This window comes from Clostridium thailandense (assembly GCF_019207025.1).
Lineage (GTDB): Bacteria > Bacillota > Clostridia > Clostridiales > Clostridiaceae > Clostridium_AM > Clostridium_AM thailandense.
Map to the genome: position 1 here is coordinate 1 of NZ_JAEEGC010000106.1, position 57,671 is coordinate 57,671.

Annotated in this window: 62 protein-coding genes (1 of these 62 running past the window's edge); 57 read left to right on the forward strand and 5 right to left on the reverse strand. The window is 30.2% G+C overall.

The features are described 5' to 3' along the window. Nucleotides 1-288: 288 nt before the first annotated feature. On the reverse strand, nucleotides 289-1,929 hold the full coding sequence (locus I6U48_RS19055; protein WP_218322062.1) for a putative manganese-dependent inorganic diphosphatase: 1,641 nt from the start codon (nucleotides 1,927-1,929) through the stop codon (nucleotides 289-291). A 1,108-nt stretch (nucleotides 1,930-3,037) separates the two neighbouring features. On the opposite strand from I6U48_RS19055, the gene I6U48_RS19060 reads away from it, so the two are divergent. After that, nucleotides 3,038-5,581, forward strand: a complete 2,544-nt coding sequence (locus I6U48_RS19060; RefSeq protein ID WP_246615451.1) for a calcium-translocating P-type ATPase, PMCA-type — start codon at nucleotides 3,038-3,040, stop codon at nucleotides 5,579-5,581. Between the two features lie 26 nt (nucleotides 5,582-5,607). Here the strand turns inward: I6U48_RS19060 and I6U48_RS19065 are convergent, their stop codons facing one another. Then, nucleotides 5,608-6,012, reverse strand: coding sequence for a hypothetical protein (locus I6U48_RS19065; RefSeq protein WP_218322063.1), 405 nt, complete (start codon nucleotides 6,010-6,012; stop codon nucleotides 5,608-5,610). A gap of 276 nt (nucleotides 6,013-6,288) precedes the next feature. Here I6U48_RS19065 and I6U48_RS19070 point away from each other — a divergent pair, with 276 nt between their 5' ends. Continuing rightward, entirely contained in the window at nucleotides 6,289-8,604 is a 2,316-nt protein-coding gene (locus I6U48_RS19070; RefSeq protein ID WP_218322064.1) for an AAA family ATPase, read from the forward strand. Between the two features lie 34 nt (nucleotides 8,605-8,638). Here the strand turns inward: I6U48_RS19070 and ychF are convergent, their stop codons facing one another. Together ychF and I6U48_RS19080 are read right to left on the reverse strand one after the other, a co-directional pair. Beyond that, complete coding sequence (ychF, locus tag I6U48_RS19075) at nucleotides 8,639-9,739, reverse strand: redox-regulated ATPase YchF (RefSeq protein ID WP_218322065.1); 1,101 nt, start codon at nucleotides 9,737-9,739, stop codon at nucleotides 8,639-8,641. 316 nt (nucleotides 9,740-10,055) lie between these two features. Continuing rightward, complete coding sequence (locus tag I6U48_RS19080; RefSeq protein ID WP_218322066.1) at nucleotides 10,056-10,202, reverse strand: hypothetical protein; 147 nt, start codon at nucleotides 10,200-10,202, stop codon at nucleotides 10,056-10,058. 364 nt (nucleotides 10,203-10,566) lie between these two features. Here I6U48_RS19080 and mraZ point away from each other — a divergent pair, with 364 nt between their 5' ends. The 27 genes from mraZ (at nucleotide 10,567) to I6U48_RS19215 (ending at nucleotide 35,089) form a co-directional block, all read left to right on the forward strand. Next, nucleotides 10,567-10,995 (forward strand): division/cell wall cluster transcriptional repressor MraZ, encoded by a 429-nt coding sequence (gene mraZ / locus I6U48_RS19085; protein ID WP_218322067.1) that lies wholly within the window; start codon nucleotides 10,567-10,569, stop codon nucleotides 10,993-10,995. A 30-nt stretch (nucleotides 10,996-11,025) separates the two neighbouring features. Next, nucleotides 11,026-11,955 (forward strand): 16S rRNA (cytosine(1402)-N(4))-methyltransferase RsmH, encoded by a 930-nt coding sequence (gene rsmH, locus I6U48_RS19090; protein WP_218322068.1) that lies wholly within the window; start codon nucleotides 11,026-11,028, stop codon nucleotides 11,953-11,955. 27 nt (nucleotides 11,956-11,982) lie between these two features. Further along, nucleotides 11,983-12,480 carry a septum formation initiator family protein gene (locus I6U48_RS19095; RefSeq protein WP_218322069.1) on the forward strand — a complete coding sequence of 166 codons (498 nt, stop codon included), beginning with the start codon at nucleotides 11,983-11,985 and terminating at the stop codon, nucleotides 12,478-12,480. A 99-nt stretch (nucleotides 12,481-12,579) separates the two neighbouring features. Further along, nucleotides 12,580-14,766: a stage V sporulation protein D gene (locus I6U48_RS19100; protein WP_218322070.1), complete on the forward strand. Its 2,187-nt coding sequence runs from the start codon at nucleotides 12,580-12,582 to the stop codon at nucleotides 14,764-14,766. A 77-nt stretch (nucleotides 14,767-14,843) separates the two neighbouring features. Beyond that, the gene (locus I6U48_RS19105) at nucleotides 14,844-16,295 is read left to right on the forward strand and encodes a UDP-N-acetylmuramoyl-L-alanyl-D-glutamate--2,6-diaminopimelate ligase (protein ID WP_218322071.1); all 1,452 of its coding nucleotides are present in this window, start codon (nucleotides 14,844-14,846) and stop codon (nucleotides 16,293-16,295) included. 31 nt (nucleotides 16,296-16,326) lie between these two features. Further along, complete coding sequence (locus I6U48_RS19110; protein WP_218322072.1) at nucleotides 16,327-17,736, forward strand: UDP-N-acetylmuramoyl-tripeptide--D-alanyl-D-alanine ligase; 1,410 nt, start codon at nucleotides 16,327-16,329, stop codon at nucleotides 17,734-17,736. A gap of 42 nt (nucleotides 17,737-17,778) precedes the next feature. Continuing rightward, nucleotides 17,779-18,744 carry a phospho-N-acetylmuramoyl-pentapeptide-transferase gene (gene mraY, locus I6U48_RS19115; protein WP_218322073.1) on the forward strand — a complete coding sequence of 322 codons (966 nt, stop codon included), beginning with the start codon at nucleotides 17,779-17,781 and terminating at the stop codon, nucleotides 18,742-18,744. A gap of 71 nt (nucleotides 18,745-18,815) precedes the next feature. Further along, nucleotides 18,816-19,931, forward strand: coding sequence for a stage V sporulation protein E (gene spoVE, locus I6U48_RS19120; protein WP_218322074.1), 1,116 nt, complete (start codon nucleotides 18,816-18,818; stop codon nucleotides 19,929-19,931). A 170-nt stretch (nucleotides 19,932-20,101) separates the two neighbouring features. Continuing rightward, on the forward strand, nucleotides 20,102-20,872 hold the full coding sequence (locus tag I6U48_RS19125; protein WP_218322075.1) for a cell division protein FtsQ/DivIB: 771 nt from the start codon (nucleotides 20,102-20,104) through the stop codon (nucleotides 20,870-20,872). Nucleotides 20,873-20,885: 13 nt separating this feature from the next. Continuing rightward, nucleotides 20,886-21,599: a DUF881 domain-containing protein gene (locus tag I6U48_RS19130; RefSeq protein ID WP_218322076.1), complete on the forward strand. Its 714-nt coding sequence runs from the start codon at nucleotides 20,886-20,888 to the stop codon at nucleotides 21,597-21,599. A gap of 19 nt (nucleotides 21,600-21,618) precedes the next feature. Further along, the gene (locus I6U48_RS19135) at nucleotides 21,619-21,960 is read left to right on the forward strand and encodes a small basic family protein (RefSeq protein ID WP_218322077.1); all 342 of its coding nucleotides are present in this window, start codon (nucleotides 21,619-21,621) and stop codon (nucleotides 21,958-21,960) included. A 10-nt stretch (nucleotides 21,961-21,970) separates the two neighbouring features. After that, nucleotides 21,971-22,696: a DUF881 domain-containing protein gene (locus I6U48_RS19140; RefSeq protein WP_218322078.1), complete on the forward strand. Its 726-nt coding sequence runs from the start codon at nucleotides 21,971-21,973 to the stop codon at nucleotides 22,694-22,696. A 145-nt stretch (nucleotides 22,697-22,841) separates the two neighbouring features. Beyond that, the gene (locus tag I6U48_RS19145; protein ID WP_218322079.1) at nucleotides 22,842-23,519 is read left to right on the forward strand and encodes a YggS family pyridoxal phosphate-dependent enzyme; all 678 of its coding nucleotides are present in this window, start codon (nucleotides 22,842-22,844) and stop codon (nucleotides 23,517-23,519) included. A gap of 2 nt (nucleotides 23,520-23,521) precedes the next feature. Next, the gene (locus I6U48_RS19150) at nucleotides 23,522-23,983 is read left to right on the forward strand and encodes a cell division protein SepF (RefSeq protein ID WP_218322080.1); all 462 of its coding nucleotides are present in this window, start codon (nucleotides 23,522-23,524) and stop codon (nucleotides 23,981-23,983) included. Between the two features lie 19 nt (nucleotides 23,984-24,002). Beyond that, nucleotides 24,003-24,266, forward strand: a complete 264-nt coding sequence (locus I6U48_RS19155; RefSeq protein WP_218322081.1) for a YggT family protein — start codon at nucleotides 24,003-24,005, stop codon at nucleotides 24,264-24,266. A 7-nt stretch (nucleotides 24,267-24,273) separates the two neighbouring features. Beyond that, nucleotides 24,274-25,044 carry a YlmH family RNA-binding protein gene (locus tag I6U48_RS19160; protein WP_218322082.1) on the forward strand — a complete coding sequence of 257 codons (771 nt, stop codon included), beginning with the start codon at nucleotides 24,274-24,276 and terminating at the stop codon, nucleotides 25,042-25,044. Between the two features lie 15 nt (nucleotides 25,045-25,059). Next, nucleotides 25,060-25,683 carry a DivIVA domain-containing protein gene (locus I6U48_RS19165; RefSeq protein ID WP_218322083.1) on the forward strand — a complete coding sequence of 208 codons (624 nt, stop codon included), beginning with the start codon at nucleotides 25,060-25,062 and terminating at the stop codon, nucleotides 25,681-25,683. Between the two features lie 191 nt (nucleotides 25,684-25,874). Beyond that, nucleotides 25,875-26,567, forward strand: coding sequence for a 5'-methylthioadenosine/adenosylhomocysteine nucleosidase (locus I6U48_RS19170; RefSeq protein WP_218322084.1), 693 nt, complete (start codon nucleotides 25,875-25,877; stop codon nucleotides 26,565-26,567). A 24-nt stretch (nucleotides 26,568-26,591) separates the two neighbouring features. After that, nucleotides 26,592-27,392: a 3-deoxy-7-phosphoheptulonate synthase gene (aroF, locus tag I6U48_RS19175; protein WP_218322085.1), complete on the forward strand. Its 801-nt coding sequence runs from the start codon at nucleotides 26,592-26,594 to the stop codon at nucleotides 27,390-27,392. A 163-nt stretch (nucleotides 27,393-27,555) separates the two neighbouring features. After that, nucleotides 27,556-28,170 carry a TraR/DksA C4-type zinc finger protein gene (locus I6U48_RS19180; protein WP_218322086.1) on the forward strand — a complete coding sequence of 205 codons (615 nt, stop codon included), beginning with the start codon at nucleotides 27,556-27,558 and terminating at the stop codon, nucleotides 28,168-28,170. A 442-nt stretch (nucleotides 28,171-28,612) separates the two neighbouring features. Continuing rightward, nucleotides 28,613-29,077 (forward strand): signal peptidase II, encoded by a 465-nt coding sequence (lspA, locus tag I6U48_RS19185; RefSeq protein ID WP_218322087.1) that lies wholly within the window; start codon nucleotides 28,613-28,615, stop codon nucleotides 29,075-29,077. Beyond that, nucleotides 29,058-29,987: an RluA family pseudouridine synthase gene (locus tag I6U48_RS19190; RefSeq protein WP_218322088.1), complete on the forward strand. Its 930-nt coding sequence runs from the start codon at nucleotides 29,058-29,060 to the stop codon at nucleotides 29,985-29,987. The genes lspA and I6U48_RS19190 overlap by 20 nt, the downstream gene beginning before the upstream one ends. 214 nt (nucleotides 29,988-30,201) lie before the next feature. After that, a complete protein-coding gene (gene pyrR / locus I6U48_RS19195; RefSeq protein WP_218322089.1) occupies nucleotides 30,202-30,735 on the forward strand; it encodes a bifunctional pyr operon transcriptional regulator/uracil phosphoribosyltransferase PyrR in 534 nt (177 codons plus the stop codon). A gap of 80 nt (nucleotides 30,736-30,815) precedes the next feature. Further along, nucleotides 30,816-32,150 carry a uracil permease gene (gene uraA / locus I6U48_RS19200; RefSeq protein WP_218322090.1) on the forward strand — a complete coding sequence of 445 codons (1,335 nt, stop codon included), beginning with the start codon at nucleotides 30,816-30,818 and terminating at the stop codon, nucleotides 32,148-32,150. 132 nt (nucleotides 32,151-32,282) lie between these two features. Further along, complete coding sequence (locus I6U48_RS19205; RefSeq protein ID WP_218322091.1) at nucleotides 32,283-33,134, forward strand: N-acetylmuramoyl-L-alanine amidase family protein; 852 nt, start codon at nucleotides 32,283-32,285, stop codon at nucleotides 33,132-33,134. 39 nt (nucleotides 33,135-33,173) lie between these two features. Then, the gene (locus tag I6U48_RS19210) at nucleotides 33,174-33,926 is read left to right on the forward strand and encodes an exodeoxyribonuclease III (protein WP_218322092.1); all 753 of its coding nucleotides are present in this window, start codon (nucleotides 33,174-33,176) and stop codon (nucleotides 33,924-33,926) included. Between the two features lie 23 nt (nucleotides 33,927-33,949). Next, entirely contained in the window at nucleotides 33,950-35,089 is a 1,140-nt protein-coding gene (locus I6U48_RS19215) for a THUMP domain-containing class I SAM-dependent RNA methyltransferase (RefSeq protein WP_218322093.1), read from the forward strand. A 101-nt stretch (nucleotides 35,090-35,190) separates the two neighbouring features. Here I6U48_RS19215 and I6U48_RS19220 read toward each other — a convergent pair whose 3' ends face one another. Continuing rightward, the gene (locus I6U48_RS19220) at nucleotides 35,191-36,924 is read right to left on the reverse strand and encodes an Rqc2 family fibronectin-binding protein (RefSeq protein ID WP_218322094.1); all 1,734 of its coding nucleotides are present in this window, start codon (nucleotides 36,922-36,924) and stop codon (nucleotides 35,191-35,193) included. Between the two features lie 529 nt (nucleotides 36,925-37,453). On the opposite strand from I6U48_RS19220, the gene dapF reads away from it, so the two are divergent. From dapF to I6U48_RS19360, 28 genes are all read left to right on the forward strand, one after another. Further along, the gene (gene dapF / locus I6U48_RS19225; RefSeq protein WP_218322095.1) at nucleotides 37,454-38,275 is read left to right on the forward strand and encodes a diaminopimelate epimerase; all 822 of its coding nucleotides are present in this window, start codon (nucleotides 37,454-37,456) and stop codon (nucleotides 38,273-38,275) included. Continuing rightward, a complete protein-coding gene (locus I6U48_RS19230) occupies nucleotides 38,276-39,349 on the forward strand; it encodes a YjiK family protein (protein WP_218322096.1) in 1,074 nt (357 codons plus the stop codon). Between the two features lie 143 nt (nucleotides 39,350-39,492). Then, nucleotides 39,493-40,995, forward strand: coding sequence for a GspE/PulE family protein (locus tag I6U48_RS19235; protein ID WP_218322097.1), 1,503 nt, complete (start codon nucleotides 39,493-39,495; stop codon nucleotides 40,993-40,995). Between the two features lie 150 nt (nucleotides 40,996-41,145). Further along, nucleotides 41,146-42,339, forward strand: coding sequence for a type II secretion system F family protein (locus I6U48_RS19240; RefSeq protein ID WP_218322098.1), 1,194 nt, complete (start codon nucleotides 41,146-41,148; stop codon nucleotides 42,337-42,339). A gap of 25 nt (nucleotides 42,340-42,364) precedes the next feature. Next, nucleotides 42,365-42,784: a type II secretion system protein gene (locus tag I6U48_RS19245; RefSeq protein WP_218322099.1), complete on the forward strand. Its 420-nt coding sequence runs from the start codon at nucleotides 42,365-42,367 to the stop codon at nucleotides 42,782-42,784. 61 nt (nucleotides 42,785-42,845) lie between these two features. Continuing rightward, on the forward strand, nucleotides 42,846-43,295 hold the full coding sequence (locus tag I6U48_RS19250) for a type II secretion system protein (protein ID WP_218322100.1): 450 nt from the start codon (nucleotides 42,846-42,848) through the stop codon (nucleotides 43,293-43,295). After that, nucleotides 43,204-43,731 (forward strand): type IV pilus modification PilV family protein, encoded by a 528-nt coding sequence (locus tag I6U48_RS19255; protein WP_218322101.1) that lies wholly within the window; start codon nucleotides 43,204-43,206, stop codon nucleotides 43,729-43,731. The genes I6U48_RS19250 and I6U48_RS19255 overlap by 92 nt, the downstream gene beginning before the upstream one ends. Beyond that, a complete protein-coding gene (locus I6U48_RS19260; protein WP_218322102.1) occupies nucleotides 43,691-44,188 on the forward strand; it encodes a PilW family protein in 498 nt (165 codons plus the stop codon). The genes I6U48_RS19255 and I6U48_RS19260 overlap by 41 nt, the downstream gene beginning before the upstream one ends. Nucleotides 44,189-44,244: 56 nt before the next feature. Beyond that, on the forward strand, nucleotides 44,245-44,598 hold the full coding sequence (locus I6U48_RS19265) for a hypothetical protein (RefSeq protein WP_218322103.1): 354 nt from the start codon (nucleotides 44,245-44,247) through the stop codon (nucleotides 44,596-44,598). Beyond that, complete coding sequence (locus I6U48_RS19270; RefSeq protein WP_218322104.1) at nucleotides 44,598-45,353, forward strand: type IV pilus biogenesis protein PilM; 756 nt, start codon at nucleotides 44,598-44,600, stop codon at nucleotides 45,351-45,353. Before I6U48_RS19265 ends, I6U48_RS19270 begins: the two co-directional genes overlap by 1 nt. Nucleotides 45,354-45,379: 26 nt before the next feature. After that, the gene (locus I6U48_RS19275; protein ID WP_218322105.1) at nucleotides 45,380-45,841 is read left to right on the forward strand and encodes a hypothetical protein; all 462 of its coding nucleotides are present in this window, start codon (nucleotides 45,380-45,382) and stop codon (nucleotides 45,839-45,841) included. Between the two features lie 11 nt (nucleotides 45,842-45,852). Continuing rightward, nucleotides 45,853-46,269 carry a hypothetical protein gene (locus I6U48_RS19280; RefSeq protein ID WP_218322106.1) on the forward strand — a complete coding sequence of 139 codons (417 nt, stop codon included), beginning with the start codon at nucleotides 45,853-45,855 and terminating at the stop codon, nucleotides 46,267-46,269. A 238-nt stretch (nucleotides 46,270-46,507) separates the two neighbouring features. Next, a complete protein-coding gene (locus tag I6U48_RS19285; RefSeq protein WP_218322107.1) occupies nucleotides 46,508-47,584 on the forward strand; it encodes a M24 family metallopeptidase in 1,077 nt (358 codons plus the stop codon). 67 nt (nucleotides 47,585-47,651) lie between these two features. After that, complete coding sequence (gene efp, locus I6U48_RS19290) at nucleotides 47,652-48,209, forward strand: elongation factor P (RefSeq protein ID WP_218322108.1); 558 nt, start codon at nucleotides 47,652-47,654, stop codon at nucleotides 48,207-48,209. 41 nt (nucleotides 48,210-48,250) lie between these two features. Then, nucleotides 48,251-48,640: a CD1247 N-terminal domain-containing protein gene (locus I6U48_RS19295; protein ID WP_218322109.1), complete on the forward strand. Its 390-nt coding sequence runs from the start codon at nucleotides 48,251-48,253 to the stop codon at nucleotides 48,638-48,640. 199 nt (nucleotides 48,641-48,839) lie between these two features. Further along, nucleotides 48,840-49,757, forward strand: coding sequence for a stage III sporulation protein AA (gene spoIIIAA, locus I6U48_RS19300; RefSeq protein ID WP_218322137.1), 918 nt, complete (start codon nucleotides 48,840-48,842; stop codon nucleotides 49,755-49,757). Nucleotide 49,758: 1 nt separating this feature from the next. Then, nucleotides 49,759-50,277, forward strand: a complete 519-nt coding sequence (gene spoIIIAB, locus I6U48_RS19305; protein ID WP_218322110.1) for a stage III sporulation protein SpoIIIAB — start codon at nucleotides 49,759-49,761, stop codon at nucleotides 50,275-50,277. Between the two features lie 37 nt (nucleotides 50,278-50,314). Next, nucleotides 50,315-50,512, forward strand: a complete 198-nt coding sequence (spoIIIAC, locus tag I6U48_RS19310; RefSeq protein ID WP_218322111.1) for a stage III sporulation protein AC — start codon at nucleotides 50,315-50,317, stop codon at nucleotides 50,510-50,512. Nucleotides 50,513-50,602: 90 nt separating this feature from the next. Continuing rightward, nucleotides 50,603-50,986, forward strand: a complete 384-nt coding sequence (gene spoIIIAD / locus I6U48_RS19315; protein ID WP_218322112.1) for a stage III sporulation protein AD — start codon at nucleotides 50,603-50,605, stop codon at nucleotides 50,984-50,986. Between the two features lie 9 nt (nucleotides 50,987-50,995). After that, nucleotides 50,996-52,159: a stage III sporulation protein AE gene (gene spoIIIAE / locus I6U48_RS19320; protein WP_218322113.1), complete on the forward strand. Its 1,164-nt coding sequence runs from the start codon at nucleotides 50,996-50,998 to the stop codon at nucleotides 52,157-52,159. Nucleotides 52,160-52,188: 29 nt separating this feature from the next. Beyond that, a complete protein-coding gene (spoIIIAF, locus tag I6U48_RS19325) occupies nucleotides 52,189-52,779 on the forward strand; it encodes a stage III sporulation protein AF (RefSeq protein WP_218322114.1) in 591 nt (196 codons plus the stop codon). Nucleotides 52,780-52,826: 47 nt separating this feature from the next. Beyond that, nucleotides 52,827-53,462: a stage III sporulation protein AG gene (gene spoIIIAG / locus I6U48_RS19330; RefSeq protein WP_218322115.1), complete on the forward strand. Its 636-nt coding sequence runs from the start codon at nucleotides 52,827-52,829 to the stop codon at nucleotides 53,460-53,462. Between the two features lie 58 nt (nucleotides 53,463-53,520). Further along, a complete protein-coding gene (locus I6U48_RS19335) occupies nucleotides 53,521-54,036 on the forward strand; it encodes a SpoIIIAH-like family protein (protein ID WP_218322116.1) in 516 nt (171 codons plus the stop codon). Between the two features lie 173 nt (nucleotides 54,037-54,209). Then, a complete protein-coding gene (locus tag I6U48_RS19340) occupies nucleotides 54,210-54,602 on the forward strand; it encodes an Asp23/Gls24 family envelope stress response protein (protein ID WP_218322117.1) in 393 nt (130 codons plus the stop codon). 146 nt (nucleotides 54,603-54,748) lie between these two features. Beyond that, on the forward strand, nucleotides 54,749-55,222 hold the full coding sequence (nusB, locus tag I6U48_RS19345; protein WP_218322118.1) for a transcription antitermination factor NusB: 474 nt from the start codon (nucleotides 54,749-54,751) through the stop codon (nucleotides 55,220-55,222). A gap of 102 nt (nucleotides 55,223-55,324) precedes the next feature. Further along, nucleotides 55,325-56,536 (forward strand): exodeoxyribonuclease VII large subunit, encoded by a 1,212-nt coding sequence (xseA, locus tag I6U48_RS19350; RefSeq protein ID WP_218322119.1) that lies wholly within the window; start codon nucleotides 55,325-55,327, stop codon nucleotides 56,534-56,536. A 25-nt stretch (nucleotides 56,537-56,561) separates the two neighbouring features. Further along, nucleotides 56,562-56,777, forward strand: a complete 216-nt coding sequence (locus I6U48_RS19355) for an exodeoxyribonuclease VII small subunit (protein ID WP_218322120.1) — start codon at nucleotides 56,562-56,564, stop codon at nucleotides 56,775-56,777. 155 nt (nucleotides 56,778-56,932) lie between these two features. Next, on the forward strand, nucleotides 56,933-57,671 hold the 5' portion of the coding sequence (locus tag I6U48_RS19360; RefSeq protein WP_246615459.1) for a polyprenyl synthetase family protein. It continues 143 nt past the right edge of the window; 739 of the gene's 882 nt are visible here — the first part of the coding sequence; its start codon is at nucleotides 56,933-56,935; its stop codon lies off the right edge, out of view.

Sequence of the window (57,671 nt, forward strand, 5' to 3'; positions counted from 1 at the left end):
TTTACATTCTTCCAGCACGATAAATACTTTTGACAAGTCTAAAGCACATATTTTTGAAAAAGCTAAGACTTGTATGAAAAGTATTTAAATGTGTCTTCCAGAATGTAAATATATCCCTGCGTATAAGTTAAGTGTCTGGTGTGGTTCTCTATAGTGTAACAGCCCTTTTGTTTTCTATTCAATCTAATTAAGCCAGTTTTTCTAGTCGGGTTCTTATAGTGCTGAAGCTTGGTAACACCTCCCGGAGTATAAGTCTATTTTCGGCCGTACTTCCGACATAACCTAAATTTATTTTTGTGTTGCCATTGCTGCAGTTAGTGGCGGAATTACTTGTTTCTTTCTTGACATAAGTCCAGGTGCATAAGCGCAATTATCTTTAAGAGTTACACCAAAAGCTTTTTCAACAGCATTGTTATAGGATCCTATAGAGATTAATTCTGAACCACCTTCTAATATGTCTGTTACAAGGAGTAGTATTAATCCAAAGCCTTCATTTTCGCATCTTTTTTCCATTAATTGAACAATATCGTTTCTTATTGCTTCAAAGCCTTCAGTATCCATGGTGGATATTTGACCAACACCAACTTTAATATCATTCATTGTAAATGGCTTAAAGTCCTGATTAAGTATTTCGTCTGGTGTTTTTCCTTCTAATGAGGAACCAGCTTTAAACATTTCTTTCCCATATTTTTCGGGATCTATATCAGCTATACTTGATAATCTTTTCAATACAAGCTTATCTGTATTAGTAGATGTAGGTGATTTAAACAGCAATGTATCTGATATGATAGCAGAACATAAGAGACCAGCAATTTTTCTGGATGGTCTTATTCCATTTTCAAAGAATAAAGAAGCAACTATTGTAGCTGTACATCCTACAGGTTCATTTCTAAAATATATAGGATTACCTGTTTCAATAGCACCGATCTTATGATGATCTATTATTTCTATAATTTCAGCATCTTCAAGACCATGAACAGATTGAGCCTTTTCATTATGGTCTACTAGTATTACTTTCTTTTTATCCTCAGAAATTAAATGATATCTTGAAATACTTCCAACTACTTTACCAGTGGCATCTAATACAGGATAACTTCTGTATCTATTTTGGAGCATAACCTCTCTTACATCATCAATTAAATCATCAGTTTTAAAACATATTAAGTTATCTTTAGCCATTATGTAGCTTACAGGAATACTTTGAGTAATTAATCTAGCAGCTGTAAAAGTATCATAAGGGGTTACTATTATGGAACATTTAACTTCTTTAGATCTTTCCAGTATTTCATCACTTACAACATGGTTTCCAGTAATTATCATAAGGGAAGCACCATTAGTGAGAATCACATTTTGAGCATCCTCTCTGTTACCGCAGATTACCAAATCGCCAGAGTCTATAAATTCTTCTGCATTTTCAGGATGCATTGCTGCAACTACAATTTTACCAGCAAATTTTAGGTTATCCTCAGCTGCATATACACATTTAGCTGAAAGAGTGTCTAATATATTTTCAAGTCTTGTTTCACTTTTTTCAATTACATTAGTATCCCATATATCCATGTAACAGGAAGTTATATTTGATTGGGAAGCTAAACCTATTAATTTATCTTCATCATCAATTACTGGAAGTGTTTTTACATTAGTTTTTCTTATCATTGACCAAGCAGATTTTAGTGAAGTCTCTGGAGAAATTGGAGTAACAGTATCAATATCTAAATCTGCTATTTGAGTTTTAACAGTTTCTATTAGCTTTGGAGCTTTAACTCCAAAATAATCTAATGCAAATTGAGTTTCTCTACTTACTTCTCCTAATCTTATTGGAATTGCATTTAACCCCATTTTGTTTTTGAATTCAGAATAAGCTATTGCAGAACAAATAGAATCTGTATCTGGATTTCTATGTCCTGTTATGTATACAACATCGCTCATAATATTTTCCTCCTAAGATAATATTTTAGAATATGTAAATCTATATGGAGTTGAACCGCCGAAACTTAGCTTATCCTCCGAGGTATATTTATATTTTTTCTGCACGATAAATGATTTTAATAAGTCTAAAGTTCAAATTTTTGAAAAAGCTAAGAACTTTTGATAACTCGCTGTGCTCAGACAATCAAATGTTCTAAGCTTTTTCAAAAATTCGAACTAAGACTTATAGAAAAATAATTTAAATGTGCATTCAAAAATATAAATATACCTCTGCGTATAAGCTAAGTTTCTGGTTTCACTCTCTATATAGGTGTAACATTTCATAATTAAATTTATAAGTTTAAATCCTATCAGTATAAAACTATAAGAGTTTTCATAGCACTATAGGATTTAAATAGATTCTATATAAGTTCTAAATTAACTTATATATTATTTCAGTTGGCTAATCAAGATAGATTATATTAGTGTACAGAAGTTAAAGTTGATTTCAAAATTTTCACATATGACTATATTATGAAAATTCAACTTTGTTCCACATATAATTACTATTTTAGAAATATAACTTCAAATAGTGATTATTATTAACTAATTACATATATTATTATATACAATACTGAAGTTTTATCAAATATATTTTTATGATAAGTCAAAAGTAGTCGGATATCTTATATATGACTCAATGTTGAAAATAAATTTGTATAGATATGTCTGCAATTATAAGATTTACTTTAAAATTGATAAGCAGAACGTGATAATTTCAATTTTACAGATGGTACTAGATTATTTTGATATTAAGGAACTTTAATTTGGAAGAAATTTTAATGAACCATTATTGAAATATCTACAATTTTTTGATTAAAATTACAATAATAATTTTATTGTTAAATATGAAACTGTATAATAAAGTGAAGCGTTTAATTACAAGTGCTAGAAAAAAGATTTATGCTGCTAAATATAAAGAAGTTAATATATTCGTGGAATAACTCAATTTTCGATTATACGTTTCAGTACAATTCCCAAATTCTTTGTTATCCCCAATCATAATATAGATATACAACTTCATATACTTAAATAATGAAGAGCAAATTTTTTGTGAGAGGTGATAGCTTTGATTAATGAAAGGGAATTGCATGAGGGGTTAACACAAGCAGAAGCCGTGAGAAGGCTTAAAAAGTATGGGCCCAATAAATTAGAGAGGAATAATAAGGTATCCCCCATTAAAATATTCTTATCTCAATTTAATGATTTTATAACGTGGATTCTTATTATTGCCACGGCAATATCAGGAGTAATGGGGGAAAAGGCAGATGCAATCACAATATTAATTATAGTCATAATGAATGCTATATTGGGATTTGTACAGGAGTATAAGACAGAAAAGTCTTTAGAAGCACTGAAGGAACTAGCAGCACCTACAGCAAAGGTACTAAGAAATGGAGTATTAAAGGTAATAAGTGCTGAGGAATTGGTTGTGGGAGACTTAATAATACTTGAAAGTGGTGATAGAATTCCGGCAGATTGTATGCTGGTAGAGGATAGTAACTTTATGGTAGATGAATCCTTACTTACGGGAGAATCTGTTGGTGTTGAGAAAAATAGCAGAGGAGCAAAAGATAGTTCTATTTATATGGGAACTATTGTGCTTAAAGGGAAAGGTAAAGCAAGAATTGTTGAAACTGGCATGAAGACAGAAATGGGGAAAATAGCAGGCATGCTTCAAAATATAGAAAGCGACAGGTCGCCTTTAAAAGAAAAGCTTGCAGCCCTTGGTAAAGTATTAGTAATCTTATGTATTGTTATATGTGCAGTAGTAACTTTAACTGGCATAGCTCGAGGACAAGACAAGTATCAAATGTTTTTACTAGGGGTAAGTTTAGCGGTCGCTGCTATACCAGAGGGACTCACAGCTATCGTTACGGTTGCTCTAGCACTTGGTGTTTCTAGAATGCTTAAAAGAAATGCACTAGTTAGAAAGCTTCCAGCTGTTGAAACCTTAGGGTGTACATCAATAATATGTAGTGATAAAACAGGAACATTGACAGAAAATAAAATGACTGTTAAAGCTATGTATTTTAATAGTAGAATTTATTATGTGGACAAAGAGTCCGTGCCTGAAAATTTAATACTGAAAAAGGCTTTTACATATTGTAACGATTGTAATTTTGATTACAAAGGAGACAATATTTCAAAAAGTTTATTTGGAGATCCAACAGAAACTGCCCTAATAAAAGCGTTTTTTAGGGAAAATAAGGAATTAAAGGGTTTTATGGATAAAGCTAAAAGAGTATATGACATTCCTTTTGATTCCGATAGAAAAATGATGTCTGTAGTAATGCGTGAAGGTTCAAAGGAAACCTGTTACGTGAAAGGTGCTCCAGAAAGAATAATAAATAGATGTAAATATATATTGGACAAAGGTGAAATAAAGCTATTTACATCTGATTATAAGAATAAAATCCTAAAAGCGGTAGAAACTATGTCTTTTGATGCATTAAGATGTATAGCAGGAGCTTATAAGGAAACAGGGATCGTTAAGGGAAAGGGTCTTGAAGATAATTTAATATTCGTAGGTGTATCAGGAATTATAGATCCACCAAGAAAGGAAGCTAAAGATGCAGTTTTAAGATGTAAAATAGCAGGAATAAGACCAATTATGATAACTGGAGACCATAAGAATACAGCTTTTGCTATAGGAAAAGAGCTGAGTATATGTAAAAATCAATCAGAGGTTATAACTGGTGAAGATTTAGATAAATTGAGTGATAAACAATTATCCGCAAAAACGGATAGTGTTTCTGTATTTGCAAGAGTAAGTCCACACCATAAATTGAGAATCGTAAAGGCTTTTAAAGCTAAAAGTAACATTGTTGCAATGACTGGTGACGGTGTAAATGATGCACCAGCAGTTAAAGAAGCTGATATAGGTATATCTATGGGCATATCTGGAACAGATGTGACTAAGGAAGCCTCTTCGATGATATTGTTAGATGATAATTTTGCAACTATTGTTTCTGCAGTAGAAGAGGGACGAATAATATATGATAACATAAGAAAATTTATAAGATATTTGCTTTCCTGTAATTTAGGAGAGGTTTTAACAATGTTTTTAGCTTCACTATTCTATTTAGATACGCCATTACTTCCTATACAAATCTTATTGGTTAATCTAGCTACTGATGGACTTCCAGCTATAGCACTAGGAGTAGACCCGCCAGAGAGTGATATAATGAGTGGAAAGCCAAGGCCTAAAAATGAAAGTATATTTGCTAGAGGATTAAGTGAAAAGATAATGGTTAGAGGTTCTCTTATAGGCGTGTGCACAGTAATGGCATTCATTATTGGAAGATACTGCAACTATGATATAACCACTTGTAGAACTTTGGCACTTTGCACATTAATAATGTCTCAGCTTATCCATGTTTTTGAATGTAGATCTGAAAGACATTCGTTATTTGAAATGAAGTTCTTTACTAATCCTTATCTTGTAGGGGCTGTAGCTACTTCTATAACGATGATAATGTGTGTACTATACCTTCCATTTTTGCAAAGTGTATTTCATACTTCTGCATTAGGAATAGGACAATGGGGAATAGTATTGTTTTTTTCAGGAATAATTGCATTGATTAACAGTTTGTATTTGTACTTTAAGTAAAAAAAAGTAGAATTGCATATGCAATTCTACTTTAATCTCTGTACCTTTTGAACCCTTTGCATTTTGCCTTCCATCGGCACTAAGTCTTTTTTTGTAGTCATGTTTCTAATATTTATAAGTTCAATTTGTTCACTATTTTGTTTTCCCTTTTTCCCTTTTAGGCCTTGAGCTAAAACGAGATTACCTTGATTAACAGAAATGAATTCAGGCTTTTTGAACCACCTATTTCTTATATAAGAACATTTAACTATGTTTTTACTTCGTTCGGGTCTGACTAAAATCATTACACTTAATTTGTGGAATATCCACAATATGGTTTTTTCTGTAACTTTTACAGATACAACGGTGCCTTGCACTTGGGTTAATCTATCACCGTATTTTTTTAAATAAGATTTTGTGTAATATTGAGCAATTTTTTCTTTAAAACTCATGTCTTTAACTCCTTCTTGATAAGATATTTTAATGAAATGCTGAAAATACAGCAATAATTTCTATTAAAAATTCATGTATATTATAACATAGTATTGCTATTTTTAAAATATAATGAAATATTTTTATTATAGTTTTCCCTTTTAATCTAATTAGATGTAGATAATTTTAATTTAAATATATTCCCTTAATATTTTAAAATACTTTTTTCTATTTTTTGTACCTAAATAATATTTTCAAGAATATTATTATAGTAATGGGTGAAAGGAGGATAGTATATGAAGAGAAAACTAACACCTAAAGAGATAATATATGACTTTAATCTTGATAATATTCATTTAAGAGAAGAAATTAATAATATGCCAGAGTATGATGAAGTTTATAAAAAAATAAAAACAGCTTTAGAAATAGATAGAGATGGGTATAATGTTTATCTTATAGATGATTTTTCAAAGCATAAGCTAGAAGCAGTAATAGAATTTGTTAAGGAAAATTTAAAAAATAAAGGTAAACCACAAGATATATGCTATGTTATAAAAGATGATGAAAAACATCCTAAGATACTATTTTTACCAGGGGGTAAAGGAAAAAAGCTTAAAGAAACTCTTGAGAATATACAGAGAGTATATTCTGAGATTACTTATGAGTTTTACAATAATTCTGCAAATAAAGAAAAGGAAGAAATAATAGAGAATCTTCAGCAGAAAAGAAATGATTTAATAAATAAACTTATTAAGATGTCTGAAGATGAAGGCTTTACAGTAAGACCAAGTCAAAATGGATTCACTTTTATACCTATAAAAGGTGAGGGTGAGTTAATGAATGAAAAAGAATATGATTCTTTAGAAATTAAAGAAAAAGAAGACATATTAAACAAGGTTTCTGGTCTAAAAAGTAGAGCTCAAGAGATAATTGAAGAATTAAAGGAAATGGAATTAAGCGAAGTTGAAAAAATAAAAAGTATAATGGAAGAATATTATAAGAAAGAAACAAGCAAAATTAGAAAGGAAATCTTGGATGAGTTTGGAAATAATGAAGAAATTAAAGAATTTTTAAAAGGTGTATGTGATAATATAGAAGATAATATTAAAAATATATATTCTATAAATTATGATGATGATGAAGAGGAAATAAATGAAATAATTTATAAATATATAGTAAATGTCATAGTTGATAATAGTGAAAATGATGCACCACAAGTAATTTTTGAAGAGGACCCTAGTATAAGTAATATCCTAGGAAGCATAGAGTACGAAAACAAAAATGGCACATATGTCACTGATATAAGTCTAATAAAAGGAGGATCATTTTTAAAAGCTAATGGAGGCTGCTTAATATTAAGGATAAATAATCTTTTGAATAATCAGAGTGCATATTATTATTTTAAGAAATCCCTTATGAGTGGTAAGGTGAACCTTGATTACAACAAAGGATATTTGGAACTTTTATCTCTTAGTGGTCTTAAGCCTGAGCCTATTAGATTCAGTGAAAAGATAATACTCATAGGAGATTATCAGACCTATGATTTATTATACTCTTATGATGAGGATTTTAAGAAAATTTTTAAAATAAGAGCAGAGCAAAAATCGTTATTAGATATAAATAATGAAATTAAACAGTCATTCTTAGAAAAAGTAGATATTATATGTAAGAATAGTAAACTAAACTCGCTTTCAAAAGAAGCCGTCAAGGAATTGGCGAAGTTTTCATCTAGGAAAGCAGAAAATAAAAATAAATTATTTATAGATGATTATGAACTGAGAAGAGTTCTAATGATTTCTGATAACAAAGTTAAAAATGATAATAGAACAAAAATTGAGGGAAAAGACATTATAGATACGGTTTATGATGAAGAATCTATAGAAAAAGAAATTGGTCAAAGCTATAAAGAAAATAAAATATTCATAAATGTAAAGGATAAACTAATAGGTCAAATAAACGGCCTATCTGTTATAGATACAGGATATTTTAGCTTTGGAAAACCAATAAAAATAACTTGTTCATGCTATAAAGGAGATGGAAATATAATAGATGTCCAGAAGGAAAGTGATTTAAGTGGAAAAATTCATAACAAAGCTATAAGCACATTAAGAGGTTATGTGAATACTTTAATTGGCGGATATGAAAAACTGTCGGTAGATTTCCATTTGAGTTTTGAACAACTATATGGAAGAATAGATGGGGATAGTGCCTCTGTAGCTGAGGTTATATCAATGATTTCAGCTTTGAGTAAAATAGGCATAAGACAAAATATAGCAGTTACTGGATCAATAAATCAATTCGGGGAGGTTCAGCCAATCGGTGGAGTAAATGAAAAAATAGAAGGTTTCTATAAGATATGCAAGCTTGTAGATAATATAGAGGGAAAGGGAGTATTAATACCTGAATCCAATATAGATAGTCTTGTATTAAATGATGAAGTAGAGACTGAAATAAAGAAAGGTAAGTTCCATATTTACTCAATGGCTAGCATAAAAGATGCTTTAGAGGTATTAATATGCGATGAAACTATTGGATATAAAGAGTTAATGAATACAGTAAAAAAAGAACTGAAAAAATACAGTGGAAAGAGGACTACTAAAAAGGTGGAATAAATATAAGGGGTTCCAGTACGGAACCCCTATAAAGTTAAACGTTAAATCTAAAGTGAACTATGTCTCCATTTTGCATAACGTATTCTTTTCCTTCAAGTCTGTAATAGCCTTTTTCTTTCGCAGCAGCTTCGGAGCCTACTTCTACTAATTTATCGTAGGAGATAATTTCTGCTCTTATAAAACCTTTTTCGATGTCAGTATGAATTTTTCCAGCAGCTTGAGGAGCTTTTGTTCCTTGCTTTATTGTCCAAGCCCTAACTTCTTGAACTCCAGCAGTTAAGAAACTCATAAGACCTAGAAGTTTATAACTTGCATGTATTAACTTATCAAGACCAGCTTCATCTAATCCGTATTCGCCAAGCATTTCTGCCTTTTCATCACCCTCAAGTACAGAAAGCTCTTCTTCAATTTTTGCTGAAATTATTATTACTTCTGAACCTTCATTTGCAGCATATTCTTTAACTTTCTTTACATATTCATTTTCTAGATTTCCAGAAACTAAGTCATCTTCAGATATGTTTGCTACATATAGTACTGGTTTAGTTGTGAGAAGAAAATATCCTTTAGCAAGCTCAGACTCATCATCAGTCAATTCTAAAGTTCGTACAGGTTTACCAGCTTCAAGGTAGCCTTTAATTTTTAACATTAATTCATACTCAGCTTTTGCTTCTTTGTTAGCTCCACTTTTTGCAAGCTTGACAATTTTCTCAATTCTTCTATCCATCATTTCTAAATCTGAAAAAATAAGTTCAAGGTTTATCGTTTCAATATCGCGGATAGGATCTACAGAACCATCTACATGAACTACGTTAGGATCGTTAAAGCATCTTACCACATGAACTATGGATTCAACTTCTCTTATATGGGATAAAAACTTATTTCCAAGACCTTCTCCTTTGCTTGCTCCCCTAACTAGTCCAGCTATGTCATAAAATTCAATAGCAGTGTATATCTTCTTTTTTGAATTATACATTTTTTCAAGTACATCTAGTCTTTTATCAGGTACGCTAACTACCCCAACGTTTGGTTCAATTGTACAGAATGGATAGTTCGCAGATTCAGCTCCTGCTTGAGTTATGGCATTAAATAAGGTACTTTTACCTACGTTTGGCAATCCAACAATTCCAAGTTTCATTTGTGTACATTCCTTTCTAATTTATATTTAAGTAAATTTAAATTTCTCAGTTTTAAACTAAAATTCTATAAATTTTCATAGTTTTTAACTAACTTTACAAATTACCTATTAAATTATACTCTACAAAACTAGTCATTTCAAGAAAATTAGAAAGGAGTTGTTGAACTATAGGGTTTCTAGATCTAAAGTATAACTTATACTGCTATTTGAATTGGTAACTTTTGCAGAATAAACATTCTAAAGAATGTTTAACTTGTGTTAACTGTTACTAATAAATATTTTTTATAAGTTAAATGTCGGTCTTGGATGTCTATAATTACTTTCTTCCAATATACATTCCTATGCATATTCCCTTCATAAAACTCCAGGTTATGATTCCTGCTAAACAAATTTTTTCAGCTTTATTTAGACACTGCATATGATGATGTCTGAACATATGTTTGATGATTTTATTACCTATCATATTAAATCAATCCTTTCATTAAAAATATACGTAGTCAATTTTGTGCAAAATTTTAAAGTTATCTGTATGTTATTATCTGAAGATAAAAAAGTTTTTATTAAGGAGTCTTAAGGATATTATGTAAAAATATGTATAAAAAAATGTACAATAGTAACCCAAAAAACATAATATTAAAAATTTAACAGTTTGCTGTAAAGTATTGAAAGCTAGGAACGATAAAGGTAGAAAAAATAATTTTAATAGACTTAAAAAAAATATTAAAAAAGTTTTTTCAAAGAGGAATTTTTATGTTAATATAGAATAAGTAAACAAGGTGGTTAAAAGTGGAGTAAAGTGGAGTGAAATAACAAATAGGGGTTCAATTATGTTTATTGGAGAATATGAACATGCATTAGATAATAAAAATAGAATAATTGTACCTGCAAAGTTTAGAGAGGAACTTGGAAACAAGTATATACTTACAAAGGGATTAGATGGATGTTTATATGCGTATACATTAAATGAATGGGGAGTGTTAGAGAAAAAATTAAAAACGCTTCCATTAACAAATAAGAATGCACGTGCTTTTGTTAGATTTTTCTTTTCGGGTGCTAATGAGATAGATATGGATAAACAAGGTAGAAGTTTAATTCCACAAAATCTTTTAGAATATGCAGAGATAAAAAAGGAAATAGTAAGTATTGGTGTATCCAATAGAGTAGAACTTTGGAGTAAGGAAAAATGGGAAGAATACAATAGTTCAAATATAGATTTTGACGAAATTGCAGAACAAATGAGCGAACTTGGAATTTAGTTATATTTTGAGTAATGGAGGAAATAATTTATGGAATTTAAGCATGTATCAGTGTTATTAGAAGAAACAATAAATGCATTAAATATAAAAGAAGATGGTATATATGTGGATTGCACCTTAGGTGGTGGTGGGCATTCTTTTGAAATTGCTAGCAGACTATCTGAAAAAGGAAGACTTATAGGAATAGATCAAGATACTTGTGCTCTGGAAGCTGCAAAGGAAAGGTTGAAAGAATTTAATAATATTACTTATGTTCACAATAATTTTTATAATATAGATGAAATTTTAAGAGATTTAGATATACCTAAGATAGATGGGATAATGATGGATCTAGGAGTTTCATCTTATCAGCTAGATGAAGCAGAGAGAGGCTTTAGTTATATGAAAGACGCGCCTTTAGACATGAGAATGAATAGGGAGGACAGCCTTTCTGCTTATGATGTGGTTAATAGCTACAGTGAGACAGAGCTTTATAGAGTAATAAAAGAATATGGTGAGGATAACTTTGCAAAAAGAATAGCAAAATTTATTATACAGAGAAGAGAGAAAGAAATTATAAAAACTACAGGAGAACTTGTAGAAATAATAAGAAGTGCTATTCCAGCAAAATTTCAAAAGGAAGGTCATCCAGCTAAAAGAACCTTTCAGGCTATAAGAATTGAAGTAAATAGAGAACTTCAAATATTAAACAAAGCAGTTGAAGATAGTGTGAATCATTTAAATAAGGGTGGAAAAATAGCTATTATAACCTTTCATTCATTAGAAGACAGAATAATAAAAAACAAATTCAAGAATTTAGAAAACCCATGCACATGTCCGCCAGACTTTCCAATTTGTGTATGTGGTAAAAATCCTTACATAAAAGTTATAACCAAAAAACCTATTGAGCCTTCTGAAGAAGAAATGAATGTAAATTCAAGAAGCAAAAGTGCCAAGCTTAGAGTAGCTGAGAGAATCTAGTTCTAAATTTTAGATGAGGTGAATAAAGTGATAGTGACAAATAAAGATAGTTATATACATGGAAACACCGTTCTGCAGCCTGAATATGTACCTTATGAAGAAGAAAGAAGATATGAGGAAGAAGCTAAAAAAGAAAGATTAAAGAAACTTAGAAAAGCTAAACAAAGACTTAAGAAAAAAGTAAAAGTAATAAGGAATATTTCTTTAAGCTTCATAATTGGAATAATTTTTGTAGGAAGATACTGCATAATATACAATATGCAGATGGAATTAAATTTAGTTAAGACAAATATAAGTGAACTTAATAAAGAGAATGACAATTTAAAAGTGGAGCTTGTTAAATACAATAATTTACAGTACATTGAAGAGACAGCAATAAATAAGCTTCAAATGGTACCAGCTGATAAGGGAGCAGCAATTTATGCTAATCTAGATAAGGAAAATGTTAAAATAACAGAAAAGAAAGTGCAAGATAAAATAGAAAAAGAAAATCTTTGGAGTAAACTTAAAAAAATAATATTTTAGGTAAAGATTTATCACGTTAGATACTAAAGAATAGAGGAATGCAGAAGAACTATTTTTCATTTGAATTTTTTCTTAGTAATGTTAACGGGGGTAGACAGGTTGTCAAAAAAAGAATACAGAGACAAAGTTATAATACGAAAGAGAATGATAGTTATTTTTAGTTTTCTTTTCTTAGCTTTCTGTGTATTATTTAGCAGAATGTTATACATAATGGTATATCAATCTCAGAAACTAAAAACTTTGGCTGTAGACCAGTGGACAAGCGAAGTAAAAATTGATGCTAAAAGAGGAAGAATATTAGACCGTAATGGGCACGAACTGGCGGTTAGTGCCAATGTTTATAGGGTCGATTTAGACATGAACGCCCTAAGAGATACTATGAATGAAAAAAAACTATCACAGGAAGATGTAGCGGAAAAACTTGCTGGAGCTTTATCTATGGATAAAGCAGAAGTTTCAAAAACATTAAGTAAGACTCTTCCAGGAGGCTTACCGCTTGCTTCTGCTAACTTAAAAAGAAGAATAGAAAAATCAGAGGCTGATAAGGCTAGAGACTTAAACTTAAATGGAGTATTAATATCTGGGGATACTAAAAGATATTATCCTAATAATAATTTTTTAGCTCAGGTACTTGGACATACTAATTCAGATGGAAACGGACTGACTGGTGTTGAACTTACTTATAATAAAGAGTTATCAGGAACACCAGGTGTTAGAATTGCTGAAACAGATAAAAAGAGTAAAAGCCTTCCGGACACTATTTCTGAATATACTAAACCTATAGATGGTAAGGACGTAGTTTTAACAATAGATGAAAATGTGCAGCATTTTGCGGAAAAAGCTGCAAATCAAGCCTTGAATGATAACAAGGCAAAAGCAGTTACTGTAGTTGTTATGGATCCTAAAACAGGAGAAGTTCTTGCTATGGTTAACAAACCAGACTATAATCCTAATGACCCTTGGGTTAAAGGAATGTCTTATGAGGAATTGCAAAAAAGTTGGAGAAACAGAGCTGTTAGTGATAGCTTTGAGCCAGGGTCAATTTTTAAAGTAATAACAGCTACTGCAGCTTTAGAAGAAAATGCTGTTAGTGAAAATGACAAATTTACTTGTGGTGGAAGCTTTACTGTAGGAAAAAAAATAATACACTGCTGGAAAACTTCAGGGCATGGGGAACAAACCTTTGTGGATATACTTAAAAACTCCTGTAACGTTGGATTCGCCGCAGTTGGTAAAAAAGTAGGCAAGGAAAATTTATATAAATATATTAAAAAATTTGGGTTTGGAGAAAAAACAGGCATAGATTTACCTGGAGAAGCAAAAGGAATTGTAAAGAAGCCTGAAAATATTAGTGAAATTGATTTAGCAACTATATCTTTTGGTCAGACAAATACTGTGTCACCTATTCAATTTCTTACTGCATTTAATTCTATAGCTAATGGAGGAACCTTAATCAAGCCTCATGTCATGAAAGAGATATCTCACTACAACTCAGATAAGGATAGTAGAATTATTGATAAAAATTTTGATGTAGCAGGAAACAGCAAGCAAATACTAGATGCAAATAAAGTGGCACAGCTTAGAGGATATCTAGAAAAGGTTGTTTCAGAAGGTGGCGGAAAAAAGGCATTTATTGCAGGATACCATATAGGAGGAAAAACAGGAACAGCTCAAAAAGCGGGACCAGGTGGATATCAACCAGGAAAGTATATATCTTCATTTACAGGTATGGCTCCTGCCAGCGATCCAAAGGTGACAGTTTTAGTATCTATAGACGAACCAGATCCATCTAACTATTATGCTGGCCAAATAACAGCTCCAGTAGCTCAACAAATATTTAATGATATCTTTAATTATTTAGCTATAAAAAGTGATGCGGATAGTCAAGACATAGCTAAAAGTATGTTAAAGGATGTAGTTGTTCCAGATGTTAGAGGAATGAAAAAATCCGATGGAGAAAAAATTCTCAAGGATCAGCACCTCGAATTTGAAGCTGATTCAAATGGAGAATATATTACAGATATGAATCCTAAACCAGGATATACGGTTAAAGAGGGAAGTAAAATTATCCTTTACACAGGAAGCGCAGCGAACTATAATAAAGTAGTGACTGTTCCAGATGTTCAAGGCTTAAGTAAAGATAGTGCAACAGCTGTATTTAACAGTATAGGGCTTAAAGCTCAATTTGAAGGGGATGGAGTAATAGCTGATCAAAGCGTAGAACCAGGTAAAGAGGTTGAAAAGGGAACGGCAATAAATCTTGATATGGAACTATTAGGAGATTAAAATATAGGCATGCAATACATAACTGTGTTGCATGCCAATATCATGTATAAAAGTTTAAATTTAAAGGGGTGTATATTGTGAATTTAAAACAAATTCTAAAAGGAATAAATTATAAGGTTTTAAAGGGCAATGACGATCTAGAAATAAGAGAAATACAGTATGATTCTAGAGCTGTTAAAGATGGAGATTTGTTTATATGTATTGAAGGATATGCCACAGATGGACATAAATACATAAATAGTGCTTATAATAGTGGTGCAAAGGCAATAATATGTAGTAAAACTGTGGAAAATCTTCCAGATTGTACTGTTTTAATGGTTGAAGACAGTAGAAAAGTTTTAGCTTTAGCTGGCGCCAATTATTATGCTCAACCTGCAAGTAAATTAAAAGTTATAGGCATAACAGGAACTAATGGAAAAACTACATCTACTTTTATGATGAAATCAATATTAGAGACAGCGGGTTATAAAGTTGGCCTTGTAGGGACTATAGCAAATTACATAGGAGATAAAAAAGTACCAGCTCACAGAACTACTCCAGAATCACTAGAACTTCAGAATCTTTTTAAAGATATGGTAGATGAAGGTGTAGAATATTGCGTTATGGAAGTATCATCACATTCACTATATCTTAATAGAGTTTATGGAATTAAATTTTCTGAGGCTATATTTACCAACTTAACACAAGATCATCTTGATTTTCATAAAACCTTTGAGAATTATTATGCTGCTAAGCTTATTTTATTTAAAAACACCAAAAATTCAATTGTAAATATAGATGATGAATTTGGGGAAAGAGTATACAAAGATTCAGAAGGAAATAAAATTACTTATTCTATAGATAAGCCTGCAGATATAAGAGCTAATAATATACATATGCATTCAAGAGGTGTAGATTTTGATGTAACATACAAAAACCAAGTAGCGCATATAAATTTAAATATACCAGGAAAATACAATGTTATGAATGCTCTTGGAAGTATGGCAGCTTGCCTAGGAGAAGGTATATCAATGGAAATAGTAAAAGAAGGCTTGGAGAATATGCTTTGTGTTCCAGGAAGATGTGAGATAGTTACTAAAAATTATAATTTAGGTTATGAAGTTATAGTTGATTATGCGCATACTCCAGATGGATTAGAAAACATATTAAGAACTGCAAGAGAATTTACAAAAGGAAAGCTTATAAGTGTATTTGGTTGTGGAGGAGACAGAGACAATACAAAGAGGCCAATTATGGGTAAAATAGGCTCAGAATTAAGTGATTTAGCTGTTATTACTTCTGACAACCCAAGAAGTGAAGACCCAATGAGCATAATAAAAGAGATAGAAACTGGAATTTTAAAAGATAACTACATTGTTATAGAAAATAGGAGAGAGGCTATAAAGAAAGCAATGGAACTAGCTCAAAAGGATGATGTAGTTGTAGTTGCTGGAAAAGGTCATGAAGACTATCAAATATTAAAGGATAAGACTATACATTTTGATGAAAGAGAAGTTATTGCAGAAATTGTAAAGGAACTTGAGAAATAGTTCTCTACTAAAAGAAAGGAGTTGCTTAAACTTGGAGCATATGAGTTTTGATGAAATAGTCAGCGCAGTTCACGGCGAAGTACTCTTAAAAGGTAAATACTCAGGATTTAATACCGTAAGTACAGATACTAGAAAAATAGAGAAAGAAGATATATTTGTTGCGTTAAAGGGTGAAAATTTTAATGGCAATGAATATATTAAAACTGCCAGTGAGAAAGGTTCAGCCATTTGTATAGTAGATGAAATACTTTATAAAAATGAAGAAATTAAAAAGAATACTACGATAGTGAAGGTGAGAGATACAAAACAAGCGTTACTTGACCTGGCAGAAGCTTATAGAACAAAATTAAATCTTAAGTTTGTTGCTATAACTGGCTCTGCTGGGAAAACTTCAACTAAGGATTTGGTTGCAGCAGCTTTAAGTGGAAAGTATAAAGTTTTTAAAACAGCAGGAAACTTCAATAACCAGATAGGGTTGCCGCTTATGGTTTTTAAATTGGATAACAGTTATGATATTGCAGTTCTGGAGATGGGCATGAATAATTTTAATGAGATTCATACCATGGCTAAGGCAGCAAGACCAGATATTGCCCTAATAACTAATGTAGGGACTGCTCATATTGGAAATTTAGGAAGTAGAGAGAATATATTAAAGGCAAAGATGGAGATTACAAATTTTTTTAATGAAAAGAGTATTTTAATAATAAATGGCGATAACGATATGCTGGCGACAGTTAAAGATAAACAATATTCAATTATTAAAAGCGGAATAGAATGTGAAGCTGATTTTAAAGCGATAAATACAAAACTTGGAGAGAATTGTGTTGATTTTGAAGTATTAGAAAAGAATAATTCCACAAAAGAAAGATTCCATTTAGATATGCCAGGTAAGCATACAATTTTAAATGCAATGCTTGCTGTAGCCTGTGGAAGAATTATGAATATGAATTATGAAGAAATCAGGCAAGGTTTAAAAAAATTACAATCCACTTCCATGAGAATGGACATAATTGAAGGTAATAAGTTTACTATAATTAATGATTGCTATAATGCAAATCCGGATTCTATGAGGGCTGCTATTGACGTGCTAAAGAATTATGGGGGAAAAAGAAAGATTGCAGTACTCGGTACAATGGGAGAATTAGGAGAGGTAGCCTTTGCATCACATAAGCAAATAGGTGAATATGCGGCTCAAAACAACATAGACTTGCTTGTAACAATAGGAGATTATAATAAAGCCTATGAAGAAGGTTTTAAAGCAGTGGATAATGAACATTTTACAGTTGACCGTTATAAGTACAAGGCTTTTGAAAATTATGATGGTGCAGTAGATTTTCTAGCAAAGGAATATTTACAAAAAGAAGATACAATTTTAGTAAAAGCCTCAAGAGCAGCAAAGTTTGAAAATATAGTAGAAAAACTAAAGAAAAGCAACAGCTAAGAGGAGGTGAATACGCTCTAAGTCTTAGAGCGGTATTTTAATATGAACAAGCTAATTTATTCTGTATTAGTTGCATTTTTTATATCAATTTTAGAGGGACCTATTTTTATACCACTATTACGTAAATTTAAGTTTGGCCAAAGCATTAGAGATGAAGGACCTAAAAGCCATCAAAAAAAATCAGGAACTCCAACTATGGGAGGACTAATATTTATTATATCTTCTTTCATAACTATGGCACTTATAATAAGGAAGCCTAATGATGAGGCTATGATTGCACTTTATGCTTTTGTTGCTTTTGGTATAATAGGAGCTTTAGATGATGGATTAAAAATTATACATAAGAAGAATTTAGGACTAAGAGCCTATCAGAAAATGATTTTACTTTTAGTTGCTTCGGGTGCTTTTGCATATTACGCAGCAAATAATCCTTATATAGGAACAGCTATAATTGTTCCTTTTGCACACAAAACATGGAACTTGGGTGTTTTTTATATACCATTTATAATACTTTATTTTGCAGCTACCACTAACGCTGTAAATTTAACAGATGGTCTTGATGGACTTGCAACCTCTGTTACTCTTTTGGTTATGACATTTTTTGGATTAGTAAGTTTTGCTATGGGACACTATACTCTAGCTATATTCTGTGCGGTGGTTGCGGGTGCATTATTAGGATTTTTGAAATACAATGCATTTCCAGCCCAAGTTTTTATGGGGGATACTGGTTCATTAGCATTAGGTGGAGCAGTAGCGGCAGTTGCTATGATATTAAAATTACCAATATTGGTTATAATAGTAGGTGGAATATATGTGATGGAAACACTATCAGTAATAATCCAAGTTATATCCTTTAAACTTACAGGAAAAAGAGTATTTAAGATGAGTCCTATACATCATCACTTTGAATTGTGCGGATGGCACGAGACTAGAGTTGTATCTGTATTCTGTATAATTACTGTTATACTTTGCTTAGTAGCATTTTTATCACTAACTGTAGGTTTATAGAATAATTAACGAATGTTTGCTGTCAACTATACTGTTGATTTACACAAGTAATTAAGTAGGAGGATGCCAGAATGAGTAAAACCAATAGTAAAATGGGATCAATAGACTTTTTACTATTTTCCACTATAATGCTTTTAGTGGCTATTGGAGTAATTATGGTTTATAGTGCTAGTTCTTACAGTGCATTTTTTAGTTCTGCTACCAATCATGATAGTATGTTTTACTTAAAGAAACAAGGACTTAGCGCTATGTTAGGTGTTATAGCAATGTTTTTTACTATTAAGATTGACTACCATAAAATGAAAAAATACACTAAGATACTAATGATAGCTACAGTAGTACTTCTAGCAGCCGTATTTGCATTTCCAGCAACCAATGGTGCTAGACGATGGATAAGGCTGGGAGGACCCTTCTCATTACAACCTTCAGAAATAGCTAAATATATAGTTGTTATATATATGGCTAAGAGTATAGACAGCAAAGGCGAGAAAATTAAGAGTTTAACTTATGGAGTTATACCCTATCTTATGGTTTCAGGCTTTTATGCGGGAATGGTACTTGCTGAAAAAAATTTAAGTATAGCTACAGTAATAATGATGGTTACGCTTATAGTACTATATGTAGCTGGAGCTAAGACATCTCATATGCTAGGACTTATAGGCTTAGTAGGTTTATGTGGAGTTTTGGGTATAGTTCTTGAACCTTATAGAATGGCTAGATTTACAAGTTTCCTAAATCCTTGGCAAGATCCTAAGGGAGATGGATATCAATTGATACAATCCCTACTTGCTTTAGGGTCAGGTGGAATATGGGGAGTAGGACTCGGTAGATCGAGACAGAAATGTTATTACATACCTGAGCCACATAATGATTTTATATTTTCCATAATTGGGGAAGAGCTAGGGCTTATTGGCTGTACTATAATTGTTATATTGTTTATTGTGTTCATATGGAGAGGAATTATTACAGCTGTAAAGGCAAAAGATACCTATGGTACTTTGCTAGCTACAGGAATAACTTCCGTCATAGCAGTTCAAGCAATTATAAATGTAGCAGTTGTAACTGGTTCAATGCCAGTTACAGGGGTACCTCTTCCATTTATAAGTTATGGAGGGTCTTCACTGATATTTAACCTTATAGCTATGGGGGTGCTCTTAAATATTTCCCGGCAAAAAGAATATAGTTAATTTTTATAATTATAGCATTGCTTTAAGCAATGCTATAATTTATGTAAAAATTTATATAAAAAGTATATAAATTTAATGCATAATTTAATGAAATTAATGCTACAAAATGTTATTATATATATAGCTTATTTAATTTTTATTTACCCTATGAGACAAGGAAGGTTGATACAATGAGCCAGATGTTAGATAAGTCACACAATGAATTAGTAATTCGTAGAAGAAGAAAGCAAAAGGTCAAGAAATTATTTATGTTATTTATTATGTTAGTATCATTACTTATTACTCTTTGTTTAAAGCTTCCTTATTTTAATATAAAAAATATTCAAGTTTCTGGTAATAAGAATATTTCTACAAAAGATATTGTTGCGCTTTCTAATGTGAAATTAGGAAACAATATTTTTTATATTGATTTAAAAGATGGAGTTAATGGCGCTTTGAGCAATCCTTATATTTCAAGTGCAACCATAATTAGAAAGTTTCCATCTACTATTCTTATAAATGTAAAGGAAAGAGAAGCGGTATTCTATAATAATATAGAGAATCAATACTTTGTTGTAGATAAAGATGGGATTGTACTTCAAAAAAGAGATAATATTAAGGACATGAAGCTTATTAAGCTAGATGGATTTGACTATTCAAAATGTGAAGTTGGAAAAGTACTAAAGGATAATGATAAATCGAAAGTTGATGCAGTTGTTGATTTAGGTGAAATTGTTCGTAATAATAAAGTCTCCCAAGGAATAACACTTATAGATGTAAGTAATTCGGTGGATATTAAGGTGTATTATGGACAAATTTGTGTAAAGTTTGGCAACACCGAAGATATAGGGAAAAAATTTAATAAAGTTTTAAATATATTAGAAAGAAAAGAATTACAAGGGGTAAAGGGATACATTGATGTAAGTTTTAATGGTAATCCTGTGTTTTTTATTGAAAAATAGGAGGAAGTAATGCATGCGAAAGGTTAAATCACAGGTAAGTGTAGCAGTAGTTTGTAGTATATTAGGGTTTATGCTTGCATATCAATTTAAAATTTTAATGAAACAAGACAAGACATTTAATTTTACTAATAAAAATAATACTGATGTTACTGTAGAAATAGAGCAATACAAGAAACAAAAACAGCAACTTGAAGAAAAGGTAAATGATCTTCAAGATCAAATTAAAAAATATGAAAGTGCTGCGGCAGGTAAAAGTGATGCTACTAAGGATCTTTTAAAAGAATTAGAGAATACACGAACATTAATGGGACTTACAGATGTTAATGGTCAAGGGATAACAATATATCTCACGCCAGATTCTAAAATTTTTGGAACTGATACAGGTGATAATATAACAGACAAGCATTTAGTTTATCTTGTGAATGAATTGAGATTTGCAGGGGCAGAAGCCATATCTATTAATGATATAAGAGTAGTTTCAAAAACTGGAATAAGAAATGCAGGTAATTACATTTTAATTAATGATGAAAGAATTTCTCCTTCAAATAGAATAGTTATAAAAGCGATAGGAGATAAAAACTTGTTGTACAGTGCTATGAGTTTTCCAGAAGTATTTACAGATTTTAAAGGATTGTGTGATGTTAAATTTGAAAAATCAGACGATATTAGTATTAAAAAGTATAATAAGACCTATAAATTTGAATATGCAAAGCCAGTTAACAAATAAATAGAGGGAGAGGAAAAACATGATAGGATTTATTGGACTTATAATAGGAGTTATTGTAGGAGTTATTTGGAATGTTAATATACCAGATAAACTTTCGCCATATATGTCAGTGGCAATACTAGCTTGTTTGGATTCAGTGTTTGGAGCTATGAAGGGAAGTTTGGCTAAAAACTTTCAACCAGACATATTTATATCAGGATTCTTTGGAAATGCGGTTTTAGCAGCAGGTCTTGCTTATCTAGGTGATAAAATGGGAGTTCCTATTTATCTTGCGGCAGTAATAGTTTTTGGTGGAAGAATATTTGACAATTTTGCTACTATAAGAAGACTGTTAATAGAAAAGGCCAGAGCCCGTCAATGAGGTGAATTAGATGAAAAATCATGAAGCCGAGATATTCGTATTTATAGCATCTATAATCATAGGAATATTAATATCTATGAATATAAGCTTTACAAGAGAAACAGAAATGGTGTTCTTAAGTACAAAGCAATATCAGGATGCGTACAATTATAAAAACAAACTTTACAGTGAGATAACGGATCTCATGGAACAATATGATAGCTATAATGAAAAACTTTCTAAATATAAAAGTAATGAGAAGGATCAAGTTCATATTACTGAAAATATACATGAAGAATTAAATGAAAATAATATTATATTAGGTAAAACTCCTGTACAGGGTCAAGGAATAATAGTGACTTTAAACGATGCAAGTGAAGAAGATATAAATAATGCATATGCCTATGAACGTGAGTTGAGGCTTATACATAATACTGATATTATTCAAGTAATAAATGATTTGAAAAATGCAGGTGCAGAGGCTATTTCGATAAATGGACAGAGGATAATTGATAAAACTGAAATTTATTGTAGTGGGCCATTTATAAGAGCTAATGGGGTGAAAATAGCAGTTCCGTTTATTATTAATGCCATTGGTAACAAAGAGGTTTTGAATAATTATATGTTATCTAACGAAAACTATTTAAAGACATTAATGACAAGAAAAACGAGGATTAGTGTAGAACAAAGTGACGAAATAAATATTCCTGCCTATAGTGGTGAAGAGAAAAATGAATATATAAGGGCGGAAGAGTAGTAATAGGTCTATATTACTCGAAAAAAAATTTAAATTAAATTTAATTTTTTATTAATTTTTTGCAGGAATTTTAGAATTTGTGAAGAATAAGTAACAGTATGAAAAAAAGTGGTATTCAATTTGTCAGTAAAAGGAGACGGTGAAGTTGTCAATTGAGGAAAATGTAATTAATGTTAGGGAAACTATACCTGAGGGAGTTACTTTAATAGCAGTTTCTAAGACAAAACCTGTAGAGGATCTTCAAAGGGTATATGATATGGAGATAAGAGACTTTGGAGAAAATAAGGTTCAGGAGCTTACTGATAAATTTGAAAAGCTTCCTAAGGATATAAGATGGCATTTAATAGGACATTTACAGAAAAATAAAATTAAGTATATAGTAGGAAAAGTATATCTTATTCATTCCTTAGATAGTGTCAAGCTCCTAGAAGAGTTAGAAAAACACTATAAAGCAAAGAATATGACAGCTGAAGTATTAATTCAAATAAATATTGGAAAAGAAGAAAGTAAAACAGGAATCTATGTTGAAGATCTAGAAGTCTTAATAAGTTCCTGTGAAAATTGCAGCAATGTAAAAGTAAGAGGACTTATGGCAATTATTCCTCAAGTTAGTGAAAAAGAATGTGGAGACTATTTTAAACGAATGAAAAATTTATTTGATGATTTAAAAAAGAGAAGCTTTAAGAACATCAGTATGGAGATTTTATCTATGGGTATGACAGGAGATTATAGATTGGCAATAAAAGAAGGCTCTAACATGGTAAGAGTTGGTGAAGGCATATTTGGAAAAAGAAATTATAATAATAAATTAGGAGGTAAGTAAAAATGGCAGGAAAAGTTATAACTAAAATGATGGGATTTCTAGGATTAGAGGATGACCTTGAAGAAGATATAGAGGTTGCAGAAGAAAAGGAAGAAAAAAAGGCCGTTAATGATGTGTCAGAAATAGAACCAGTTTTTTCAAGTTCGAAAAGGCAAAATAAGGTTGTAAGTATACATACTACCATAGCTGCTAAGGTTAAAATAGTTAAACCAACTACCTACGAAGAAGCAGCTGATATATGTGATGAATTGAAAAATAGGAAAATTGTGGTCATAAACACAACTGGTTTAGAGGGAAGAATAGCTCAAAGACTTCTAGATTTCATGGGAGGAGCGAGCTATGCATTAGGTGGAGATTTAGAAGAAGTTGAGAGAGGTATATATATACTATCACCATCTACTGTAGAAGTAAGTAACGATTTAAAAAATGAGCTATCTGGAAAAGGAATTTTTAATTGGAAATAAATAATAATTGGAGGCTGAAATGATATATACTTTGGGAGTTGCATTTTCTTTACTATTTAGAATTATTGAGGCTGCTATATTAGTAGATGTAGTGCTTTCATGGATTATGCCAGGGAAAAGAGGTGGCCTGATAGACTTACTTCATGTTTTTACAGACCCTTTCATGATGCCGGGAAGAAAAATTCAAGAGAAGCTTATGCCAGGTCTTATGATTGACTTTTCTCCGATAATTGCCTTATTAATATTAGATATTTTACGTAAGATAGTATTTACTATATTATAGGGATTATATGGATAAAAAAACTTTTTTGAATAAAATGTCATTTATAGACAGTAAGATAGCTTCCAATATTTTTGATAAAATAATTTTAACGCAAAAGACAGGTAAAACAATTTATTTAGGAGAATTACATACACCAAACGTATATAAAGCTTTAACAAATATGAGCAATGAACTCGGGGTAAAGGTGTATTGTTACGGAATTTTTGAGGATGCGGAGAGGAAAATTATAGCTTTTTCTTATGATGATATATGTTATTATCCATTAGATTTAATAAAGATATCAACTAATTCTAAATTTTCTAAGCTTAAACATAAGGATTACCTTGGAGCGGTAATGGCTCTTGGGATTAAAAGGGAAAAGCTTGGAGATTTAATTTTGAAAAATGATGACTGCTATTTAGCTATTCATAACGAGATAACTGATTACATAAGAATGAATTTAACCAGTGTTGGCAAGTCTGCGTGCACTGTAAAAATTTTAGATATACACAGTAATGAAATTCCTGCGTATGATTTTCAGAATATTATTGTGAATGTTTCTTCTTTCAGAATTGATTGTATAGTTAGTGCATTATGTAATATATCAAGAGGAAATGCTGAAGAGCTAATAAGGAAGGGGAAAGTACTTGTAGATTATTCTGAGGTTATAAAAAAAGATAAGATTTTAAAAGATGATTGTGTAATAACTATAAGAGGATATGGAAAGTTTAAAATTGTAGAAGAAGCAGGATGGACAGGAAGCGGAAGAGTTAAAATTCAAGTAAAAAAATTTATTTGATTTGGGGTGTTTTGAGTGAAAATAACAGCTATGGAGATAACAAATAAAGAATTTAAGAGGAGTATGAGGGGTTACAATGCAGATGAAGTTGATGAATTTTTAGATAAAATAGCCGAAGATTATGAAAATATTTATAGAGAAAATTCAACTTTAAAAGAAAAGCTTTCAAATATAGAGGATAAAATAGATCACTATAATAAGATGGAAAGTACTATACAAAATACTCTTCTTTTAGCACAAAATGCCGCTGAACAAGCTAGAGAGAATGCTAAAAAGGAAAGTGAACTTGTTATAAGGAATGCAAATGATACAGCACAGAGGATAATTGATAAAGCTCATAATGATGTAATTCAAATTAATGATGAATTCGATAGAATAAAGCAAGAGTTTTGTAAATTTAGAACAAAATTTAGAAGTTTCATGGAATCACAGCTTGAAATGTTTGATGATATGGAAAAGGAATTTATAAAAAACTATAATATAGGATATGAATCTGAAGAAAATATTAAGCCAGCTTTAGAGTCAAAAGAAATAGAAATTGTTCATAATGAGAATGATGATAAGCTTATTGAAGAAAATGATACTTTTGCTAATAGTAATGAATTGGAAGAAATTAAAAACTTTTTTGTAAAGGATTAAGAAAATCCCACTCATGATGAGTGAGATTTTTTTAATTTTAAATAAACTGGAATTATATCCCTGCGTATGAGTTAAGTGTCTGTTGTGGGTACCTATAATTGTGGTATAATGTATTAGAAATCAAAATGGAAAATGATGCGTAAGAAATTTATAAAGTATTAAAAGAAAGCATATCAGCAGGAGGTAGTAAAATGAGAATAGGAATTATAGGAGCTATGGATGAGGAATTAGAAATTTTATTAAAGGAAATGGAATCAGAAAAAACAGTGGTAAAAGCTAATATGAGCTTCAAATCAGGAAGATTATATAATAAAGATGTAGTTGTAGTTAGAAGTGGTATTGGCAAGGTAAATTCCGCTATATGTGCTCAGATACTAATAGATGATTTTGATGTGGATAAGATAATTAATGTTGGAATAGCTGGAGGAATAGGAAAAGATGTATATCCAGGAGACATTGTAATTGCAGATAGCTTAGTTCAGCATGATATAGATACTTCGGCATTTGGAGATGAGATAGGTCAAATTCCGAGACTTGATACTTATGATTTTAAATGTGATAAAAATCTAGTAGAAAAAGCTATTTCAGCTTGTGAAAATATTAAAGATATAAAAAATTTTGTGGGAAGAATAGTAACAGGGGATCAATTTATCTGTAATACAGATAAAATAATTTGGCTTAATGAGAAATTTAATGGAATAGCTTGCGAAATGGAAGGTGGAAGTATTGCACAGGTATGTTATTTAAACAATATAGCATTTGTTGTTATAAGATCCATATCTGATAATGGTAATAATGGTGCACATATGGATTATGAGAAATTTAAACCTATTGCTATAAAAAATTCTACTGAAATTTTAAAAAATATGCTTATAAATATATAGGCGGTTTATACAGGTGATTATGAGATGAAAAAACTATTAATAGATCAAAACAATGGAGAATTAATTAAGGTAAAAGTTAAAGATGTAGTTTTTGGTGGTAAAGAAAAGGTAATAATATCTGGACCATGTTCTATTGAGAGTTATGATATTATGATGAGAATAGGAAAAGAACTTAAAGATTTAGGAGTACATATGCTTAGAGGAGGAGCTTTTAAGCCAAGAACATCTCCATATGATTTCCAAGGCTTAAAAGAAGAAGGCTTAAAGATTATAAAATCTGTTAGTGAAGAAATAAACATTCCTATAGTTACGGAAGTAATGGATGCAAGAGATATAGATAATGCTCTTAACTACACTGATATGATACAAGTAGGATCGAGAAATATGTATAACTATACTCTTCTTAAAGAATTAGGGAGAACAAATTCACCAATACTTCTTAAGAGAGGACTTAGTGCTACAATTAGTGAATGGATATGTGCGGCTGAATACATAATGATTGAAGGAAATACTAATGTAGTATTATGTGAAAGAGGTATAAGAACTTTTGAGAGTTATACGAGAAACACTTTAGATTTAAACAGTGTTGCAGTAATAAAACAAAAATATAGAATACCAGTAATTGTAGATCCAAGTCATGGAACAGGTATTAGAGAGCTTGTACCAAGCATGAGTTTAGCTTCAATTACAGCAGGAGCAGATGGGCTGATTATAGAAAGTCACATAAGTCCTGATAATGCTGTGTCTGATGCAAGACAAACAGTGTCTATGAAAAGTCTTGAGAATATTATAGAGGGCGTTAAAAAGTTAGAGCAGGTATTTTAAAGTAAGTACTTAACGAATTCCATATATACAGAATAAATAAAAAATTTCTAGTTAAAATAAGAATAATTGCCAAGTATTAAGTAAAACTATAAATTGAAACTGATATAAATATTTATACTATTTATGTTCTTATTTTAATGTTAAGAAAGGGGTTTCTGTAGTTATGGATAAGGAGAGAATGAATCATTTTAGAAGAAAATTAACAGAAGAAAGAAGCAGGGTATATGGCTTACTTCATCAAATGGAAGAAAATGAGACAATTGATTCTAATTCAGCGATGTCTAGAGAGTTATCTGTATATGATAACCATCCATCAGATACTGCTACTGAACTATTTGATAAAGAAAGAGGCTTAGCCTTTAAGGAAAATGAAATAACTATAATAAAGAAAATAGATGATGCATTAGCATCTATTGATAATGGTACATATGGAAAATGTAAAATGTGTGGAAATAATATAGTAGAAGATAGGTTAGAATTTATTCCATATGCTCAATTTTGTGTAGATTGCCAAAGGCAAGTAAATGATTCTAGACCACTAGAAAAGCACAATAGAGCTCTGGAGGAATATACAATTGATTATCCTTTTGGATACGGATATAATGACTATGACAAAGATGCACAAACGGAATTTGATGCAGAAGATAGTTTACAATCAGTAATGAAATTTGAGCGACTAGAGAATCAGACAGAATGGTATACAGATAGTGATAATAGTTATGTAGATCCAATGGAGAGAATAAGTAATCAGCAATATAAAGAGCAATTGCCGGATTAAGGGTTAGAGGCTAAATTCTAGATAGACACTCACGGCCGACACTTAACTTATGCGACCGGATATATTGACATTCTTCCGGCACAATAAATACTTTTGATAAGTCTAAAACTCAGTATTTAGAAAGTCTAAGGACCATTGATAAACTCGTACCTCAAACATATCAATGGCACTAAGACTTTCTAAAATACTGAGCTAAGACTTATAACAAAAGTATTTAAATGTGCCTTCCAGAATGTCAATATATTCCTGCGTATAAGTTAAGTGTCTGGTGTGGGGTATCTATATGTAGATTTTCTAACCAAATTACTCATACTTAAATAAAGTACTATACTGATAAGTTTATGATTTTGTATGTGTTGTGTATAAGTTGCGCTAGAGTGAGAAAGTTTATGCAGATTATAAGATCTATAAGTCGTAATGGAAGAGTAATGGGGGAATGAGAGTGGAAATTTTTATAATAATTCTAGGACTGATATTAGATAGAATTACTAAGATATGGGCACTTAATGAATTGATTAAAGTTCCTGAGATACCTATAATAAATGGTTTCTTCAGTTTTTCATATCTTGAAAATAGGGGGGCAGCCTTTGGTATACTTCAAAATAAGCTAATATTTTTATCTTTGATTACACTTATTATAATGGGTGGAATTGTATTTTATTTGTTTAAGTACAAACCTACCTCAAAGTTACTTAGAATAAGTTTATCACTTATAGTTTGTGGTGCTATAGGCAATCTTATTGACAGAGTATGGTATAGATATGTAGTAGATTTTATTATGTGGCATTACAAGGACAAATACTATTTCCCCACTTTTAACGTTGCAGATATGTTTGTCGTAATTGGAACTATGCTGCTTGCAATTTATATGATAAAGGAAGAGAATAATGGAAAACAAACAATTTAAAGTGGAGCAAGATGCAGTGAACTTAAGATTGGATTTATTTTTATCAAGACTATTTGAGGATAAATCAAGGTCATATCTTCAAAATCTAATAGAAGAGGGAAATGTGAGGATAAATGGAATAAATAAGAAGAGTAATTATAAACTAAAGCCCAATGATATAGTAGATATTAATATTCCAGAGCCTGTAGCACTTAACATAGAACCTGAGGATATACCATTAGATATTTTATATGAAGATAGCGATGTAATTGTGGTAAATAAGCCTCAAGGAATGGTTGTTCATCCTGCAGCTGGAATATATAATGGAACTTTAGTTAATGCTCTTTTAAATCATTGTGAAGATTTATCTGGTATAAATGGTGTAGCTAGACCAGGCATTGTACATAGGATAGATAAGGATACGTCAGGAATACTTGTCGTTGCCAAAAATGATAATGCACATAACAAGTTGGCAGAACAGTTAAAAGATCATTCAATGACAAGAGTATACATAGCTTTAGTAGAAGGTGTTTTAAAAAAGGAAGAGGGAACTGTAGATGCACCACTTGGGAGACACCCTATAGAAAGAATAAAAATTGCAGTAGTTAAGGATGGAAGAAGGGCCGTAACTCACTACAGAGTTTTAGAAAGATTTAAAAATAGTACACTAGTACAGTGTGTTTTGGAAACAGGAAGAACACATCAAATAAGAGTACATATGGCTCATATAGGACACCCATTAGTTGGAGATCCGGTTTATGGATATAAAAAACAGAGATTTAACTTAGAGGGTCAAATGCTTCACGCTAAAAAGTTGGGTTTTATTCACCCAAGTACGAGAAAATATATAGAGTTTGAAAGTGAATTGCCAGAGTACTTTGTAAAGATAGTAGGCATTTTGAGAAACGAAGTTAAAATAGATAGTAAATGAAATAATAGTTGAAATATGTATTGATATATGATAGTATATTTGTAGCGAATATGTGAAAAATAATTTACATAGTTTTAAAAATTAAATAAGCAGTATCCTTTAAAATGATCCAGTGAGGTCATAAGGCGACGAAAAGTAGTTATAATAGGCATTTTGCGCCCATACTCACTGAGTGTGGGCTTTTATTTTTCTTAACTTTATGGAGGTATTTTATATGGATCCAAAAGCGATAATTCTAGATGAAAAGGGAGTAAAAAGAACTTTAACAAGAGTAGCTCATGAAATAATTGAAAAAAACAAAGGTGTAGAAGATATTGTATTAGTTGGTATAAGGAGAAGAGGATATCCTATAGCCCAAAGAATTTCAGAAACCATAGAAAAAATTGAAGGTATAAAGATTAAGGTAGAGAGTGTAGATATTACTTTATACCGAGATGATTTAAGTAAGTTAGGAGATCAGCCAATAGTTAAAGATGTAGAACTAATGGATGTAGAAGATAAAAAGGTAATATTAGTAGATGATGTAGTTTATACTGGAAGAACAGTTAGAGCTGCTATTGAAGCAGTTATGCATGCGGGAAGACCCAAAATGATTCAACTAGCAGTACTTGTTGATAGAGGTCACAGAGAACTTCCAATTAGAGCAGATTATGTAGGAAAAAACATTCCAACATCTAAAAGTGAAATAGTGTCAGTAGAGGTTGCTGAAATTGATGGAAATGATTCAGTAAAAATCTACGACCTATAAAATAATATAAGTGTTAAACTAAAAAGCAAGAATATTACTTTTAAAATAGTCCAGCGAGGCTAAAAAAGGAGGAAATAAAAATGAAAAATTATGTAGATGTAGAAGAAAGATTACCCATTGCCACTACTATACCTTTAAGTTTACAGCATTTGTTTGCTATGGTAGGTGCTACTATACTTGTTCCGATAATTACAGGAATGAGTCCGTCAATTGCATTGTTCTGTAGTGGAATAGGAACATTACTTTATATTATTTGTACTAAAGCAAAATTGCCAGCATATATAGGTTCATCCTTTGCATTCATAGGACCTATGCTTGTGGCTTCTAAGAATTATGGTCCAGAAGCTATGATTTCAGGTGTTATGGCAGCAGGCATGGTTTACATTATAGTAGCTATGATAATTAAGTTTTGTGGTATAGGTTGGTTGAATAAAGCATTACCACCTGTAGTAGTAGGTTCAATAGTTATAGTTATAGGCCTTGGACTTGCAGGCACAGCGATAAATTGGGCAGGTTTAAATTCAAGCTATATGGATGCATCAATGGTTAGTGTGCCAAGATGGGCATGGATTACAGTTGCAATGGTAACTCTTGGAGTAGGAATACTTGGAAGTATGTATTTTAAGGGATTCTTAGCAGTTATACCAATACTAGTGGCTATGATAACAGGTTATGTAACAGCATTAGCTCTTGGAGTAGTTCCACATTCAGCAATGGAGGCAATAGCAGCTACAAAATTGTTTAGACTTCCACCTTTTATGACACCTAAATTTAACTTAAATGCAATGATGTTAATGGCGCCAGTATCTTTTGTAACACTTGCAGAACATATAGGACATGTATATGTTACAAATAATGTAGTTGGAAGAGATTTTACTAAGGAACCAGGGCTTCATAGATCTATCCTAGGTGATGGAGTAGCTACGATGTTTGCTGGATTCGTAGGGGGGCCTCCAAACACAACTTATGGAGAAAACATAGGTGTTATGGCTATAACTAGAGTTTACAGTGTATGGGTAATTGGTGGAGCTGGTGTAATTGCAATATTACTTTCTTTCATAGGCCCGGTAGCAGCTATTATAGAACATATGCCATTACCAGTTATGGGAGGAGTAAGTATATTACTCTTTGGTATAATAGCATCATCTGGATTTAGAATATTCGTAGAGGATAAAATAGATTTTGGCAAGAAGAAAAACTTAATATTATCTTCAGTTATAATAGTCATAGGAATTGGAGGAGCAGCAGTTAAGTTTAAATTTAACGGTGCAGATGTAGAAATAGCAGGAGTTGCGCTTGCAACTATAGTAGGTATAATTTTAAACTTAATTCTTCCAGATATAAGTGCGACAGAAAAAGATACTACTGTGGAAGACGAATTTGAAGCTAAAGAAAAAGCTGCTAAAGCAATATAAAACTTAATAAAATAAAAAAGTTATAAATTAATGTTAGAAAAATCCCCAAAACTTGATATAATAGTTTTGGGGATTTTATATTATGCAGTAATAATTTGACGATAATTTTATTAAAAAGAGGTATCAATATCTATGAAAAAATCTAAAACTATGATTATAAGTTTAATTTTAGTTTTATTAATTGTAATATTTGTATCCAAGGCTTTGCAGGACTCTTATTTGAAAATAACAAATTCAAAAGTTACAATGGGAAAAAACAAAAGTGTTTCAGTAGTTAAAAATAATGAGGAAAAAAGCCACCAAAAGGAAGAAAACAAAACAAAAATCAGTGAAAATACTCATGTTGCTGAAGCTAAGGAAAAGAAAGTTGTGTTTATAGACCCAGGTCATGCAAATAGGTCTAATTTAGAGAAGGAACCTATTGCGCCTAATTCCTCTAAAATGAAGATAAAAGATGGTGGCGGTGCAGAAGGAGTTGTGAGTAAAACACCAGAATATTTAGTAAATATGAAAGTATCTTTAAAGCTAAAAGCTTTTCTTCAAGAGAAAGGGTATATCGTCAAAATGACAAAAGAAGATAATTCTTTAAGCCTAGGAAATGTTGAAAGAGCGGAAGTTGCAAATAAAGAAAATGCAGCATTGGTTATTAGGATACACGCAGATTCAAATGACAATTCCAGTGTAAAGGGATCATCAATGCTTGTTCCAGCATCCATAAATGAAAATACAAAGTTAATACATGATAAAAGTTCTAATTACGGAAAGATAATATTAGATACTTTAGTTAATGAAGTTGGAATGAAAAACAGAGGAGTAGTGGAAAGAGATGATATGACAGGCTTTAATTGGTCTAAGGTTCCAGTAGTGTTAATTGAGATGGGCTTTCTTTCAAATGAGGAAGAGGATAAATTATTAAATACGGATGATTATCAAAATAAAGTAGCTAAGGCTTTGGCAGATGGAATAGACTTAGCGTTGAAATAATTATAAATGTCTTATTTTATGAAAGGTTGGTAAGATCTAATGAAATTAATATCATGGAATGTCAATGGAATAAGAGCCTGTGTACAAAAAGGGTTCTTAGATTATTTTAAGGAAGTTGATGCAGATATTTTTTGTATTCAGGAAAGTAAAGTCCAAGAAAATCAAATAGATTTACACTTGGAAGGTTACCATCAATACTGGAATTATGCAGAGAAAAAAGGGTATTCAGGTACTGCTATATTTACTAAAATAGAGCCAATTAGCTGTAGTTATGGAATAAATAAAGATGAGCATAATAACGAGGGAAGAGTTATTACGTTAGAGTTCGAGAATTATTATTTTGTAACTGTGTATACTCCTAATTCAAAGGAAAAGTTAGCAAGATTAGACTATAGAATGCAGTGGGAAGATGATTTTAGGGGATATCTAAAAACATTAGACTCTATAAAACCTGTAATTGTGTGTGGAGATTTAAATGTTGCACATAAAGAAATAGATCTAAAAAACCCAAAGAGCAATAGAAAGAATGCAGGATTTTCGGATGAAGAAAGAAATAAATTTACTGAATTTTTAAATTCAGGATTTATAGATACGTACCGCTATTTTTATCCAGATAAAGAAGGGGTGTACTCTTGGTGGTCCTATAGATTTAATGCAAGATCTAATAATGCAGGATGGCGTATAGACTATTTTTGCGTATCAGATAGACTAAAAGACAGACTTGTTAGTGCAGATATTCATTCGGAGGTAATGGGATCAGATCATTGCCCTATTGAATTGGTGATAGAATAGTAATAGGAAGAGGAGCGGATTAAATGGATTATACTTTAATTGCAACATCAACTTTTGGATTGGAATCGGTGGTAGCTAGTGAATTAAGAGAGCTTGGGTACGATGATTTAAAGATAGAAAATGGTAAGGTAACCTTTGAAGGTGATGAGAGGGATATAGTAACCTGTAATATGTGGCTTAGAACGGCGGATAGAGTATTAATAAATATTGCAGAGTTTAAGGCAGAGAGTTTTGAGGAACTGTTTCAAGGGACTCTTGCTGTTGAATGGGGAGATATATTGCCAATAGATGCTTTTATGCATGTAGAAGGAAAGTCTGTTAAGTCTAAGTTGTTTAGTGTGCCTGATTGTCAATCTATAGTGAAAAAGGCTGTAATAGAAGCGATGAAAAGAAAATACAAGACAGATTGGTTTAACGAAAATGGAGCAAGATATAGAATAGAAGTGGGGATTTTAAAAGACATAGTAACTTTAACTTTGGATACTTCAGGTACAGGATTACATAAAAGAGGATATAGGGAAAATGCCGGAGGAGCTCCAATAAAAGAAACTTTAGCAGCAGCATTAGTACTTTTGAGTAAGTGGGAACCGTCAAGGTTACTTGCAGACCCTATGTGTGGTTCTGGAACTATAGCCATTGAAGCTGCTCTTATAGGCAAGAATATAGCACCGGGCTTAAATAGAAACTTTATATCAGAGCAGTGGGAGATAATACCTAAAAATATATGGGAAGAGAGTAGGAAATTTGCAAGGAACGCAGTAAATGATAAAGAATTTAGAATATTAGCTTCTGATATGGATGGAAGAGTTATAAGAACTGCTATGGATAATGCAAAAAAAGCAGGGGTTGAAGATTATATAACTTTTCAAAAAATGCCTATGCAGCAGTTTAGTTCTAAAAAAAGGTATGGATTTATAATTACTAATCCACCTTACGGAGAGAGACTAGGAGAATTGAAAGAAGTAGAAAAGCTATATAAAGACATGGGAGAAGTTTTTGAGAACCTTAGAGACTGGTCTTATTTTGTAATTACAGCACATCCAGATTTCCAAAAGCACTTTGGAAAAGATGCAGATAAGAATAGAAAGCTTTATAATGGAAGAATTAAGTGTTATTACTATCAATATTTTGGAGCTAAGCCTGAAAAGAAATACTATGAATAATTAACTACATGCAAAATAAAGAGGACAGTTGACAGAGGAAAAGCAACAATCACTGTCCTCTGTCCATTGTCTTCTGTTCTCTAAAAATGTTTCACATTTTTTTATTGCACTTGTTCTATATCAGGTTTTTTAGGATCTATATATATTGTCTTATTTGTGTAATATATAACCATACCTGGCTTTGAGCCATTAGGTTTATGGACATTCTTAATTTCTGTGTAATCTACAGCTACTTTAGTCGAATCCTTTGCTTTACTGTAAAAGGCTGCGAGCATTGCTCCCTCTTCTAAGGTTTTATTTGTTATGTTTCCGAAGTTTTTTATTATAACATGGGATCCAGGTATATTTTTCGTATGCATCCATATATCTCGTTTATCAGCAAATTTTAGAGTTAGATAGTCATTTTGAAAATTATTTTTTCCAATATATATTTCGATACCATCACTTGAAACAAATTTCATAGGCTTAGTAGGCTTTATTTTTTTATTGTTTAATTTCTTGAATTTTATATATCCAGTTTCCATCAGTTCTCTTTTAATTTCTTCAATACTTTCATAATCTTCAGCATTTTTTATATTGGTCATAACTGATTGAAGGTAGCTTATCTCTTGATCATTTGCTTCTAGCTGAATCTTTGATGATTCCTCCGTTTTCTTTAATTTAGTATATTTTTTAAAATAATATTGAATATTTTCAGCAGGAGTCTTATTGGGGTCAAGCTTAATATGGATATAATCCCAATTTTCGCTGTAGTAATTTTGTAATTTAGCAGATTCATCTCCTTTGTTTAAACTATATATATTAGCAGTCAAAAGCTCACCATAAATTTTATAGGTGTCTTTACTAGTACATTCCTCTAAATTTTTCTTTAGTATATCAGATTTTTTATAGCATCTTTCTAAGTTTAGATGTACAAGTTTTTGAAGGTCAGAACTTTTGTTATTTAGTCTATCAGATTTATCTTTTTCAAAATAGAAATCTTCAATTAGAACTGATGGAGATTCAAAAGTTTTTTCCAAATACTCATACATATAGGTTAACTTTTTGCAATAAAAATCTTTAACTACTCCATCTGTTGAATATTCAACAAAGTTAAACTCATTGTTTCTAATGCTCTCAAATTTTTTATGGCAAAGGTCATATATATAGTCTAAATTAGCTTCCGAAAGTTCTTTTTCAGAGTTATTAAGATCATAAGTGAGTTCTTTTGAAAATTGAGAGCTTAAGCCAGTAAAAACCTTGGAAAAAAAGTTTTTATCAAATTTGATATTATTTGTTTCAATATATGATTTGAAATCCTCAATATTAAAATCAAATGGACTTAGTTTAGTAGAAACAGGAGGGAAAACATATTTAATTCCTGGATAAACATTTCTAACGGAATTTATTTCTGGAGTAATGTGCTTTATACTATCCATAATTAAATTATCTCGGTCTCTAACTAAGGTTATATTGCTATGTCTTCCCATGATTTCCACTACAAGAGTATAAGTACTATTAAAGCCTAATTCGTCACTGGATTCAAAGTCTAAAAAAACAACTCTATCAGTATCTAACTGTCTTATATTTACAAGTCTGGCCGTATTGAGATATTTACGTAAGACCATGCAAAACATAGGTGGTTGCATTGGATTTGTTTTGCTTGTTTTTGTAAAGTGCATTTTGGGGTAAACAGGACTAGCACTGATTAAAAGTTTGTAGTTTTTTCTTTCATTTTTTATAGATAAAATTATTTCATCCTTTTCAGGTTGATTTACCTTGTCAACTCTACCGTTTAATATGGTATGTTTGAATTCCTCTATTAGGCTGTGTATGAAAATACCGTCAAGTGCCATAGGTATCATCCTTTCTATGTAAGTAAAATTTTTATATAGGCACACACGGCCGACATTTAACTTATACTCCGGGAGATATTTACATTCTTCCGACACCATAAATACTTTTGATAAGTCTAAAGCTCAGTATTTTGAAAGTCTAAGAATCATTTATAAACTCGTACCTCAAACATATAAATGATTCTAAGACTTTCTAAAATACTTTGCTAAGACTTATAACAAAAGTATTTAATGTGTCTTCCAGAATGTAAGTATCTCCCTGCGCATAATTTAAGTGTCTAGTATGGTTCTATATAATAAAGAGTATGGGCATATTATACCATAAAATAGATGTATTCAAGCAGTAATTTCTATATAGGGTTCTCAAACTATGGATATTTTAAAATTAAAATAGAAATGCCCTTTTATTATACAGCTTGTATTTCTAAATGATTAATTATGCAATTAATCTATTGATAATATTTTTATGTAGTAGTAAACTTAATTTAAAGTTTTATTAACTAACTTTTAGAAAGGCGGAGAATTATAGATGAAATTTACAAAAATGCAGGGGACGGGTAATGATTTTATAGTAATTGATGATAGAAATAACAGCTTTTTGAAAAAAGAAAGCGAATTAGCAATAAAACTTTGTGATAGACATTATGGTATTGGCGGAGACGGCATATTAATAGTAAGAAATAGTGAAATTGCTCAAATACAAATGATTATAATTAATATCGATGGTTCATATGCATCAATGTGTGGAAATGGAATAAGATGTTTTGCAAAGTATGTATATGATGAGAAGATTGTAACAGGAGATTGTATAAAAATAGAGACTGGTGATGGTGTAAAAGAGGCGTTTATACATGCAGAAGATAATATTGCAAAAGAAGTTACGATTAATATGGGAACCCCTTCATTTGATACGAAATATATACCAGCAAAATTTAATGAAGAAATAATAAATAAACAAATAAAAGTTAATGAAAGAGAATATAATATAACAACCATGCTAATGGGGGTACCACATACAGTTATATTTGGAGAACTTGAAGATTACAATGTTGAAGAGGGAAGAGCAATAGAAAAATATAATAAATTTCCTAAAGGAACAAATGTAAACTTTTGCGAAGTTATAAACAATAGTAAAGTAAGGGTTAAAACTTGGGAAAGAGGTGCAGGACCTACTTTAGCTTGTGGAACAGGAAGCTGTGCTTCAGTAATAGCTTCCAACAAACTAGGTTTTACAGGTAAAAATGTAGAAGTTCAAGTACCAGGGGGAAAACTTTTTATAGAAATAAAAGAAAATGGAGTTTTCATGACAGGACCTGCAGAAGTTTCATTTAAAGGGGAATATGAAATCTAAATGAAAGTATCTAATAAAATTTCATCTTTTTTCATAGTTTCTTTTATTATTTTAAGTTTAACAGCATGCAGTTGCAATGAAGAAACACTAGAAGAAGTAAATAATTTACCGCATTATTCTCAAATTACCGCTTTAGAGAGCAACAAAGAAAATTCAGATGTTTATAAAATTGAGAATAAGGGATTATATAAAATAGGAACAATAGAGAATCTGCTCGATTTATCGTATAATAACAAAAATGCTGTTTATGTTTATCTACAAAACATTTCAAAAGGAAAAAATTTTAACAACAATAAGATTGTAGTAATTAAAGATAAAAGAAAAAAAGAACTAAAAGACTTTTATGCTGCTTTAGATTTTAAACTTAATCCATCAGGAGATAAACTTGCATTTAGGAGCTTTAAGGAAGATTCTAGAGAAAGTGCTGAGGGTATGAGGATATATGATATTAAAAAAAATAAGTATATAAGATTAAAGTCTAATGTACTTGTTTCTGGAAACCTATATGGATGGATAAATGATAATAAAATAATTTATTACGGGAGTATAGAAGGGAAAAAAAACTCAGATAAAATATATTCTTATGATTTCAATACTAATAAAGAAGAAGTTTATCTTGGTGATATAAATGGTTATTGTACCTATTTTGTTCCAATAGGGAATAATATTTTGTTCTTGGCAAAGGAAGGAGATAGTCAATCATTATATTATTTTGATGCTGAAAAAAGTACAGTTAAAAGTATAACCAATAATATATATGGAGTTAGTAAATCAGTAGCAAGCTATAAAAATGGCGAGATTTTTTTTATTGGAAGTGAGGATGAAAAGCAGTTAGCTTTATATAAATTTTCATCCCAAAGTTTTGAATTAGAAAGAATTACTTATGACTTTCCAAAAGAATTAGATGAAATGTCTGGAATAGCTATAGATGATCAGGGAAATGTTTATTTTGGTGGTACAGATGTTCCAGAGCAAGATGAAAAAGTAGATGTATATATGTATGATAACAAAGAAAGATCTATTAACCTTATATCTACTCATGAGGGAAAGTATAGCGTATATAATTCAGAATAAGTAAGAGATAAGTACTTTAATCACATAAGATCTATCTAGATTTAGATGGATTTTATGTGATTTTAATTTTTTGATTTGTTTACGAATTGAAATAGTGGACATAATTCTAATATAAGATTGATGGGAGGTAAAAGTGTAATCATATGAATAAAGATATGCCAATTATAGATTTAGAAAATACTCAAATTGATAATAAAGTAGTACAAAAGATACCAGAAAAAATAGCAAATGATAACTGTCTGATAGCATTTAAAGAATTTAATGATTATACCTATATAGCAGTTGAGAGGAGTCCTAATGTATCTTTAGAAGAAGAATTAAGATTTATAATTGGAAAAAACATAAGGTTTTTTTATGCACATAAAGCACAAATAGTGAATTGTATTAATAGTTATTATTGCAAGTACAGCGTAGAAAGTGCTATTAAGAACATTGAAACTCAAAATACAGATAATTTTAGCCAGCAGTATTCAAAAATTCTTAATGAAGAAAAATTAAAAGAAGCTCCTGTGGTTAAAATTGTAAACTCAATACTAAATGGTGCTATACATCAAAATGCCAGCGATATTCATCTTGAACCATTTGAAGATGAAACTTTAGTGAGATTTAGAGTAGATGGTATAATGAGCTACTTTATGTCAGTACCTCACAATATATATTCACTAGTATGCACTAGATTCAAAATAATGGCTTTAATGGACATATCAGAAAGAAGAATACCACAAGATGGAAAAATAAAATATGCATATGAAAATATTGAATACGATTTAAGAGTATCAACACTTCCTACAGTATATGGCGAAAAAATCGTCATAAGAATTTTATATAAGTCTATTGAAATGAAACTTTTAGATACACTAGGATTTGGTGAAAAAGCTGTGAAATCAATAAAATCAATGTTAGAGAATAGGTATGGAATTATACTTGTAACAGGGCCAACTGGCAGTGGAAAAACTACCACTTTATATTCTATGTTAAATTCATTAAATAAAAAAGAAAAGAATATAACAAGTATAGAAGATCCTGTGGAGTATAGTGTTAAAAATGTAAACCAGGTCAATGTAAACTCAAAAATAGGTTTTAGTTTTGCAGAAGGCTTAAGAAGCATATTAAGACAAGATCCAGATGTAATAATGTTAGGAGAAATAAGAGATGAAGAGACAGCACAAATTGCTATTAGAGCTGCAATAACAGGGCATTTAGTTATTAGTACTTTACATACTAATGATGCAGCAGAATCTATACTAAGACTTGAAGACATGGGAATACCAGATTATTTCTTGGAAGAAGCTTTAAAATGCATCATATCTCAAAGACTAGTTAGAAGAATATGTCCTTATTGCAAAAAGCCATATTATGCATCTAATAGTGAAAGTAAAAGTTTAAATTTGCCGATGAATTATAATTTGTATAAGGGTACGGGGTGCTGGCAATGTAACTATACTGGATATAAAGGAAGGATAGTAGTGTATGAAATTATGGATCTTAATAGACTAAAAAATATCAATATTAAATCTCAAAAGTCCATAGAGGACATTAGAAAAGTCAATATGGATAAAGGCATGGTTTCTATGAAAGATCACTGTACTGAACTTGTGAAAAATGGAGTTACTACTTATGAAGAATTTATGAGAATAAATTTGTAAAAAAATGCAAAAAAGTAAAACAATTAAATATAAGAACTATTTAGAAATGCTTTAAAATATTCTTCCATTTTGAGCTATATATTTATGTAAGCAAATCAGCTTTCTAGTGCTATTTTTTACAGCATATTAATTAAGAAGGGGAATTAGTATATGTTTAGTTATAAAGCAGTAAATATTAATGGGAACAAAATTAAAGGAGAATTTGAAGGCGAAAATATATTAGAACTTAGAGCTGTTTTAAAAGATAGCGGATATTATCTTTTGGACTTTAAAAATAAAAATGGAGTTCTTAAAAATATACTTAAAAGAAGAGTAGGACTTAAGGATATAAGTTTTTTATGTAATGCTTTAGGCAATATTCTAAGTTCTGGTATAACAATATCGCAAGCATTAAATGTTATTGCATCTCAATGCAATAACAAAATATTAAAACAAAGTTTATATAATATCGAGAGGAATGTTTCAAAAGGTGAAAGCATACATAAAAGTCTAAAAAATAACTTGAAAATATATCCTTTATTTATGGCAGAAATGGTTAAGGCTGGTGAAGAGGTTGGAAAACTAGATAAAGTATTGACTGATTTATCAGTATACTATGACGAGCAAAATAAGATACTTACAAAGATTAAATCTGCAATTGCTTATCCTTTAATTGTGTTAACTAGTTCTATTTTTATAATAATGTTTCTGATGATTAAAATAGTACCTCAATTCACAGACACCATAAGATCCATGGGAGGAAAAATTCCACTTCTAACCCAGACTACTCTAAATTTTTGTAATTTTATTAGAAACAATTTTTGTGTAATAAACATGTGTGTAATTTTAAGCATTATAATTCTATATAAGTATTTTAAGACTAATAAAGGAAAAATTTTTATTGATAAAATCAAGCTTAAGATTCCGTGCTATAGAACAATGTATAATTATCTTGTGTTGTCTAAACTATCTAGAGCATTATCCATGCTTATATCGTCAGGTTCTAATATAATAAGGGCATTAGAAATATCTTTAAGCATTATCAATAATAAGATTATAGAAAATAAAATTAGAAACTGTATAGAGGATATTAAAAAAGGTGAGTGTATATATTATGCTTTTAAAAAACATGATATAGGAAATGAAATGTTTTTAGCGATGATCAAAACTGGTGAAGAGGTCGGAAGGCTTGATACTATGTTGTTAAGAACGGCAACAATATTCGAAAACGAATTTAAAGAACGTTTAAAAATGCTGTTAAGTTTAATGGAACCTTCAATTATTATAATTCTGGCTTTCTTTATAGGAATATTTATAATATCAGCCATTATACCGATTATAACCATAATGGATTCCATTGCATAAAATTTTTGTGTTAGGAGAGAGGTTAATGAATAAAAAAAATATATATTCAAAGAAAAAAGGTTTTACTCTAATAGAACTTATGTTAGTTGTATCTATCATATTAGTTTTAATGGGGTTCCTAATTCCGAAGTTTTCATCTTACGAGGAGAAGGCTAAAATTACAAAGGCTGTGAGTACAGCTAAGCAAATTCAAACAGCAGCTATGGCAAGTTATGGAGATAATGAAGGTACATTTAATTCTACTGATGTAAAATCAAATGTAGAATCGCTTACTTCTGCAGAAAGTGTAAATGTTGAAAATTTATTAAATGATGGTCAAAGCATAGATGTAACATATCAAAGTGATGGAAAAGACTGTAAGGTAACTATTAATGCTGAGCAGAATTCTTTTACAGTAAATTATGGAGATGAAACAGTATACCCTAAGAATATAACTAAGAAGTAAAGATAAATAAAAAAATTATATAGAATAAAAATAAGGATTTTAAATGTTAAAGGAAGGTTTAATGAAATTTAGAAACAGAAATAAAGGATTCACAATTATAGAGTTAATGATGGTAATAGGGATAGCATCTATATTATTTAGCATAAGTTTAATAAATTTGGGGGGGTATAATAAGCTGCAAGACAAAATAGACATTGATGTTTTCAGTAATTCCTTAATTAATTTGGTTAACAGCTCAAAAGAATACTGTAGAGATGAAAATATAGGTGGTTATTTATATTTTGATACTGAAAAAAATGCAGTGTGCTTAAATTGTGGACTGCAGGAAGTTTACAGGCTGGAACTTCCAGATAAGTTTAAGTTAAATATAGTAAGACCGGGAAATAAAATAAAAATAGATAATAGAGGGATAACAGAAGATGCATGTACCATTCAATATAAAGACAGGGAAGAAAAAATGCACTGCATTACTATGTGCGTTGGAACAGCTTTTTTGGAATTTAAGTATTAAAAAAGGATACTCTTTAATAGAAGTTATGTGCAGTATCACGATATTTTCTACATTATTTATAACAGTATTATCAATACAAATTAATAACTTAAAGATTAAAAGCATTAACAATGAAATATATAATTATTCTGTATTTTTGGAAGCTGCAAAGAACAATATAATGTATAACTGTTCATATGATGAAATACAAAAGCTTGATTTTGAAAAAAAATACTATATTTCAAAAGAAAATCTTCAAATTGATAAAATTAAGGACAAAGGAATTCAAAATTTGTTCGTTACAGAGAAGCCTTTAAATGGGGCTTATTTAGTGATTAATATAGAAGAAGGAAAAGTAATGAAATTAAACTTAAAATTATATGAAAAAATTAGAAAGGGTACAAAGGTTATAGAATGTGAATTTTATAAGGGGAAATATCATAGGACGAAAAATTAATAAAAAAGGATTTACTTTAATTGAATTGATGATAGTTTCGGCGCTGATAGGAGTAATTACTTCAGCTCAGATAATTATTATCTCAAAATACATGAAGATGCATAGAACAGAAATAATAGAAAGCAGAGAAGCTTTTTATGTAAATGAAGCTTTTATAATAATTGAAGCTCAAATAAGTAGTGCGAAATATGTAAAAATAGATAATAACCAAATTGTTTTAAAAAGATATTATGGAGTGGAACATGATTATATAAGAGAAGATAAGGATTCAGATATCATAATATCCTATGGCGCAGTATATTCATCTACAACTAATAATATTTTAAAAAGAGTGAAAGATTTTAAAGTTGAAGGGAAAGGTGATTTAGCTTATATAACCATAGAAACAAAGAGAGGAAAAGTATATAAAAGATGTTTAGCATTAGAAAGAAAAAGAGTGAGAGGGGATTTATATTAATATATGTGTTTTTTATATGCAGCTTATGTTTTATTATAGTTTTGGGATTTTATAAGATGGAGGTTTTGATAAGAAACAACAATTTAAAAATGGAAAAAAGTTTAGTAAAAGTAGACAAATTACAAAAGACAAGAGAATATCTTCTTACAGAATTAGATGATAACATATACAAGAATGTTTCAGTGATAGATGAAAATTCGGTAAAAGAATATTTTGTTTCGATGTCAAAGCTTGATGAGAAGTATGAGGACAGTTACATAGAGTATATAAAAAATAATAATTGTTTTTTGATACAATATTATATCAATCATAAGTTTTATAAAGGAGAGCTGTATGAGTACAAAATTGCCAATGGACTGATATATTATGGATGCATTGACTATTCTTTTGAAAAAGGAGGAATAAATTAATGAGAAAAACAGTATTACTTCAAGTGTGTGATGATGGTTTAAGATATAAAGAAGTATTAGGAAAGGGCTTTATAGTGAGAGTAACGAATATGAATAAATATGAAAAATCTGATATCAAGATTAATGATATTAGACAACTTAAAGTGAATTTTAAAAAGAAAAATCTGTTTATAATTCTGGACGGAGAAGAATTGTATATAAAAATTATGATCCTTCCCAAATTGAAGAAAGAAAAAATTTATGAAATTATTAGATCGGAACTAGAATACCGTTTTAAAAATATAGATAATATTATGTTTACATATCAAATTATTAAAGATAATGGTTCGAATCTAGAGGCTATAGTACTTTGCTTAAATTGGAGTAGAATGGATTTAGTAGAAGACTGTGTGAAGAGAGGAGCTAAATTGAAGGGAATATATCCAATACAGTTTTGTATTTTAGATAATTATAAAAGAATAATTAAAGAGAAGAAATATATTTTTACTTTTTTATATAAAGGTATATTGTACTTTTTAGCATGTTCAGATAATAAAATTATTGCTAATAGTGTTGTAAAACCATTTATAGAAAAGAACTTTATGAACGAATTAGACAAGTTTCGGACTAAATGTAATGTTTTGGAAGTGTTTAAAGATTTGCCTAAAATAGTATTACTTAACCTTTCTAGTGAAGGTTTAATTAAGAATATAAAAAAGCTTTATAAATGTTATGATTTGGGCAATATTTGTGAAGATGAAATACAATTTGTATAGTTTTTAACTCAAAAGAGGTAATTTAGATGGAAAAGATATATTTTTTGCCACAATGGTATTTGGAAGGCAAAAAGAATAAAAAAAGAAAAATAATGAGAAGTATAGCTGTATTACTTATTATATTAGATCTAATTCTTTTAGAATTTCTAGTTATAAGTATAAATAAAAATGAGATCTTAGAAGGAGAATTTAATGAAAGAGTTATAGCTAGAGAAAGCAAAAATGTTGGGAAAAGTAAAGAGCCTATTAAGAATAGTAAAACGTTAGATACATTTTTAACTTTTAATAAAAGCTTACATGAAGAATTGAATTTTGAAAACTTATATATAGAAGGAAAAAGAATAGAATTAGAATTTTATCCAGATAATTTAAACTATATAAACCTAATAAAAGAAATAGAAGCCAAAGATGAATTTATAATAAAACAGTTATCAAATTTAGGTGATCAATCTGATAATAAATCAAAAATTATAATGGAATTAAAATGAAAGGAGATTAAATGTCAAAAGATAAAGTTTATAAAATCATAATAATATTAAGTTTATCACTATGCGTATTTCTAATTGTGAAAAGTTACAATATTACACAGAAAATAATTAATAATAGAGTGAAATTGACCTCAATAGAAAAGGTAAATAATAAAAACGATAGAATGAAAAAATTAAATTTTTACAATGTCATAGAAGAGTTAGGTTCAAAACAAAAAGTTAAAATAAATAATTTGGTTAGTAAAGATAGCGATAAAGAAATATCAACACAAATTAATGTTTATGGTGATATTTCTACAGTTAGAGATATATTAGAAGATATAAAAAAGAAAAATAATTATCAGTCTGTAGATAATATAAAGATAAGTAGAGATAAAAATAGAGATATAAGTGCAGATATAAATATGGAATTTATAAAAAATAATTGATATAGTGTTTGAAAAGAATAGATTTAGTAATGCTAAAAAGTTGTTTTAAATATAGCAATAGTATTTGCAAATAATCACAAGTTTTGATAAAATAACATTGTTCAAATACAAACAAATCTATTCTGCATTATTGAGGCACAAAAAAGAAAAAATATAGTTTTATAAAGAATAATTGTTACAAAAATTGGAGAAAGTAATAGTGAATACTTATGCTATATGAATTTGGGGGTAATACAAAGTGTTTAGAGAAAGAATAGAAAAATTAAGGAATGCGATGAAGAATAAAGGATTAGACGCAGTTCTCTTAGTTGGGGATTACAACAGAAATTATTTAAGTGGATTTACCGGTAATGAAAGTTTTTCAGTCTTAACATTAGATAAAGCTTTTTTTATTACTGATTCAAGATTTACTGAGCAAGCAACGCAACAGGTTAAAGATTATGAGATATTGGAATACAGTAAAAACACTACTTTTGCTGATTATTTATCAGACTTAATAAATAAAAATAATATAAAAAAACTTGGATTTGAAGAAAATATACTTTCCTATAGTACATACAGTCTTTATAAAAGTAAACTTAATTGTGATTTAGTTCCTATGGAAGGTATTGTTGAAGAAATAAGAGTTATAAAGGATGAAAGTGAATTAGTATATATGAGAAAAGCAGCAGAAATTGCAGACAAAGCTTTTGATCATATGCTAAAATTTATAAAATCTGGTATGACAGAAAGAGAAGTAGGTCTTGAACTAGAATTTTATATGAAAAAGTTGGGAGCTTCGGCGCTTTCCTTTCCTTCTATAGTAGCATCTGGGGTTAGATCATCATTACCGCATGGAGAGGCTACTGATAAAATTATTAACGAAGGAGAATTCTTAACATTAGATTATGGATGCGTTTATGAGGGATACTGCTCGGATATGACAAGAACAGTGGTTATAGGGAAACCATCGGAAAAAATGGTTCAGATATATAACGTAGTACTAGAAGCTCAGGAAAAGGCCTTGAAAGGTTTTAAACCAGGAGTTTCTGCAATTGAGGTTGACAAAATAGCAAGAGATCATATAAAATTAAAAGGTTATGGAGATTATTTTGGTCACAGTTTAGGTCATGGCGTAGGTAGAGAAATTCATGAATCACCAATAATTGGATATAAAAATGATAAGGAATTAAAAGCTGGAATGGTTGTTACAGATGAACCGGGAATCTATATACCAGACTTTGGAGGAGTAAGAATAGAAGATATATTGTTAATAAAAGAAGACGGAATAGAAATATTTTCAAAGTCACCTAAAAATCTGATATGTATAGAATAGTATATATAATTACCTGTAAAAGGTCATAATATAATAAATGAAAATAAAGTTTTGGAGGGATACATAAATGATATCAGCAGGAGAAATAAGAAAAGGAACTACTTTTGAACAAGATGGACAAGTGTATACTGTAATAGAGTTTCTTCATGTTAAACCAGGTAAAGGAGCTGCTTTCGTTAGAACAAAGCTTAGAAATGTTATAACTGGAGGAGTTACAGATACAACTTTTAACCCAACAGCAAAACTTCAAGAGGCTGTTATAGAAAGAAAAGAAATGCAGTATTTATATTCAGATGGTGAATTATACTACTTCATGGATCAAGAAACTTTTGAACAAATTCCTTTGAATTATGAAAAAGTTGAAGGCGCTATAAAATTCTTAAAGGAAAATATGTTTGCTGTAATAAAATTCTTTAAAGGTGAAGCATTCTCAGTAGAAGCTCCAAACTTTGTAGAATTAATGATAACTCAAACAGACCCAGGAGTTAAAGGAAATACTGCAACAAATGTTCTAAAACCAGCTACACTCGAAACTGGAGCGGTTGTAGGAGTTCCTATATTTGTAAATGAAGGCGAAATTATAAGAGTAGACACAAGAACTGGAGAATATATGGAAAGAGTTTAAGGAATACTATTATGGCAAAATAAAGTTAAGGATGTGATTAAATGAATTCTATTATGTCAAAGGTCTCCTATCTTAGTGGGTTAGTTGATGGATTAGACGTGGATAAAAACACTAAAGAAGGGAGAATATTAACTGAGATTGTTAATGTACTTAAGGATATGGCGGTAGAAATATCAGACATATCAGAATCCCAGAAAATAGTTCAAGAATACATAGATGCCATAGATGAAGATTTAGCAGAACTTCAAGAAGATTTTTATGATGAAGATTATGAGTTTTATGAAGATGAAGACGACAACTTTATTCAAATTGAATGTGCTGCCTGTGGAGATAGTGTGTATATTGATAAAGATATAATAGCAAAGGGAGAAGAAATTACATGTCCTAATTGCCATAAAAAAATAGCAACTAAAAACTATTGCTGTGAATAAATTTTTAAATATGTATTATGAATACCACATAAATGAGAATACTCATTTATGTGGTATTTTTTTATGTATTATTAAATATAATTTTAGAGATAGAATTTACAAAGCTAATATTTTAAGTATTTAATAAATTTTAAATTTATGTGGAATAATTTAGGACTAATGAAAATAGAAATTAATATAAAGGAAGGAGATGAGAAAAATAGATACAAAAGAAATTTTAAACATTCTATCACCTAATATTAAAGATGCTCTTGGAGATTTGGCATACTCTAATGGGCTTCAGGAGATAAGGATAAGAATAGACAAGCCTTTGATCTTTGAAGTTGGCAATAGAGAAATAATCAATAAATATATACCAAAAACAGAAGAATTAAAAAGTATAATTCAAAAAATGAGCAATTATTCCATTTATGCCTTTGATGATGAATTAAAGCAAGGGTATATAACCATTAAAGGAGGACATAGAGTAGGAGTATGTGGAAAATGTGTTATAGAAAAAAATGAGGTCAAGACTATAAAAAATATAGCATCTATAAATATTAGAATATGTAGAGAAGTTAAAGGATGTTCAGATTCTGTAATGAAATTTATTTTGGAAAATAATGAAGTAATAAATACCATAATAATCTCCCCGCCAAAGTGTGGAAAGACTACCCTGATAAGAGATATAGCAAGAAATATATCAGATGGAGTGGACAAGACATTTTTTAAAGGGAAAAAGGTATGCGTAATTGACGAGAGAAGTGAGTTAGGAGCATGTTTTAATGGAGTACCCCAGCTTAATCTCGGAATCAGGACAGATATCTTAGATGGCTGTCCTAAAAGTGAAGGTATAATGATGGCTATAAGAAGTATGTCGCCAGATGTTGTTGTATGTGATGAAATAGGTACTTATAAAGACATGGAGAGTATTTTGACTGCATTGAATTGTGGTGTAAGTCTAATTACTACTATTCATGGATATTCAGTTGATGATTTATATAGCAGACCAGTATTTAGAGACATTGTTGAAAATAATGTTTTTAAAAGAGCCATTATTTTAAGCAGTAAAAATGGTGCAGGAACTATAGAGAATATATATGATTTTAGAACTAAATCAATTATATGGAGGGGGTAATATGATAAAACTTTTAGGAGCTTTATTGATTCTTGGAGCCTCCACAGGAATTGGATTTATTTACTCAAATAAGTTTAAAAAAAGGACAAGGCAGTTAATAGAACTTCAAAGGTGCATTTATCAACTACAAAATGAAATTGTTTATACCCACACCACTTTACCAGAGGCTATTGAAAGTATGGCGAGAAAAAGTATATATCCATTAAAGCAAATATTTGAAGAGGTATCACAATTATTATTCAAAAATGAAGTAGACACTGTTTATGAAGCGTTTTGCTATGTGCTAGATCAGAAAAAGGAAATGCTAAATTTAAAACCAGATGATGTTAGTGTACTTTTAGATCTTGCTAAAACATTAGGAGAGTCTGATATAGAAGGTCAAAAAAAGATGTTTTATATCACTTTAGAAAGTTTAAAAAAGTCTATAAAGGATTCAGAAATTCTGATGCACAAAAATATAAAAATGTATAGATATCTTGGATTTTCAATAGGTGCCATGATGGTTATAATACTGGTTTAAGATAACTATATCGTATGTGAAAAAGGGGGTACTTAAAATGTTAGATATTAGTTTAATATTTAAAATTGCTGGTGTAGGTATAATTGTAATAATTATAAATAAAGTATTAGAAGCTAGTGGAAAAGGAGATTATGCTGTAGTGACAAATTTAGCAGGTATACTGATAGTATTAATGATGGTAATAAATTTGGTAAATAAGCTATTTACTTCAGTAAGAACAATGTTTCAACTTTAGGGGGTTAAAGTCCCAAATAGACTTTAACGGGTAATTTTGCTAGTGAGAGCAAGCAAAACCACCCAGTGTTCAAACTGAAAGGAGGAAGCTATGGAAATAATCAAAATAGTTGCTTTTGCTTTTGTTGCTTTATTCATTGTACTGCTTTTTAAGGAACGAAGAGATGATATTGCGATATATGTAAGTATAGTTGCAGGCGTTATAATATTTTTATTTATGATAACGAAAATTACTGCAGTGCTTCAATTTCTTCAACAGCTAGCTGCTAAAGCTAATATAGACTTTATCTATTTAACTACTGTTTTTAAAATACTAGCAATTGCCTACTTAGCATCCTTTTGTGGTGAAATATGCAGAGACGCTGGACAGGGAAGTTTGGGTGCTAAGGTAGAATTTGCAGGAAAGATATTCATTTTGGTTTTGGCCATTCCTATACTCATGGCTGTGTTACAGTCAATTCTAAAGATTATGTAGGTGTTAACTATGAGAAAAATTATATTAATTTTACTGATGATTTTTGTAACCTCTACAAATGTTAAGGCATTAGAGGCAAACAATATTCCAATAAATAGTCAGGACAAAATTGAAACAGAGCAAATAGAAAGATTTTATGACTATATATCAAATATGAAAACTAAATATGAATTGTTGAAAGATTTAGATGTAAAAACTTATGTACAGGGTTTTATTAAAAGTGGAGATGGAAAGGTATCTACAAAGAAGATTGTTAATGCTTTAGGGTTATATATAGTTAAAGAAGTCGCTGCGTCATTAAAATTACTAGCATTGTTAGTTGTAATAGCTCTTATATGTTCTCTGCTTACTAACTTGCAGAAAGCTTTTAGTGGAGAAGGATTATCGAACATAGCTTATTTTGCTTGTTATTCATTGCTCATTATAATAATGGCTAGAAGTTTTTATATAGGAGTTGATACTGCAAGGTCAACAATGAAAGATATGACGGATTTTATGACGGCCATTATTCCAATTCTTATAATGCTTATAGCAAGTGTGGGAGGATTTGTTGAAGCGGCACTTATGGATCCAGTTATTATAGGAGCAATAACGATAAGTGGAAAAATATTCATGGATATAATAATACCAATAATATGTATGACTTTTGTATTGCAGTTTGTTAACAATATGTCTGAGGAGTATAAAATCGATAAACTAACAAAGCTTTTAAATCAGGTAGCCATGTGGGGACAAGGAATAGTAATTACAATATTTATAGGAATAATTACAATAAGAGGAATTTCATCTAAAACTATTGATGAAGTTACGGCTAAAACAGCTAAGTTTGCAGTGGACAACTTTGTTCCTATAGTTGGTAAGAGTCTTTCAGATGCTATATCTACAGTAGCAGGTTACTCAATTTTACTTAAAAATGCATTAAGCAGTTTGGGGCTTGTAGTACTTATTGCTATAGTGTTGTTTCCTATAATTAAATTGCTTATTATGTCACTTTTATACAAGCTTACAGCAGCTTTGATAGAACCTATTAGTGACAGTAGGCTAGTAAATTGTATAAGTTCAGCTGGTGATTCCTTAGTTCTTGTAACAGCTTGTCTTATAAGCGTATCAGTTATGTTTTTTATAATGGTTGCTATAATTGCTTCAGCTGGAAAAGTAATGATTGGAGGATAAAAAAAACATATGAAGGAAGGTGATAAACTTTGTTACAGGCTTTAAGAGAATGGCTTATAGGCATTTGTACTACTATATTTTTTATAACAGCTGTAGAGATTATTCTACCGGATAATAGTTTGAAAAAATATGCAAAGTTTGTATTAGGATTAATTCTTATTACTATATTCATCAATCCATTAATAAAAATTTTTGATAGAAAGTTTGATATAAACACATATACAAGCAATGCTATAAAATCTTTTGATATGAAAAAGACGGAAGAGGATTTTCAAAAATATAAAGAAAAGAATATAAACAATACTTTGGAAGTGTTTAAACTTAACCTTCAGAGTAGCTGTGAAAAAAAGTTAAAAGAAAAGTATCCTGAAAGTAATTATAAGGTACAGGTAGATGCAGCTTATGATAATAAAAATGACAATATTTTCATAAAGGATATGAAGGTTGGAGTAAAGGATGGAAATATAGAAAAAATTAAAAAAATAACAATAGGCTCCGATAGTAAAACAGTTGATAATTCAGCAAATGAGCTTAACACTGAAAGAGGTCAGAATATTAAAAAATACTTAGGTGATGAACTTAATATTTCAAAAGATGTAATACAAGTGTATAAGATGTAAGCTTGATTAACTAGTGTTTAATTAAAAGATAAAAAGGAGAGAATCATATGGATTTTAAAAAATTTATTGAAAAACTAAATAAAGGTAGTGAAAAAAACTCTTCAGATAAGAAAAATGTAGCTAACTTGCTTATAGTGCTTTTAGTAGGAGTTCTAATGATTTTAACTGTCAGCTTTTTTAAAACATCAAACACCATGGGTAGTCAAGTTTTAGGAAATGGGGATAATAAAAACTCAAATAAATCAAGCAAGGGCGATCAACAAGTGAGTGATGACAAAACTTCACAAGAATATGAAACTACAATTCAACAAAAGTTAAAGGACACTTTAGAGAAAATTGATGGAGTTGGTAAAACTGAAGTTATGGTTAGTTTTGAAAGTGGAGAAGAGCAGATACCTGCAGTAAACATAAATGATTCAACTAGTAACACAGAAGAAAAAGATACCGAGGGAGGAACAAGAAACACTACTCAAAAAAACAATGGTAGCACTGTTGTTATAACTAATGAAGGTGATACGTCTAAGCCACTTATAGTCAAAACATATAAACCAAAAGTTTCGGGAGTTTGTGTTGTAGCTGAAGGAGCCGGTAACAAAGTTACTGAACTTAGAATTACAAAAGCTGTAACAGATTTATTCAATATACCAGAAAATAAAGTTAATGTTTATCCTATGAAAAAATAGTATATAAATTCTTTTTAAAGCATATAATTTGTTAGAAAGGTTGATAGGGGGAATAAAAATGAATAAAAAGCAAGGTATAATTATTGCAACACTTTTAGTTCTTATTGTCTGTGCAGGAGTGCTAGCTACAAAGTTGAATAACCCATTATATGTAAATGGAGATGATAGTGGTAGTGGAAAGAGCAGTGCAGTATCTTTTAACAACAGTAGCCAGAAAAACAACAAAACATCATCATTCTTCGAAGAAACTAGATTAGATAGAGATCAGAAAAACGCTCAAACTTTACAAACATTAAAGAATTTTATCGACGATAAAAATGTATCTAAGGAGAATAGGGATGAAGCATCTAAGAAGTACACTGATTTGGCAATGAATACAAATTATGAATCAAAGATTGAAACTACTTTGAAGAGCAAGGGCTATGAAGATGTAATTTGCTCCATAGAAGATAGCAAGGCAAGGGTTATAGTAAAAGGAAAAGACAAGCTTACTGATAAAGATACAAGAGAAATAAAGAATGTAGTAGTTGGAATAGCAAAGATTCAAGACGTTGAAATAGAAGTTAAACAATAAAATAGTTAACATATTTTAAAGTAAATTTAGCCTGAAAGCTTAGATATAGATTTAAGTGTACAGGCTAAATTTATTTATGTTTTGTAATGTTTAATTTGTAAAAGACAAAGCTATTTGGTATAATATACGTAAAGTTATTCTTGACTGATATCAAATACCTAGGAGGTACGAAGATGGAAGAAAATGTTAAAAATGAAATTGACATGGGTATCGTAAAAATATCTGATGAAGTAGTAGGTGTAATTGCAGGACTCGCAACCACAGAAATAAAAGGAATAGTTGGGATGAGCGCAAGTCTTGTAGGCGGCATAACTCAGATATTAGGTGGAAAAAAGAATTTGTCAAAGGGTGTTAAAGTTACAGTCGGAGAAAACAGTGCTGCTATCGATTTATATGTAGTTGTAGAATATGGAATAAGAATTCCAGATGTAGCATTAGAAGTTCAGGACAATGTAAGAAAAGCTGTTGAGTCTATGACAGGACTTGAGGTTTCAGCGGTAAATGTACATGTACAGAATGTTATGATTCCTAAGGTAATAGATGTTGAAGATGATATGGAAGAATAGTACACATACCCTCTGTGTTTAGAGGGTTTTTTTATGTTTACACTTAAAATGTGTACTTGAACTACTGTAGTACATTAAGTATAATTATATCTAAAATGACAATAATTATTTGTAGAAGAATGTTTAGCCAAATTTAGGAGGAAAATATGAATAGAAGAAAATCAAGAGAAATTGCTATGAAACTATTATTTCAGATGACTATAAATAAGGAAGATTTTAAAGATGTTATTGCAAATTTAAAGGAGAATATCGAGGTTGAGAATGCAAAATTTGATGCTGCTGAATTATCAAATGAAAAAGAAAATGATCCTGAAAGCATTGATCTAGAAGATGTTGATATGGCATATATTATAAGGGTGCTTAAGGGTGTTCAAGAATATGGAGATGCTATAGATAAAGAGATAGAAAAAAATCTTAGAAACTGGAAGCTTAACAGGATATCAAGAATAGATATATCTATACTGAGAATATGTACATATGAATTTTTATATGAAGAAGATATTCCGAAAAATGTATCTATAAATGAGGCTATAGAACTTGCTAAAAAGTATTCAGCAGATAAGTCTGCATCTTTTATTAATGGTGTTCTTGGAAATATGTTAAGGGAAGCTAATGAATAAAATAATCTTCTTTTAACTATTTTTTAATGTAATTTACTTTAAATAATTTAAATTGCGACTATTCAAACCTATAAAATTTAAAGATTCAAGAAGGTATTAATTATGTATATAAAAACCTTAACAGTATCTGCACTGAATAATTATATAAAAAAGGTAATAGATAATGACTTTATATTATCAAATTCTAGTGTAAAAGGGGAAATATCTAATTTTAAACTTCATAGTAGTGGACATATGTATTTCTCACTTAAAGATGAAATGTGTAAGATGAACTGTATAATGTTTAGAAGTGCTGCGAAAAATTTAACCTTTATTCCGGAAAATGGAATGAAGGTTGTGATTAAAGGAAGAGTTTCCGTTTACGAGAAAGAAGGAACTTATCAGTTTTATTGTGATACTATTGAACCAGATGGAATAGGGGAGTTATATTTAGCTTTTGAAAAACTGAAAAATAAATTACAAAATCAAGGATTATTTGATGAAGAATATAAAAAGCCTATACCAAGGTATGCTAAAAAAGTCGGAATAATAACCTCTCCGACTGGGGCAGCGATTAGAGACATAATAAATGTTACAAGACGAAGAAATAAAAGCATGGAACTTCTAATATATCCTGCATTAGTTCAGGGAGTTAACGCTAGTAAAGATATAATAAAAGGAATAGAAACTTTAAATGATATAGAAGATGTAGACCTAATAATATTGGCTAGAGGTGGAGGTTCTATAGAAGAACTTTGGTCTTTTAATGATGAAGATTTGGCCTATTCTGTATTTAAGTCAAAAAAACCAATAATTACTGGAGTTGGGCATGAAATTGACTATACAATTGTGGATTTTGTTAGTGATAGAAGAGCCCCAACTCCGTCATCAGCAGCAGAACTTGCCGTTTTTAATTTAGAAGAAGTACAAAATAAAATTTTATCTTATAAGAGCATTTTGAATACTGATATTCAAATGAATTTAAATAATAGAAAAAGTAAACTGGAATTATTAAAGAAAAATATAAATTCTCTTAATCCATCAATATATATTGTAAATGAATATAATAATATTGATCGAATGAAGGAATTAATAAAAATAAAAATAAATACTAAGCTAAATAAAGAAAAAGAGACTTTGGGAAAAATAAATGCATTACTTTCTGCTCATAATCCACTAAATATCTTAAATAAAGGTTATTCTATAGTGGAAGATGAAAATAAAAATTTAGTTAGCACAATTCTAAGACTTAAAGAATTAGAAAAAGTAAAAGTTATATTAAAAGATGGCAGTGCTTTTTTAAATTTTACCATTGAAGGAGAGAATAAATCCTAGATTGTGGCATTAAAGGAGTGAGTCTATGCCTAGAAGAAGTGAATCCTATGAAACTATGATGGAAAAGCTTGAGGATATAGTAAACAAAATGGATAGCAAAGAACTATCTCTGGATGAAAGCTTAAAAAAGTATGAAGAGGGGATAAAACTTTGTAATAAATTATATAAAGTTCTAAATGAAGCAGAAGGAAAAATAAAGCTGCTTACTGAAAGTGGAGAAAAAGATTTTCAAGAAGAGTAGGCAGGGTTTTATAAAGAGACCATGCCTTTTTATTTAAGCAGATATCCCAAATCTGTGATTTGGAGATAGTCGCTTACTCATCTGACGTAAGGAAGAGGAGTTAAATATAAGCCATATTATTAATACTAGAGCGAATGGAGATGTATGATGTGGGTATGAAGGATGAGATTACTATTGAAAAATTGAAAAAGGAGATAGAAAGCTGGATCTCAGAATATTTTAAAGGAAAAGGTTCCTATAATAAAAGAGTTTATGAAGCTATAATTTATAGTTTAGATGCAGGTGGAAAAAGAATTAGACCATTATTATTTTTATTAACATATATGTTGAAGAATGATGATTATAAGTCTGTTCTTCCAATAGCAGCTGCAATAGAGATGATTCATACTTATTCCTTAATTCATGATGACTTGCCTTGTATGGATAATGATGATTTAAGAAGAGGTAAGCCTACGAATCATAAAGTCTTCGGCGAAGCAATTGCAGTTTTAGCAGGGGACGGATTACTAAATGAGGCAATGAATATTATGTTTAAATATTGTATTGACAGTGATAAAAATTCTATAAGAGCCTGCAGTGTGATTTCAGAGAGTGCTGGAGTAGAGGGAATGGTTGGAGGCCAAACAGTAGATATATTGAGCGAAAATAAAAAAATTCTAATAGACCAATTATATTATATGCATAGTAAAAAGACAGGAGCGTTAATAAATGCATCTATAGTTGCTGGTGCAATACTTGGAAATGCTTCGGAAAGTGACATGAATAATCTAGATTATTATGGACAAAAATTAGGTCTAGCTTTTCAGATAAAGGATGATATATTAGACATAGTGGGAGATACAAAAGTTTTAGGTAAAAAGGCCAAGAGCGATTTGGATAATCATAAAACCACAT

Coding starts and splice junctions, on each gene's coding strand:
- I6U48_RS19055 (WP_218322062.1), bottom strand. CDS start 1,929: ATGAGCGATGTTGTATACATAACAGGACATAGAAATCCAGATACAGAT.
- I6U48_RS19065 (WP_218322063.1), bottom strand. CDS start 6,012: ATGAGTTTTAAAGAAAAAATTGCTCAATATTACACAAAATCTTATTTA.
- I6U48_RS19070 (WP_218322064.1), top strand. CDS start 6,289: ATGAAGAGAAAACTAACACCTAAAGAGATAATATATGACTTTAATCTT.
- ychF (WP_218322065.1), bottom strand. CDS start 9,739: ATGAAACTTGGAATTGTTGGATTGCCAAACGTAGGTAAAAGTACCTTA.
- I6U48_RS19080 (WP_218322066.1), bottom strand. CDS start 10,202: ATGATAGGTAATAAAATCATCAAACATATGTTCAGACATCATCATATG.
- mraZ (WP_218322067.1), top strand. CDS start 10,567: ATGTTTATTGGAGAATATGAACATGCATTAGATAATAAAAATAGAATA.
- rsmH (WP_218322068.1), top strand. CDS start 11,026: ATGGAATTTAAGCATGTATCAGTGTTATTAGAAGAAACAATAAATGCA.
- mraY (WP_218322073.1), top strand. CDS start 17,779: ATGAACAAGCTAATTTATTCTGTATTAGTTGCATTTTTTATATCAATT.
- spoVE (WP_218322074.1), top strand. CDS start 18,816: ATGAGTAAAACCAATAGTAAAATGGGATCAATAGACTTTTTACTATTT.
- I6U48_RS19125 (WP_218322075.1), top strand. CDS start 20,102: ATGAGCCAGATGTTAGATAAGTCACACAATGAATTAGTAATTCGTAGA.
- I6U48_RS19130 (WP_218322076.1), top strand. CDS start 20,886: ATGCGAAAGGTTAAATCACAGGTAAGTGTAGCAGTAGTTTGTAGTATA.
- I6U48_RS19135 (WP_218322077.1), top strand. CDS start 21,619: ATGATAGGATTTATTGGACTTATAATAGGAGTTATTGTAGGAGTTATT.
- I6U48_RS19140 (WP_218322078.1), top strand. CDS start 21,971: ATGAAAAATCATGAAGCCGAGATATTCGTATTTATAGCATCTATAATC.
- I6U48_RS19150 (WP_218322080.1), top strand. CDS start 23,522: ATGGCAGGAAAAGTTATAACTAAAATGATGGGATTTCTAGGATTAGAG.
- I6U48_RS19155 (WP_218322081.1), top strand. CDS start 24,003: ATGATATATACTTTGGGAGTTGCATTTTCTTTACTATTTAGAATTATT.
- I6U48_RS19160 (WP_218322082.1), top strand. CDS start 24,274: ATGGATAAAAAAACTTTTTTGAATAAAATGTCATTTATAGACAGTAAG.
- I6U48_RS19170 (WP_218322084.1), top strand. CDS start 25,875: ATGAGAATAGGAATTATAGGAGCTATGGATGAGGAATTAGAAATTTTA.
- aroF (WP_218322085.1), top strand. CDS start 26,592: ATGAAAAAACTATTAATAGATCAAAACAATGGAGAATTAATTAAGGTA.
- I6U48_RS19180 (WP_218322086.1), top strand. CDS start 27,556: ATGGATAAGGAGAGAATGAATCATTTTAGAAGAAAATTAACAGAAGAA.
- I6U48_RS19190 (WP_218322088.1), top strand. CDS start 29,058: ATGGAAAACAAACAATTTAAAGTGGAGCAAGATGCAGTGAACTTAAGA.
- pyrR (WP_218322089.1), top strand. CDS start 30,202: ATGGATCCAAAAGCGATAATTCTAGATGAAAAGGGAGTAAAAAGAACT.
- uraA (WP_218322090.1), top strand. CDS start 30,816: ATGAAAAATTATGTAGATGTAGAAGAAAGATTACCCATTGCCACTACT.
- I6U48_RS19205 (WP_218322091.1), top strand. CDS start 32,283: ATGAAAAAATCTAAAACTATGATTATAAGTTTAATTTTAGTTTTATTA.
- I6U48_RS19210 (WP_218322092.1), top strand. CDS start 33,174: ATGAAATTAATATCATGGAATGTCAATGGAATAAGAGCCTGTGTACAA.
- I6U48_RS19215 (WP_218322093.1), top strand. CDS start 33,950: ATGGATTATACTTTAATTGCAACATCAACTTTTGGATTGGAATCGGTG.
- I6U48_RS19220 (WP_218322094.1), bottom strand. CDS start 36,924: ATGGCACTTGACGGTATTTTCATACACAGCCTAATAGAGGAATTCAAA.
- dapF (WP_218322095.1), top strand. CDS start 37,454: ATGAAATTTACAAAAATGCAGGGGACGGGTAATGATTTTATAGTAATT.
- I6U48_RS19230 (WP_218322096.1), top strand. CDS start 38,276: ATGAAAGTATCTAATAAAATTTCATCTTTTTTCATAGTTTCTTTTATT.
- I6U48_RS19235 (WP_218322097.1), top strand. CDS start 39,493: ATGAATAAAGATATGCCAATTATAGATTTAGAAAATACTCAAATTGAT.
- I6U48_RS19240 (WP_218322098.1), top strand. CDS start 41,146: ATGTTTAGTTATAAAGCAGTAAATATTAATGGGAACAAAATTAAAGGA.
- I6U48_RS19245 (WP_218322099.1), top strand. CDS start 42,365: ATGAATAAAAAAAATATATATTCAAAGAAAAAAGGTTTTACTCTAATA.
- I6U48_RS19250 (WP_218322100.1), top strand. CDS start 42,846: ATGAAATTTAGAAACAGAAATAAAGGATTCACAATTATAGAGTTAATG.
- I6U48_RS19255 (WP_218322101.1), top strand. CDS start 43,204: ATGCATGTACCATTCAATATAAAGACAGGGAAGAAAAAATGCACTGCA.
- I6U48_RS19265 (WP_218322103.1), top strand. CDS start 44,245: ATGGAGGTTTTGATAAGAAACAACAATTTAAAAATGGAAAAAAGTTTA.
- I6U48_RS19270 (WP_218322104.1), top strand. CDS start 44,598: ATGAGAAAAACAGTATTACTTCAAGTGTGTGATGATGGTTTAAGATAT.
- I6U48_RS19275 (WP_218322105.1), top strand. CDS start 45,380: ATGGAAAAGATATATTTTTTGCCACAATGGTATTTGGAAGGCAAAAAG.
- I6U48_RS19280 (WP_218322106.1), top strand. CDS start 45,853: ATGTCAAAAGATAAAGTTTATAAAATCATAATAATATTAAGTTTATCA.
- efp (WP_218322108.1), top strand. CDS start 47,652: ATGATATCAGCAGGAGAAATAAGAAAAGGAACTACTTTTGAACAAGAT.
- I6U48_RS19295 (WP_218322109.1), top strand. CDS start 48,251: ATGAATTCTATTATGTCAAAGGTCTCCTATCTTAGTGGGTTAGTTGAT.
- spoIIIAB (WP_218322110.1), top strand. CDS start 49,759: ATGATAAAACTTTTAGGAGCTTTATTGATTCTTGGAGCCTCCACAGGA.
- spoIIIAC (WP_218322111.1), top strand. CDS start 50,315: ATGTTAGATATTAGTTTAATATTTAAAATTGCTGGTGTAGGTATAATT.
- spoIIIAD (WP_218322112.1), top strand. CDS start 50,603: ATGGAAATAATCAAAATAGTTGCTTTTGCTTTTGTTGCTTTATTCATT.
- spoIIIAE (WP_218322113.1), top strand. CDS start 50,996: ATGAGAAAAATTATATTAATTTTACTGATGATTTTTGTAACCTCTACA.
- spoIIIAG (WP_218322115.1), top strand. CDS start 52,827: ATGGATTTTAAAAAATTTATTGAAAAACTAAATAAAGGTAGTGAAAAA.
- I6U48_RS19335 (WP_218322116.1), top strand. CDS start 53,521: ATGAATAAAAAGCAAGGTATAATTATTGCAACACTTTTAGTTCTTATT.
- I6U48_RS19340 (WP_218322117.1), top strand. CDS start 54,210: ATGGAAGAAAATGTTAAAAATGAAATTGACATGGGTATCGTAAAAATA.
- nusB (WP_218322118.1), top strand. CDS start 54,749: ATGAATAGAAGAAAATCAAGAGAAATTGCTATGAAACTATTATTTCAG.
- xseA (WP_218322119.1), top strand. CDS start 55,325: ATGTATATAAAAACCTTAACAGTATCTGCACTGAATAATTATATAAAA.
- I6U48_RS19355 (WP_218322120.1), top strand. CDS start 56,562: ATGCCTAGAAGAAGTGAATCCTATGAAACTATGATGGAAAAGCTTGAG.